The following is a 57671-nucleotide window of genomic DNA, read 5'->3' as shown; positions in this document are numbered from 1 at the left end:
ATTTTATAATAGACCGTTTCTTCTTTTCGTTCGCATTGATAGGTTTCGTTCATTGGATGTCCTTTCTTATTCCCAGCGGAAGAATCGCATCGATAAAATAATTCCGATTATCAGTGATCCCACCAGAACAAACAGGGGAATCAACAGACTGGTTTCCAGTCCCAGGCTCGCAGATTTTAAAAGTTTGATGCCCTGGGTAAGGGGGAGAAAACTGGCCACGGTCTGGAGCGGCTTAGGAAAGATCTCAAAGGGAATGGTGGCACCGGATAAAAACAGCATTGGGAAGTAAACAATACTACAGACCACATTGGCAGTTTTAACCGTTTGGCACAGGCTGGCAATGAGCAGTCCCAAACTGTACATGGAAACCATGACTAGCAGGTAAGATAGCATAAACATCAGCTTGGAGCCAATCATTTCATATCCGAAGAAGGTTTTAGCCACGGCGTAAATCAGCAGCGCCGAAACCATTGACAGTAGCATGTTAATGACGGCATGTACCCATAATAGCATAGTCGGGCTCACTGGTGTCACAAAAAAATGTTTGAGAATTTTTTTATCCCGATAATCGGCGATGGTCAGGGGAATACCCATAAAAGCTGTGGCACAGATCCCGACGGTGACCAGAGCGCCAAAAGAGCTTTGAATTAGGGTGTAGCCGGCATCGGTGGTGGCCGGGTTTTGTCCGGCAATCAGTCCGATTAAGATCATAATTCCGACCGGCATACAGACTCCGAAAAAAATGCTGTCAATACAGCGCAGAGACAACTTGCCTTCGATTTTCAATAGGGTTAAGAATTTTTTCATATGGCGATTTCCTCCTTCATGACCCAGAGATAAGCTTCTTCCAGCCGTTTGTAAGGGCTATTTTGAATCAGTTTTGGCACGGTGTCGGTCACTAGCGCATGTCCCTGGTTAATGATGCAGACCCGGTCACAAAGCACCTCCACCTCATCCATGTAATGGGAGGTGAGAAAAAGGGTCAGTCCCTTTTCTTTCAAATCGGTTAAAATCTGCCAGACCTCCCGTCTGGCCTCGGTATCCAGTCCAGTTGTGAGCTCATCCAAGAAGAGCACCTCGGGTTGAGGGATCAGTGCCAGCAGCACCGATAGCTTTTGCTTTTCGCCTCCGGAAAGTTTAGTAACCGGCTGTTTGCGGTACTGGTCCAGCTTGAATTGACCCAGTAAGTCACCATAATCAGCGGGGGATCGGTAAAGGGCAGATATTTCCTCACAGATTTCACCGACCCGGATGTTGCCCTGATAGCTGGAGAACTGAAGCTGCACACCCACCTGCTCAAAAAGTCGCTTTCTTTCTTTTGTCGGATTCATACCCAGAACTCGAACCGAACCGTTTTCAAACGACTTCAGTCCCAGGATGCAGTCGATGGTGGTTGATTTACCAGCGCCGTTGGGCCCCAACAGACCAAATACCTCACCTTTTTTAACGGTGAGGTTTAAATTGCTCACCGCCTCTCGGTTGCCATAAGACTTGGTTAGATTTTTTACTTCAATACAGTTTTCCATTTTTTCCTCCAATCTTCTTTTGTTACAATTTGAAGTATAAATCCTCCTCCACGGGGAGAGTCAAGGGTGAGTTCAAATTTTTGAGGACTGAATATTTGTTATTTCCACATAAAAAAAAACACCGGAAAGGTGTTTTTAGGTTAAGTTTATTTATTGCTTTGAAAAGCTCGTATGGTAGATCCTGGTGCCGGGGAACCGGCCGGGACGACCTTGATTTCAATGGCCTCCAGTCGGTAACCGAAGCCTTCGGTACCCGAGTTGTCACCGTTTTTAGCCCAGTCCAGCCAACCGATATTTTCAGCATGAACCCGGTAATAAATATCATATCGGGAAGCATCAGCGCCAGTCAATCGGACTTGAATAGCTTCTAGACGAAGTCCTTGATTGGAAGTCCCGCTGATTTCGCCGTCGTGTTTCCACTCCTGCCAGCCAATATTCTGGATATGGGTGCGGTATTCGATGCCCAGGTCATAACCCTTGTTGTCGACCTGAATTTCAATGGCTTCCAGACGTTTGGACTCTCCAGAAGTACCACTAAGCTCGCCATTCATTTTCCAGCGTTGCCAGCCATAATCCTGGACATGAGTTTGATAAGAACAAGCAATACTTTTTTGCGCTGAAACGCTTAAAGCTGTGGCTGAAACATTTCCAGCACCATCATAAGCATAAGCATGAACGGTATAGGTACCCAGTTCATTATTGTGTTGGCTGTATGAAACCCGGTAGGATGCCGTATTACCGCTAATGGTCGCCTGATGCCAGATCAGATCATCCTGACCATTTGTGTCCGTCCAGGTGGGGAAAAGAACGGATGCAATACCAGAGTCAGCGTCGGATACCTGACAGGTTACGGTAAAACCGTCATCATTCAAATCAGTAATTTGGGCATTAGAAATCGTCGGTGGGGTAGTGTCCCGGGGTGGTTCAGGATCAAAATCTCCGATATAGATATACCCCTGGAATCCACCGACAGAAACTGAGTCTTCCGACCCAGCAGTGAAGGTGGTGGTATAAAAGTAAGAACCACTCCAAGACGATTCAGAAACGGTGACCTTATTTCCTTCAATTTTTTCAACAACCGCTACGTGTCCGCAGGAACTACCGTCCCAGCAGAGAATTGCGCCAACCTTAGGGGTACTGCCATGGGAATAGGCACCGTTGTTCAGGTTATACCCCCAAAACTCATTGGCGTTGCCGTTGCTTAAATTGGGCTTGCTGCCCAGAATTTCGTAAGCTCTGCCCCAGGCATAGGCGGTACAGTTCGGCATGCCATAGCCAGCGAGATAGAAAATATTTTTAGTGAAGTAATAATCATTGTCGGATGTCGGGGCAGTGAGTCGTGGCGAGAAAACCGACGCTGTATTCATGGTGTCACTTTGATAGGCTTCATCAGGCCAACCGGGGTCGGGTGCAACATCTCCGGGGAGCATTTCCCGGGTTTCCACTAATGGTTGGGCATCGACAGCAATCACCATCGTTCCATTATCACTATTTTCTTCTGCCAGCACCGCAGCCGGGTAAATTCCCAGGGCCAGAATCAAAACAAAACAAATAAACGCCCCGCGATAAAATTTCATTTCCAGTATCCTCCCGTATCTTTGTTTGGTTTTATGATAAATTTGTATAGATTTCAGTGTTTTAGAAACAATTGGGCTAAAATCACATTAATATAGGTTTTTCAGATACAATTTGTTACTTAAATTTTACACCCTTATTATAAATTTTGCAATGCTTTACTTGATTTCTTTTAAAAAAATACAAGAATTATAAAACAATCACATAAAGAACTACTGCAAATTACTGTTTTGTATTAAAACGATAGAGAAAACATGTTAATAAAGAGATTCTATATTAAAAATATGTTAAATTTATGTTAAAAGAGTTCTATTTAGGGAACTTATGGTGTAGAATGAGTACGGCAAAAAAACACCAGCATGACATTCAAAAGAAGAATTTGAATGTGTAGAGAGAAAAGGGGTATTTTAAAAAATATGACAATCACTTTATCGGATTTTATCGGCAGCATCGCTGGCAATCCAGCGCTGCTCATCATTGTAGTATTAACCCTTGGGGTAATTTTGGTAAACGGATGGACTGATGCGCCAAATGCCATTGCCACCTGTGTATCCACCCGGTCGATGGCACCCAGAAAAGCTATTGCGATGGCTGCCGTCTTCAATTTCCTCGGCGTTTTCGTCATGACGGCCGTTAATGCAACAGTTGCCCAAACGGTGGCAAACATGGTTAATTTCAGTGGTTCAGATGACGCCCTGATTGCTTTATGCGCAGCCCTTTTTGCGATTGTTCTCTGGGCGACAGCGGCCTGGTACTTCGGGATTCCAACCAGTGAAAGCCACGCTTTAATTGCGGGTATTTCCGGTGCGGCCATTGCCCTTCAAGGTGGGATTGCCGGGATCAACGGCGACGCCTGGGTAAAAGTTATCTATGGGCTTGGTACATCCACACTATTAGGGTTTGGATTAGGTTTCCTGGTTGTTAAAATTGTCATGATGGTCTGCAAAAGCATGTCGCGGCAACAGACCAATGTCTTTTTTAAAAAAGGTCAGATTGGAGCAGGCGCAGCCATGGCATTTATGCATGGGGCTCAGGATGGACAAAAGTTTATGGGGATTTTTATGCTGGGAATTTTTCTGGCGCAGGGAAATCCTGACGCTACCAATTTTGTCATTCCGGTATGGATGATGGTACTCTGTTCGTTGGTTATGGCTCTGGGAACGTCCATTGGCGGGATGAAAATTATTAAAACAGTTGGAATGGATATGGTTAAGCTCGAATCCTTTCAGGGATTCAGTGCCGACCTTGCGGCGGCAATTTGTTTGCTGATCTCATCTGTTTTTGGACTACCTGTCAGTACAACCCATACCAAAACAACGGCCATTATGGGCGTTGGTGCAGCCAAAAGGTTTTCCTCGGTTAACTGGTCAACGGTCGGTGAAATGCTTTTAGCCTGGGTACTGACATTCCCCGGATGCGGTCTGGTCGGATTTATTATGGCCTGGATTTTCATGCAAATATTCTAAATATGCAAATTTTCTTAAAAGGGAGACATTATGTCAAAAAAAGTTAAAACAAAAGGGTATAACTATTACAAAGAATTTATCGCTGTTTCTAATTTGATCGTTAAAGCATCCCATATGCTTAACGAAACCCTCCAGGATTACGATCTTAAAAGTTTAGAGAAGAAGCTGGTCAAACTCCATGAAGTGGAACGAACCGCAGATAATCTCAAATATGAGATGATGGAATTTATGTACAGTGATTTTCTTCCCCCTATTGAACGGGAAGATATCATTAATCTGGCCTGTGCTCTGGATACCATCATCGATCTGATTGAAGATATTCTGAAATACATCGACATGTTCCGGATTGAAAAGATCACCCCGGAAATGATTAAGTTCATGAATTTAATTGAAAAAAGTGCGGCTTGTCTGCATGAAGCGGTTAAGGAATTAAAATCCTTTAAAAAACCAAAAGCTTTAAATGAAGCCATTATTGCTATCAATCGGCTGGAAAACGAAGGTGACGATCTTTATGTACAGTCGGTCAAGCAACTTTTTGTGGATAAACGGGATCATATCGAAACAATTGCCCTTATCCGTATTTATGATTACTTCGAAGAAAGTTGTGATTCCTTTGAGGATGCGGCAGATATTATTTCCAGTATTATTCTGAAAAACTCCTAAACCAGACAAGCTTTGGTTGGATAGAGTGAAGCAATTACAGAGACACCGCCGTTTTGGGAGACAATCCAAAACGGTATTTTTTTTAAATAGATTTGGACTCATTTTACAAAGTTGGCGCTAACGTACACAAAAGATATACAAACAGTTACATTTTGTCTATTTACTTATGTGAATAATGTGATATACTTTAAGTGAATCAAAAATCAGCTTAATCCAGTTCTGAATTAAATGATTTCGATCATTGAAAAGTAAACAGACGCACGACACACCAATAAAATAAAAAATTTCCAGGGTTGACCAAAATAATTGACCAATGGCAAATTGATTCGTTTTAAAGGCAGTGGGAAAAATTTGAATGAGAAAACAGATTGCTCCGAAATGAAGAACGGAAGAAACCTCAAACACATCAGACAGAGATAGTCAAAGATCATTGGGTATCAAGAAAAACCATTCGGTGAAGATGATGACGATAAGATTTCTGAATGATTGGGATGAGTTAAAACAAATCCAATCTAAAGAGTAAGATGATTCCAAAATGTTGGCGCTGTTTATGAAGAAAAGTGAAGAAGAAGATTTTTGATAAAATCAATAGAAGGAGTCCAAACGGATGACAACAGAGATTTTAGGCTAGGCCGGTTTTACAGATGAAAATGTAAAATCGGCCTTAGTCTTTTTTGGTCAACAAAAAAATATTTGAAGCTGTATTAAAAATGGTTGCTACCTCTAAAAATAAAAGTTATAATAAAAGGTAATTGTAAAATTTATAATCCGTCGAGACAGCATTGAATCTTTGTTGAAAACTCATGGAGCATTCAATGCAATTATGCCATACTAAAAAATATCGGAGGAAATTTATTTGTCAAGAGGAAACGTAGAAAATCTTTTAAAGGTTCCTGAATTGGAAGCTTTTTTAAAAAATAGGGTAGTCGAAAACAAAGAGTTATTTTTAGGCATTCGAGATGAAAGTATCATCATTTATTACTGGGGAAAAACCATGATGGAGCTGGTCTATGCAGAAGATCAGAAATGTTTTGTTAAAATCAGTAAATTCTTTATTGATCGAACAGCTTTCTGTGGCCTGAAATTTACCCAGAAAGCAGATATGATGATCTTTCCCTTTGATCCGGAATTTGTTCAGGCGTTTGTAGAATCCTATCCGGAACTCAAAGAAAATGTCGAGAACGCCCTCGTTGAAAGTGCCCCCATTGAAGCAAAAGCCGGACCGCTGGGACAAAAATATCAGGGAATTATTGCCTGCAATAATAACGCCAACCCGGATTCGGACTGGTACTGTGTGGATCTGAACTACTCACCCGAGGCAACACCCCTAGGCCGGATGGACATGGTGGTTATTTCCAAGGCGAAGCACAATGGAAAACACCGGATGGTTCTGATCGAATGCAAGTATTCATGGCAGGCCTATAAATCGGGGTATCGCAAGAATCTCTATAACAACAAGAAGAATAAGGGATATTATATTGAAGCGAACGGATTAAAAACCAAGGCAACCGCCAAAGGCGAACAGCATCGCCGCCGCTTCGGCTGTAAATATGATGAGAAAAAACAACAGATTATCGCCTATGAATTTGGTTCGGGCATCACCGGCGATTTTTACAACTATTCCCAGTTTCTCTTTGCGGATGATGGTAAACTGGTTGAGGATTTAAAAGCAGAATGTTTTGATATTTTAAACACCCGAAAAAGACTGGGCTGTTTTGAAGTAAATGACCAGCTTGGAGCCGAACTGCGGCAACTTTTAGAAGGTACTAAAGAAGCTTTTGTTGATGCATTAGGTGATAATCCTGAGTGTGTTTTTCTGACCGTTGGTTGTGGTGATACAACCGAAAAAGCAAAACAGGCGATGACCGCTTATCTCACGCCCGGACCAACCAGCACTGCCGATGTGTTGAGCATTACCGAGGATAAATGGGTGCTTAGTTACAATAACGGCAAGGGCAAAAGCCGTGCCCTCGCCCGGGATCTTAGCTTGGCTGAAGCTTTTCCGGCAGCATTTGAAGAACGGGTGCGGTATTTATTTACCAGAAAAATTGCCCTGGAGAATTTAAACATCATTGATCATTTGGATCCAGCCAGTGCGGATGAGCTAAAAATCAAGATATTTGAATAAGTTGATAAATTAAAGTATCAAATAATAATTAATATAAGTGCGGTATGATTATCGGGATCATATCGCTTTTTATAGTTGTTAACATCGAGTTCGGGCTGTTTCAGTCGGACGAAAATGGGTATAACAAGTAACATCTGAGAGGAGCTGAAAAAACGATCATAACCAATTAATAACGGATAACATTTATCTGAAAACGGAGGATACGACGATGAAATTACTGGTACCCATTGATGGTTCCAAGGCATCCATCAATGCCCTTAAAAAAGCCATCGAGATTGCAAAAAAATACGATTTTTCAATAACTTTATTTACTGTTGTCGAGGAGAGCCATATATCAGGTTACGGCAGAAATCAGAATTTCTGGCATCAGGTGGACGGCTCCATTATATCAGTCGGGGTGGAACATGAGGTGGTGTCAGAATTCGAAGAAAGAGCGGCGGAATTGCTGGACGAGATCACATCGGCATTTGATTTTTCAGGCATTGCGCTGGAAAAAACAGTTGTGTCGGGAGAACCGTCGATTGAGATTTTAGATCTGGCCAAAAACGAAGGATTTGATTTAATTGTGATGGGAAACAAAGGAATGTCAAAAATAAAACGGTTTTTCACCGGATCGGTGACCCAGCGAGTGATTGCCGAAGCATCCTGTCCGGTGCTATCGATTCATGAGGATATTAAGTAACCTTCAGAAATCAGAAAACGGCTGTGCAAAGGCGTTTACAAAGTGGTCGAGATCATTACACAAATTATATACAAACGTTTACAAAAAATCTATTTACTTATTCCCAAAAGGTGATATAATACAATTAATCAAAGATCACCGATCATTTAAAAGTAGATAAGAACCAACTTGCCAATAAGATAACGAAATAACCGAGGTCAACCAAAAAAATTGAAACTGGTTAAATCAATTAAATTAAAGGCCGGAGATAATTTGGATAAAACCAAATTGTCATGAAATTAAGATGATAGGGCAACCTCACAAAGAATTAAATGAACGATAAAAGAAAAGTATCAATGAAAAAAGAAAAGTTCTCACGGTTTCTGAAAACCATGTCCGATTAAAAATCGGAAACGAGAAAATGTTCTTAAATCAAAAATATCGAGTAAAGAATCCAGTAAATAATGATCCAGTGAGTATAAAACAAGTCGAATCTTAAAAGTAAAAAACAAACAAAAAGTTGGGGACATTTACATTGAAAAGTGAAAAAGGAACTTTGATAAAAAAATCATAGGAGGAATCCAAACGGATGACAACAGAGATTTTGGACTAGGCCGATTCTACAGGTAAAAGCGTGGAATCGGCATTAGTCTTTTTTTGTGGTTGTTTTAGCTTCAGGATGCACATTGAATCTGGTTACGGCCATTTTTTTTGGCGGTATACAAACTGATATCGGCAGCTTCGAACAAGTCGGTTTTACTCATCTCCGAGGTGAATGGCGTAAAACCGATACTCATGGTGACAACCTCATCCGGCATGGTATCAAAAACTGCGGTTTCAAGATCCAATCGAATTCGTTCCAGTATTTCAAGGCAGGCTTCTGGAGATTTTTCAGTAAAAATAACGGCAAACTCCTCACCGCCGTAACGGGCGGCAAAATCATTGGCTTCCAGGTTATCCAGAATAATGGAAGCGGCGGTGGAAATGACCATATCCCCGTTGCCATGGCCTTGTCGATCATTAATCCCTTTAAAGAGATCCAGATCCATCAATCCCAGGGAAAGGTTGAAGGGCTGCTTTTGACATTGGGTAACCAGCTCATCCAGATACTCATGAAATGTTTTATGGTTGTATAAATTAGTGGCCAAATCCATCTTTGTCAGTTTTTCCATGTAGATGTTTCGATATAAAAGTTCTTTTTCTTTTTCCACTGAGACAACCATATCAGTATAAACCACTGAAAAGCGCTTTGTTAATTCCCGAGATAAGAAATAAGCGCTCACCAGAATAGCTAAAAAAGTTGTTAACTCGATGACCGACATAACTGACAAGGGGGAGAACAATAGCCTCATACCAATAAATACAGTTAGCGTCAGACAAAAGGCAAAGTCAATCAGTTGGAGATTCAGAAAGAAAATAGAAATCAGAACCGGCATCAAAAAAAGCGGTAGCATGACATAGAAAACGGGATAATGAACCATAAATAAAATCGTGACGATGGCCTGGGTTCCGATCACAATATAGTAGGGGATGGCCACGGCATTTGACCGGATCAGTCGTTTTAAAATCATCAAAATTATAATCTCAAGAATAAAAGGCAACAAAAAGCGTTCCAGTAGGAAGGTCTGAGGATCCAGGCTGGAAAAAAACAGATTGATTAATGTCACCAAAGATGAGACACCAATAGCAATCCATAAATAAGCAATTATGTGTGCGTGCCAGTTCTTTTTAGAATGCAAAATGTCCACCTCCTTTAGCAACAAATAAATAACTCATGTTAGCTTAAGCTTGTTTTTGTAATTTGACAATGTAGGGTAACGTTTTTTATGATATTGATATGGCTCATATTGTAACACTTAACAGGTTAGTAATTCAAGGAGATTGAAGAAGATATCTCTGAAAACATAAAAATAACGATGATTTAGTCGTTGTTTTTATGTTGCGGTAATTATAATTTGTATTAGATTCAAAATAAGTGTAATTGAGCTTAAGAAATTTATAAATTCATTTAAAAGACAGTTCCCTTTGTGAATAACAATTACTAAGGGAAGATGTCTTTGTTAATGTCGCTATTGATCCATTTGTTCTTTCAAATATTGATACATCTGGCTGAAATCATTGAGTTCATCCTCATACGTCGCACTACGAATCGTCTCAATTTGCTCAATATTGGCCATGAAAATATTCACCAGTTTGGGTTCAAAGAAGTTCCCTTTTTCAGCAATTAAATAAGCAACCGCATCCTCCTGTGACCAGGCGTCTTTATAAACCCGGATGCTGCGGAGTGCATCATAAACATCTGCGATGGCGGTAATGCGGGCGAAGACATGGATATCATCCCCAGATTTACCGCTGGGATAGCCCCCACCGCCCCATTTTTCATGATGTTCCAGAGCAACCAGCGATGCATAACGCAGCATTTCCCGCTCGGGATTTTTCAAAATTTCATAGCCGATACTGGTGTGATACTTCATAATCTCAAACTCCTGCTCTGAGAGCCGCCCCGGCTTGTGGAGAATATTTTCCCCGATACCGATTTTCCCGACATCATGCATCGGCGATACGGCGGTGAGGATGGCCACATCTCTTTCGGAAAGTCCGTATTCCTTGGCCAGAAATGCCGATACCCTGGCCACCCGTTTAACATGATTAGCGGTTTCGAAGGAGCGGGTCTCGATAACGGCTCCTAATTTCGTAATCAGAACCTTCTGGGTATCGACAATTTCCTGATTCAAATCGGCAATTTCGATGGTTTTTTGATTAAGGTTGTTTTTCTCCCGAATGGCATAAAGAAGGAGACCGATAATCATCACCAGAACTCCGGTGATTACCGAGAATAAGATAATCAGGGTTTTATTTTTTTCAAAATATGTGACCGGTTCATTGATGATTGTGGAGCCTTCCGGGACGTTACTCAGCTGGTAGGCCTTAAGTACATCATAGTCAAACATATACTGATAGTGGGAACCATCCTCGTAGATCAAGGGTGAAACGGATTGTCCTGCCCAAAGATCGAGCAGGATATTGGCAGCACTTTCGCCATACTTATAGGATGAAGCCACATATCCGCCAACTACCCCAGAGCCAAGATAAAAATCCCAAAGGGCATACACCGGATTTTTGGCATTTTTTAAAATGTATTGGGGAACCTCGTCATAATGATAAGTAATATTGTTTTTGTCCCGGGAATACAACACATAGAAAAATAGGTCACTATCACTGCTGGAGTCAATGATCGCTTTGAGTTCGTCCGGCGTTTTATCATAATAATGCTGACTTTGATATTTCGGATATTTGTCGGCAAGCATTGTCATGATGTCAGACCGCATTTCGTTGCTGGTGGTGGTTTCGTCATAAATAAAATGCAGGGTTTTTATATCTTTGGTTTGATTTTGCGATAAAGCTACAGCAATATTTTTTTCCACATCAGGCCGTTCTTCGATAATGACCATACCCGGGATTCCCTCGCTGTAGGGGCGCAGAGAGTTGATGCCAGTGCTGACGACATGAACCGTATTAGGCCAGATTGTTTTACCAAAGCGATTGTAGAACTGTAGGGCATCGTCATCACAGATAATTAGGCCATCCAGCGAGACGTCCTTATATTTTTGGGTCATGGTCTCAGCCAGAGTCTGGAAGGCATCGGCATCCAGACTGTTTTTGGCATCAAGAAATTCATAGCGGATCCGAACCTTTTCTTCAGAGGCGGCTAAAACAGCTTCAATACCTTCTTCCAGTACCCGGGTATGGTAATAATCCCGCTGATAAGATTGAAGTATTAGGATCTCTTTGGTGTAGATCCCAAGATCATTGGATTGGGAAAAGACAGATGGTGAGAATAGCCAACAAAAAAGACAGGGAACGAGGAAGAGGAATATTATGCGCAGTTTTTTCATAGCTTTAGCCTCCAATAAACAGTCTTAAGTACATTCATACCAATAATTTTCTATCTTAATCAAAAGAATCCAAACAAAAAAGTCAATCTCGTTATTATTGATGTAGCATCTGGGTAAATATAAAGCTATTGGGAGTGAGTGGCATCGAAGTTTAGATAAAAATGAACATGAATTATTTTATGGGCATTAATTCGGTGATGCTACAAAAATATCTAAATATTTACGTGAGTTAGTCGATTACATAGATAGTCAAACCACTGCTGATAGTAGTCAGTAAATAAAAATTTGCGAAGGAGATGCCATGATTGACTTACCGGAAACCACCAATGTATACAAGCGAATGCCCAAAGAACTGTTTTATAAATATTTGAATGACGACTGTATATCAAAAAAGACTTTCATTGATGAAATCAGAAGCATTGTCTGGGTCAATACGCTGTCCGCAGAAACCACAACCACCCCAAAGGGGAAATATGTCACTGAAATAGCAATCGTCGAAATTGTTCTAAACCGCCAGGCCATCAGCTCCAACATCCTTGAAATTGTAAACCGGGAAATAGATCAATATACTGTCTTTATTGTCCGATATGAAGAATGGGGACAGCTCTGGTGCTGTGATCATCAGTCGATTAACCCCCAAACGGGTTTGTTCAATTGCCAAAACTATTACCAGACCAACTGGATGAGTGTAGAGGATTTGACATTAAAAATTGACGGTGGGAATCTGGATCAGGTCTATGAGAACTTTTTTATGCAGATTGTTGGAAAACCCTTTCCTGCCAGAATTAACAGAAACCAGAAACAAATCGATGAACGCATCGAAAAAGTTGAGCTACTCGGAAAAACCGAACAATTGGAAAAACTGGAAGCGACCATCAAAAAACTGGAAATTCAGATGGGAAAAGAAAGGCAGTTTGGCAAACAGGTTAAGCTGGCTACAGATATAAAAAATCTTCAAGATGAAATAAAAAAAATCAAACGATCCATGTCAACTCACGTTGAAATTCATCAGCCGGAAATCGTCGCAGCACAAGAGGAAGCGCCAGCAACGGTACGATCCTTTTTCCCCAATGTATATGTGAAGATGCAGGATGTAACCGGAAACCGTTTTGATTATTCGTTACTATAGAAATGATCGCAAATAAAAAACACTCATAATGAGTGTTTTTTATTTGCGATCCGCATGATCTAATAAAAAAGCAGAAAGTAGCGATCATTAACGATAGCCTTTCGAATTTACTTCTGAAACCATAATGCTTTTATTAAGTTGCCGGATGGAACCGGAAAAGATATAATAAAATAAAACCCGATTTGACGTTGGGTGACAGGTGAAGTGGGGGCAAAGTATATGGAAAGTTTACCAGTAGTGGTTCTTGTTGATTCCAATAGTGTGGTGAAAGAACGCATCAGAAAAATCTTAGCCGATCAGGATGTTACAATCTACGAAGCGTTGTCACGACAGGATCTGCTTGGCATAATGGAACAAAATAAAAATCAGATCAATCTCATCGTGACCGATATCGAAATTGATACGGATCGGAACTTTGATGGCATTGGTCTGATCCAGCTGGTTAAAAATAGAAGCGATACAATTCCGGTGGTAGTGGTCACCTCCGAAAGTAGAAAAGATATCATCACCAAGTATTTACGAGAAGGAACGGCGGATTATATTTTAAAACCCTTTGAAGATAACTATTTAAAAGAGAAATTATTAAAACACATCAACGTTGAAAGCCTGACAGAATTCACTGTCTTGAAATTCAGTCTCAAAAATTATCTGGAGCATGAAATTTATAAGGCTAAAAAAGGCAATTACAGCTTTACCCTTTTAAAGATCAGTTTCCAATTAAATAGCCAGGCCGCTGAAGCTAGCAATGAATTTTACAAACATGCCAAAGCTGTATATCGGGAGATAAAATCGCTCTTTTGGGATTCGGATTTATACATTCAGCATGGCTATCACAGTCATTTAGGCTTTTTTCCCTTTTGTACCCAGGAAAATTCTAGAATAATCAGCGATAAAATAATCAGGAAGTACGAAGAATTCAAATTAAGTGATCCTGAAATGCAAAACTACGTCATTAATCAGACTTATTCAACCTACCCTACCGATGGCGAAACCCCAGCCGATCTGCTAGAAGCGCTAGAAGCACGGAACACAAAAACCATTAAACCCAAGTTTACGCCAGAGTGTGTCGAACCGGCTGATTGTTAACCAGTTCCAGTACTATATCGCAAATAATGATGTATTGCGGTGTCGTCGATTAAAATTAAAGGTAAAGACGATCATAAAAAAAGAAAAAAACAGGAGTAGCGATGTTAAAACGAATAAAAAACATCAAAGGAATCGGAAAACGGGTCAGAGACATCAATGTTTTACTGAACCATGAAGGGTTTTATCTGCCCTGGAATGATAAACAGATAGAATTGTTCTTCAGAAGTTTAAAACAAGAAATGACGACTGTCGACTGGAATGATGAAGAGGGCAATAAAATCAGATTGGTTTTTACGCCTCAGATTATCAATGAGAACGGTTACGAAACCACCCTCAACGTCATCGAGGTTGAATATTACACCATCGAGCAGATTGTTGAACAGATTCGCAGACATCTTCATGCCCAAAAGAAATAATCATTAAAAATTCAAAATCGCCATGCAAATAAGGCGAAATAAAAGGAAAATGACAATGACAGACTACATTGAATTAATTGCTAGCTTCACCAAAGATGACTTTATCTTAGATTATGAATCAGTGGCGAAAAAAGGCTTTACCGAAGATAAACGGCAGTTTGAACAGGCCTGGCAAGCCCAATTCAGAGCGAATAAGGATCAGACCCTTTTTTATTTTGGATTTCTCAGCAATCTGGAGTTTCTTTCACCGACGATGGCCTTTCTCTATCGGATCAGCGAGGGATTTTTACAAAAAATCGCCAAACAGCCGGATCTGGAATTTTCCCGGGAGCATGTGGATTTAAGCTTGACCCCCGATGAAATCGACGAGATCCGCAAAATAATTCCCTTTGGCAATGGGATGGCTCATGTCGATGATGGCTGGATTCTGGGCATCTGGGAGCGACTCACCCATGTTTATCGGGAAGCGATTAAAGCCTATCCGGGAACTGTAGCAGCATTTTTAACTGAGCACCACGCCGGGATCAACGTGGCGGGGCGAATCTTTTTTCATCTGGTCGAAAACAGTGAAGACGAAGGCTATCCCTTTGCTTTTCTGGCCACCTATTCCACCAAACCCGAGGATGGCAAAAAAGCGATGCATACCCCGCTGAAAAACGCCTTGCGGGAATATCAAAATCAGCCCGAAAAGCTCATTCAATTACTATCCACTGTCAGTCGGGTGGCCGATGTCAGTCGGTTTATTTCAGATCTGATGGAAAGTGGCGAACTGTTTTCGCCGCTGAAACTGACCGCTCGGGATGCCACCGTTTTCTTGATCGAGATTCCCCTTTATGAAGAAGCCGGGATCATGTGCCGGATCCCCAACTGGTGGCGCAAGAAAAGCAATCAGCTAAGGCTCAACCTGACCGTGGGGGAAAAGGAACCGGCAAAGGTGGGGATGGATGCTATTTTGGCTTTTAAACCCAACCTCTTGTTCGGAGACTCTGCCATTTCCAAAGCAGAAGTCCAGGCGCTTTTGGCAGAAACCCAGGGACTGGCGCTGATCAAAGGTAAATGGGTGGAAATTAATCATGACCAGCTGCAAGCCGCCTTGGAGGCTTTGGCAAAAGCCGAAGCGCTGGCAGAAAAGCAAGAACTGACCCTGGCTCAGGCGATGCGGCTGGAACTTGGTTCGGAAGAACTGCTGGGGATCCCGACAACGGGGATGGCGGTCCATGTGTCGACTGGAGACTGGCTCCGTCAGGTCAAGGAAACCATGGCTAATCCCCAGACGCTGCAAGGGCAGCAACCGGAACCCAGTTTTAACGGGGAGCTGCGACCCTACCAGCAAACCGGTTATGACTGGCTTAAATACATGGTCGACCTGAGACTGGGCGCCTGCCTGGCGGATGATATGGGGCTGGGTAAAACCGTCCAGATCATTGCGCTGTTAGAATATTTGCGCAGTCATCAGGAGGATCGGGTGCTGCTTATTTTACCGGCATCCCTGATTGGGAACTGGGAAAAGGAAATTGTGAAATTTGCCCCGGAGATGCCGGTTTGTGTATTACATGGGATGGCGGCGGCTAAAGATCCGGAAACTTTTTTAGCAACGCCCGTCTTTCTAACCATCACCACCTATGGCATGGCAGTGCGGGTACCGGAACTGGGGGAAATTCGCTGGGATCTGATTATCCTGGACGAGGCTCAGGCCATTAAAAATCCGGGCACAAAGCGGACTAAAACCATCAAGGCGCTCAAAGCCAAAAGTCGAATCGCCATGACCGGCACCCCGATTGAAAATCACCTGTCCGATTTATGGTCGCTTTTTGATTTTCTAGATGGCGGGCTGCTGGGAAGTGCCAAAGAATTCACCGGGTTTACAAAGGGATTAAAAAAGGATCCCACTGGCTATACCAAACTGCGTAGTATGGTCAATCCCTTTATCCTGCGCCGACTAAAAACCGATGCCTCGATTATTTCGGATCTGCCGGATAAGATCGAAATTAAAGAATATCCAGTGCTTTCCAAAAAACAGATGGTGCTCTACCAGAACCTGGTCAAGGAGCTGTCAAAGAAACTGGCAGAAAGCGAAGGGATTGCCCGTAAAGGCCTGGTTTTGTCTAGCATCATCAAACTCAAGCAGATCTGTAATCACCCCGATCAGTATTTGGGTCAGGATCTTTACAAGCAGGATCACAGCGGCAAGTTTGAAATGCTGGAGAGTATCTGTGAAACAATTTATGAAAAGCGGGAACGGGTGTTGGTGTTTACCCAGTTTAAAGAACTGACCGAACCCCTGGCGCAATTTTTGGAAGCGATCTTTCATCGCCCGGGGCTGGTGCTCCATGGCGGTACCCCGGTGGCCAAACGAACTGAACTGGTGGAAGCCTTTAATGGGGAAGCCTATATTCCCTTTATGGTGCTGTCGCTCAAAGCCGGAGGGGTGGGTCTGAACTTGACCGGCGCTAATAATGTCATCCATTTTGACCGCTGGTGGAACCCGGCGGTAGAAAATCAGGCCACTGACCGAGCCTTTCGCATTGGTCAGACTAAAGACGTGATGGTGCATAAATTTATTACCGCTGGCACCATTGAAGAAAAGATCGATGCGATGATTGAAGAAAAAAACCAACTGGCTGAAGATATTATCCAGGCTTCTGGTGAGGGCTGGATTACTGAACTGGACAATGAACAACTGCTGAAATTATTAAGTTTAGGTGGAATCTGAGATGAGTTATTACGATTATGATTATGTCCATGTATCCGTTGCACAAAAAAAAGAAAAAGCCCGAAAATCGCTTGATAAACTGAAGCAGACGATGCCAGATATCGAGCCGGTGGTCATCGAAGGCACCGCCATCGCCAAAACCTGGTGGGGAAAAGCCTGGAACAAAAACCTCGAAAGCTATGCCGATTACCGCAATCGGATTGGCCGGGGGCGCAGCTATGTTCGGGAAGGAGCAGTACTGCATTTAAAACTTGAAAAGGGGACGATCCATGCTTTGGTTCAGGGAAGTACGGCAAAACCATATCGGGTTGAGATCGGCATTGACCCATTGGATGAAAAAACCTGGAAACAGATCACCGCCCTGTGCAACCGCCGGATTGAATCGCTGGAACAGCTGGTCTCCGGTAAGTTTCCCAAAGAGCTGGAGAGTCTTTTTACGACCCAACAGGAGGGCTTGTTTCCCGCCCCAAAAGAAATCCATTTTCACTGCAGCTGTCCCGACAGCGCCCGGTTGTGCAAGCATGTGGCAGCGGTTTTATACGGAGTCGGCGCCCGTCTGGATCAGAACCCGATGCTGCTCTTTTCTCTGCGGAAGATGCCAGTCGAAGAACTGATCAAAAAATCCATTGCGGATAAGATGGAAAGTATGCTTAAAAATGCTGACAAAAAAAGTCCCCGGGTAATCGGGGACGATCAGGTTCATGATCTGTTTGGAGTGTGAAAGAAGGAGTGGTTTATGAACGAGGATTTATCACAAAAGCTGAAGGCGTTGAAAAAGACACTTATCTCATTAACTGAAATTGAAAAACTGATCATTTACAATGATTATGATGAATTAACGGCAATCATTATTAAACAGATTGAAGATGAAGTAATCAAGCCGGTGGCAAAAAAGAGTACAAATGGCTTGATTCCACCACTATATTTAAAATATCGCATTTGTAAGATACCAGAAGACCTTTCTACATACCGAGAAGAAATTCTCCATCTTCATCCGGATTTAAAAATATCGGAATATATTGCTAATCCTCATCTGTATAAATCTCATCGACATATTGTACAGCCGCTTAGCGATTTGCTGAAAACACGACCAGAGACATTATTAAATATAATGTCAAAAAACGAACGCGCATACAATATCTGGTATGATGAAAAAATTCTGGATGATTCCAAAACAAAGTCGATCATTAGTTTTTTAGGAATAGAAAAAAGGTTGAACTATTATTTAACACCAGAACCATTCTTTGACTATGTACTAAGAAATCATGAGGACATGACGGTTTTAATTATCGAAAATAAAGACACCTGGTTTACATTTAGAAAATTACTCACAAAAAATCCTGAAAAATGTTGCTTATACGGAAGGACTTTGGACGCACTTCTTTATGGTGAAGGAAACAAAGTGACGAAACCTGGAGGGATTGAAGCCTATGCTGAAGAGGTACTTAGTACTAACGTTCAATTCCTATATTTTGGAGATCTAGATTTCGCAGGGATTGACTTGTTCTTAAGAGTCTGTAAAGCAAACCCTGGTGCAAACATTAAATTGTTTACTAGGCTGTATCATGAAATGTTAGGTTTGGTTGAATTAGATAAACTTAAAGAAATCAGGAATAAACAAAAAACTGATATTTACCTGGACGAGTTTCTGTCTTTTTTTTCAATGGCACATACTGATTTAATTCGAAGCATTCTAAATAGAAACAAATATATTCCACAGGAAGTGGTCAACTATCCAATTTTAGAAGCCATGCTAAAAACAATGGGGTGATAAATATAGAAAGGCGTATTTTATGGATTTTTTACAACAGTTTGAGAAACGGATGGAACTTATTGCGGTGGTTGATTCGATTGTAAATCGACGAAACACCTCGTCTGAAATAGAAAATCTGTTGAATAAAGTTGAAATTGACAATCTGCTTATAGCTGTTCTTGTTTTTATCATGGAAATTACGCTGACAGAAGATCAGGACTGTACCATTGATTCTATTTCTGAATTTTTAAAAAAAGTTTTACCTGCTCATGAGAAGCAACTTTCAGGAAGTGAGATTGAAACGCTGACTCGATATCTGATAAAGGATATTCTGCAAAACAAGAGCCAAATGCGGGAGTATACAGTGATGGATTATAATAAAAGTGCACTGGTAAATATTCCGGTACGTCTTATTCGAGACAAAGAAACAGATGATGGTTTGGTTGTTTATGAACTGACATCCCAGGGATATAATTTTATGTTCAGGACAAAAGAAATTGATGATGAACTGGGATTTGAACTGGAAACGGTTAAACTGAATCTGCTAATCAAAAAAAAGAACTATCGTAAAGCCGTTGCTCAAAGTCTGGAACTCATTCGACTGCTTCAAAGTAAGAGAAGGGAGCTACAGCAGTTTTCTGATAACTTTCGAAACAATATTGCTTCCATCTCCGGTTTGGATTACGATAATATAATTGTAGAAATCAACAGCATGCTTCAGCAAGAATACGAATCAATGATTGAAATCAATAATATGATTAATCTCGCTAGACAACGACTCATTGAGGAGGAAAAAAGTCAGGGAAGTGGCGATGAGAAAATAAAACAGGCCAAAATAGATGTGATCCAGATTTCGAAAAACGTGGAACGTGCACTCAAATATCAAAGACGTTTACTGATTGAAAGCAAGGTGATGAAGTCTATTTATCTTGAACAACTTGAGGATTCAATTGCTTTTACAAAGGTTAAAATCTATGATTTTGAAAAGATGATTCTACGGCCACTAGAAAAGTTCCAATATGATTCACCCATGGATTTGGTCAATGTTACAAAGAAACTGTTTAACCCGTTGTTTATTCCGGAACCCAATAGAACCCTGAATTTAAAAACAATATATGAAGAACAGACTCGGGTGCGAGAATTTGACGAGGTGGGTCGGGGGTTTGTGGAGGAGGAAGTGGAAGAGGACAGGCAACCTCAGATTAATGAGAGCCGAAATCGGACGCATACAAGAATTATCAAGCAGTTTATCAAATTTGCATCAACCCATCAGGAGGGCTTTGTATTCTCTCAGTTTTTTGAAATGCTAAAATCAGAAGCCCATTTTCACGATATGGTGGAAAACCGCATGGTATATCTTGTCATGCTTAAACTGTTTGAAGAAGGAGAGGTCGATATTAACCTCTGGGGTGAAGACGAAAGCAACGTTGTTCATGAGGCCAATGGTGAGTTTGATCTGGCTTATTGTTTGAGTGAGTTGATGGATCAAAAAGAACATTATTATGATGTTTATCGAATAAAAATTGGAAAAACTGATGAGGAATTCAGTCATATGGAAGTCATTGATCAAAATACTGGCTACGAAGAACGAATTATAATGAATGATTTCAGATTTGAGGTGGAAATGAATGAACCGAGCTTTACAAATTTATAAAAAACTGCTGTCTGACGGTCAGATAAATGATAAATCAGATTCGGAATTGTATACAAACTTCAAGGATCCAGACGTTAGAGCCATACTTATTAAATTTGAAAGAGAATTGGGATTCCGAATAATTGAAGCCAAGCATACCGTTTATCTGGTACCAAACTCAGACAATGAACTGTTCAGTTTTAGAATGAAGGATATCAGGGAGTCCATTTCGTCATCGGCCAGGCAGGTTGATGCATTTCTTCAATGTTACATTATCATGGTCATTCTGCATTTGTTTTTCGGCGGTAAAAATTATGACCCGAAACAAATTGAGTTTTTACAGATTAAGGACATTGTTCAAAAACTGGATGAAAAGTTTGATACGGCTTCTGAGAGAAAAATGGATGAACTGGAGGAAAGATATTCGCTTAATTTTAAGCATATTGCCAATCTATGGGGAGCTAAAGCAACAACCCAGGATGGAAAACGAACGACAAAAAATGAAATAGTGCTAAGGGCTTGCCGATTATTGATTCGACAAAAGCTAATCGATTTTCGGGACAATGAGAGAGAAATAAAGACGACTACGCGACTGGATGATCTGATGCGATATTACTATCTCGATGAAAAGAGAGTGTCCGAAATCACTGCTGTTTTCCAGGAGGATGAGAAAAATGCCGAAAATTAATCGAATTAGAATCAGTAATATAACCTTTGACAAAAAACGGATTGTCGATGAATTATATTCGACGGCAGATGGCGAAAATGTTCTGATCAATCTGGCAAATGGGAGTGGGAAAAGCGTTCTGGTACAATTGATGCTTCAGACTATTTTACCGAAAGTAAAAATCCATGGTCGCAGTGTCGAAGCCTACCTACCAACAGACCGTTCTACTGCCTATGTGATGCTGGAGTGGAAGTTGGATAATACGGTGCAGTCCTCATATTTTTTAACCGGAATTGCGATGTGCCTTGGAGGGAACGACGAGAATAATTCAAAGCTTAAATATTTTACATTTACCAATGACTACACCCAGGCAAATGAATTTGATATTGCCAACATCCCCTTGATTGAAAAAAATGAAAAAACACATCAATATTGTACCTACGAATCAGCCATGAAATTAATGCGGCAATCCGATAACAATCGGGTCCGCTATTTCCAATCCGATTTGGGCGAAGAATATCGAAAGCATCTTGCGCAACACGGGATTTTTACAAATGAGTGGAAAATTATTGCCAGAATCAATGAACAGGAAGGGGGCGTGGATGAGCTTTTTAAAAAAAGTAGCACTTCTGATAAATTAGTTGATGACTGGATTCTCAAAACGATCACTGACAGTATGGATGCATCAAATGATCTCCAGGAGATGATTATTGCCTTGATGAAGGCAGTAATGGAAGAAAATGAAAATATTAAAAACAAGGAATTATTAACAAAATTTAATGATCAACTGGTAGCATATGAAAATAAAATCAGTGATCTGCTAGCATCGATCACCAAAGTAGTTGAGATTGAAACACAGTTTATGGAACTCTATGTTTATTGCAAAAAGCAAGGTGCTGATGCGGAAGAAAAAATTCAGGCATGTAATGTAAAACTGAATGAAATTCAAAGGCAAAAAGATCATATAAAATATGAGCAGATTTCCGAAGATTATTATAAAAGAAGACAAGAAGTTAGCAATTTAACAGAAAAACAGGAAGAATGGAAACAGGAGTTGCTGGATGCCAGTGAAAAATATAGGTGTGATAAATTAAAAAGGGAAATCTATGAAGCTGCTGAAATCTCACATGATATTGATATGAGCAAGGGCGAACTTTCTCTCTGGCTTCAACGGCAGGAAGCATTAAGCACTGCGGAGCGCAATGAAAAACTTCAGAATGCCGGCTATACCTTATCAGTTGCCTATCAACATCTGGATAAGGATATTCTTAAACTGATGAATGAGAATAACAACTATCTGGTGACAATTAAAAATTCTGAAACTGAACTCATTAATCGAATGAATCAAAACAATGCGGATCAAATGAAAACATACAAAGAATTAGGTTCGCTTAAGGAAAAATGTGATAACTTTAAAATAGCGGAAGAAAAAGTTTTTTCGGAGTTGAAAATATTTTTAAACCGACTTTTGAACAATCAATTAGATGAAACTGAATTGGAGATTCAGCGGGAAAAATATGACAGTCTAATACAGAATATGATTGATGAATTCAGGGATCTCGAAAATAGACAAGGCGCAATAAGTCAGCGTATCTCAGAAATTGATACTGAACTGCTGGTCTCGAAAAAAGAGTTAAATACATTCGAAACAAATTCAGAGAAGCTCCTTGAGAATAAGAAAATATATCTCGAAAAACGGCAGGCTCTCATTGAAATCCTGTCGCAATATGAAATTAGGCCGGAGCGGGAATTCAGCAAAACCTTTAATAGTCAGGATGTAAATGAGCGAAAGCGTGATTTAAATGTGGTGTATCAGAAGCTGGGAAACCGAATTGAAAAGCAAAAAGAATTAGTTGCCGCATTGAAAAAGGGCAATATCCATTCGTCACCAGACCTGCAGGAACTGTTTCAAAAAGAAGACATTGAATTTGAAACTGGCGAACAATACTTGAACAAAGAAATAGAGGGTCGCCGAAAAATGCTGCTTCAAAAAAATCCGGTACTACCTTATTGTTATCTGGTTGGGAAAAATGAGTTGGAGCGGGTAATGAATTTAAAATTATCTGAGCCAATGATGCGTCTCATCCCGATTTTATCATTTGAAGACGTTGAAACAGATCAACAGTCAACGAATGCATTTGTAAGGTGGAATAAGGGTGTTCTGGCTTGTAATTATCTTGAAAAGTGCTTTGATACCGACAAACGACAGGAATTTAAGAACCAGATAGAGCATGACTTGGAATCCATGGAAAGTGAGTATAAGAATCGTGAAATGACCTTGAATCGTATCAGTCAGGATTTAATCTCAATTGAAGGATATCCATATGAAAAGGGCTATCTGGAGGCAGTTGAAGACCAGTTGGATGCGATTCGCACAAAAATAATTGAGTTGAATACACGTGATGGCGTTTTATCAGAAGAAAAAGGAAAACTTTCCAAAGAGGCTAAGAATATCATTGATCGTTTGATTCGATGCCAGCAGGATCATGACACACTAAAACGTCATCAAGTATCATTTGAAGAATATCTTTTAATTGATAAGCAGTTTGTGAATGATTCGAATGAACTTGCTATCATCCAAAAAATTCTGTTAGATTTGATAAAAGAGGAAACTCATTTAGGTAAACAGAAAGAAACAGTTTTTGAAGAAAAAAGGCATCTAGAAGAGCTTGAGCGCAGCTATCAAATAAAGAATAAGGAATACAAGGAAAAAATCAATAAGTATTCAACCTTTAAATTCGGGGAAATTTTATCTGATGATATTCTGAGCATTGAAAGACAATTCGAAGAACTCCAAAGTGAAAGAAGTAGCACAAAGCAGCAGATAGACACAAACATTGAGAGAAACAATAGTGAAATATCAAAATATCTGAATAAACTAAAACGATTTAATCATATTTTACCTGAAGAATACGACGATGTTCCACTTGATGACTTGACATTTGCCCGTCTGAAGAAACAGGAAGACATGGCATTTACAGATCTTGAAAATGTTAAAAATGAAAAATCAAAGGCTGAAAAGAAGGTCGGCATTGCAGAAACAAAGGTTGATGCTGAACGTGAAAGAATCAAAGAAATCGGCCATTTGGAGCCGCTACCAGATAGTGAAATAAAAGGGAATTACCTTAGACGCAAAAGCGATTTAGAAACACAGGCAAATGAAATCAGTGAACTTATAGAGCAGCAGCAGGCTAGCAAACTTGGATATGAAAAAAAAATGACCGTAATTGAGAAAGTCATTGAATTAACAGAGAGTTATTATCCACCATTGTTAAGTAACGAGACCTACGAAAAATTTAATATAAAAACGATGTCAAAAGAAATAAAAGAAACAAGAGAATATAATGAAAACTTGCAACGGGAACTCTTTCAGAATTATTTGTCAATCAAAAATGACTACGATGGAAAACATTCAATAATCGGCCATTTAATTGCAAGAATGGATATTACTGGATTGAAGCTTAAATTTGAGGACTATTATTTTGTCTTCGAAGGTTTATCTAATTCAAGAAAAATGTTGAATGACTATCTTGAAGTCATTGAAAGCGCTTTACGTACAATCGATGAAGAAACGAAGCACATTAATCAGCATGCCGTTGAACATGGCAAAAAAATCCATCAAGAAATGCTACTGATTACCAAGTCGGCAAACGTCAAACTTGAAGGGCGAAGAACCTCTCAACCGATGCTTTCTATTAATATTCCTGATCAGCTGGACACCTATTATGATGATCGTATGAAAGAGCATATTGCTTATTGTATGGAGATAATCCGGAATGAATGTAAAATCGGTGACAACATTGAAGAAATTGTTCGAAAAAAAGTCAAAATACTTTTTTCTGATCGAAAGATTTTCAATATCATCATCAATAAAGAATCACTTAAAGTCAAGTTATACAAAGCAGATATAAGTATTGCTGCAAGTGAACTAAGATTATGGGAAGAGGTGCTAATCGGAAACTCCGGGGGTCAAATGTTTATATCATGTTTTGCAATGATCTCTGCATTAATTGATTATACCAGAAATAAAGCTATGGAAAGTAGTGGCTTTGAAAAGTATGAAGCCAGTAAGTCATTCATTATTGATAATCCGTTTGGTAAAATGTCATCATTTCATTTACTTGATATTTTAGTGAAAATTGCTGAAAGATTTAATAGTCAGATGATTTGCCTTTCAGATCTTAGTCAAAGTTCCATTACGACTATTTTTTCGGTAATTTATCAATTAAAATTAAAAAAAGCTAAATATAGCAATCATACTTATCTTCAGACAACGGATTATCGTACAAGCGATAATGTATATCGCAATGAGAAGTTGGAACATGCATACTTGAAAACCAAACAGGTGCAAATGAATTTATTTGATCGATAAAGAATATAGCGGGAATGTGATAATGCTCTTAAAAGAAGCCATGTCGTTCGTAAAAACTAATTCAAAAAAAGCATGGAAAATAGAAGGTCAAAACGTATCGAGTTTGTTGACTATCCAGAAGATGCAGTAAGAGAAGCATTAGTGAATGCATTAGTTCACTGGGATTACAATATAATTGGATCTGAAATTCATATTGATATTTTTGATGATCGAATGGAAATTACTAATAATAAAAAAAGTCCCCGGGTCATCGGGCACGATCAGGTGTTTGATCTGTACGGGGTGTGAAAGAAGGAGACACAGCATCATTATGGTCTGTAAAAAATCTAAGGGCTGACCTCAATGGCGATGATCTCGGGGACATTCATAAAACGAAAGGGCAGCTTGGTCATCCCGGTGCCTTTGGTGACAAACAGGTCGGTTTGCCCCGCATTGCCAATGGTATAAAGGCCTTTGACATATTTTTTTCCGTTGGCTGGCAGAATCTTTTCGGTTAAGTAAGGAAGTGAAATCTGTCCGCCGTGGGTATGGCCGGCTAAAACCAGCTGGACGGCATCGCTGTTCATCTTATCCACAATATCCGGTTCATGGGTCAAAAGAATATTGTAGGCACCGTCAAGAGCCTCATCAGTCAGATCCAGATCCGGATTTCCCCGGTAAACATCATCCAGACCAAGAAGTCGGACATTGAGTTTTGAAATATCGAGCCAGTCGTCAACGAGAACCGCAAAGCCGCCAGCGCTCATCAGTTCGGCGTAATTATATTGGTCCAATAAGGCATACTCATGATTTCCCATGACCGCAACCTTGCCATAGGTTGCCTGGATCTTAGCCAAATTTTGGGAAATATCTTCAGGATTGACGGTGAAATCGCCGCTGGAACCAATGAGATCCCCAGTAAAAATAACCAGATCGGGATTTTCAGCATTTATTTTTTCAACGATGCGATCAAGTTGGTTATTATCATTAAATTCGCCCAGGTGCGTATCGCCAAAAAGGACAATTTTTAGTGGCGCCTCAAGTCTGTTGTTTTCAAGTTTTTCCCGATTCACCATGAGGAGATTGGGTTCAACATAGCGGGCATAAGGATAGCATCCCACCAAAATTGCGGTTAATGTGATAGTTGTGAGCAGTAAAAATTTTCCAAATTTCATGGGCACTCCTTTCGGTTGTTGATATGATTAGGTAATTGGGAGACTCCGTGAGTGCTACGATCAGTTTTGAAATCACTTAATAGGCATTATAACCTGCAATCTTTAAGAGCTCTTTAAAAAAGTAAGAGTCTGCGGATTGAGTGGCGGAGAAATGGCAATAGATTAGCTGATATTTAAAAAAAAATAGTTGACAAACTAATACTTCGAGTGTAGAATTAAAATAATTCGAATAACGAAGTACTTTGTAAAAAAAGAAAAAGGAAATACAAATGGATAATAGCTTTAATGGCGATCTTGAAACAATGATTTTTGAATACATCGACAAAATTAAATATTTGTTATCCCCGGAGATCTGGGGAAATGAACTTTTCAATTGTTCGAAGAATGAAGTGTTCGTGCTGCTGCTTTTATATCGACGAAGTGATGTGAACATGACCCAGATTGCTGACTATCTGAGCGTTCCCCTGAACACGGCCACCGGCATTGTTGCACGGATGGAAAAGCGGGACTTTTTAGTCCGGGAAAGAAGCTCGGAAGACAAACGGGTGGTCACCATCAAACTCACCGACGGCGGCAGAGAAGCGATCCGGGACATCCTTAACGAGATGATCCGTTACGGACAGCTGATGATGGACAGCTTTACGACCGAGGAAGTTAAACTGGTCTTCAAGCTGGTCGACAAGGTCATGGACACCCTCAGCCACGATGCCAGCAAAACCGAAGCCAAACAAAGCGAACCCAAAATCAGAAAGATTATGATTGAGTAAAACCGCTGCCCCCGGGCAGCATATTTTAGAAGATATACTTCGATAGACGAACTATTCGACAAAAGAATTATAAATTAAAGCAGGAGGAAATAAAATGAAGCGAATACTGATTTTTACTGGCAAAGGCGGAGTGGGCAAAACCAGCGTGGCGGCTGCCCATGCCCTTAAATCATCACAGGAAGGCATGAAAACACTGATTGTCAGTACCGACATGGCGCATAATCTGGGGGATCTGTTTAATGTTCCGGTCGGAAAAGAAGAAGTGCAGGTTGCCGATCATCTCTACGCCCTGGAAATTGATCCCAACTATGTGATGGAAAAAGATTTTAAAAATTTGATGCGGGCATTTAGTAATATGATTGGCTCCATCAATCCGGAAGGGGCTGAAATGGATGAATTTACGATGATGCCGGGGATGGATGAACTCTTTGCATTACTTAAAATCCAGGAATTGTATAACAACAGCGACTACGAGCGGATCATTGTCGACTGTGCCCCGACCGGAGAAACCCTGTCGCTACTCAAATTTCCGGAGCTGATGTGCTGGTATATGGATAAGTTCTTTCCGATCGGGAAGGTGGCGGTGCGAATTTTATCGCCGGTTTCAAAAGCACTATTCAAGATACAACTCCCCGACCACCATGCCATGAGTGATATCGAAACCCTCTATGTCAAACTGATTGAACTCCAGGAACTGTTAAAAAACAAGGAAGTGTCTTCAGTGCGGTTGGTGACCATTCCTGAGAAAATGGTGGTGGAAGAGACCAAACGGAACTATATGTACATGAAACTTTATAATTACAATGTCGATGGCATCTTTATCAACCGTATTTTGCCCCGCGAAATCGGCAACCCCTTTTTCGAAGAGTGGATCACGATCCAGAAAAAATACATCGGTGAAATTGAGGCCTGTTTTGACCAGATTCCCAAATATTATATTCCCTGGTACGATACTGATCTACTGGGATTAGCTGCCATCAACCGGATCTGTGATGATGTCTTCGCCGAAAGTGCTGATTTATTTGAGATCAAAGCGGACATTGAAGGGGAAAAATATGAGCAAACCGAAAACGGTTATAATCTGAAGCTTTTTTTACCGAATATTACCAAGGATGAGGTAGCGGTCAATCTGTCCGGATCGGACGTAATTGTCAAAATTGGCAATTACAAGCGCAATATCCCGATGCCCAATACCCTCAGAGGGATGGCCGTCACATCGGCAAAATTTGATCAGAATACCCTGGTCATTGCGTTTCAATAGAAATTATTTTAAATAAGGGAGGCCTACCAAATGAACCATGAATTTATTAAAAACATGATCCTGGCAAAGCAATATGAACGTGATGCGTTTTTGTCGCTGTTGTCACCGAGTATCGCCCAACATGTTCAGGTAATTGAAAAAGAAGTCAAAGGGATGATCTTTGAAATAGCCAAGGAATGGGCTGTTGATGTAAGCAGTGCGGTAAACGCCGCCGAAAAAGAAAAAACGGATGAAGCGGACGGCGAAATAAAAGTTAAAAAAGTTTCGATCACTTAGAATCAATAAAATAGCTTGATCAATCGAATAAAAGGGAGAAGAAAAATGCGAATCATTTTATATACAGGTAAAGGTGGCGTGGGGAAAACCAGTGTGGCCGCCGCAACGGCGGTTAAGCTGGCCAAAGATGGTAAAAAAGTTTTGATTATGAGTACTGACCAGGCTCATAGTCTATCGGATTCGTTTGGCGTAAAGCTGGAAAATACACCCGTTGAGATTTGCGATAGGCTCTGGGGTCTGGAAATTGATGCCATCCTGGAAGGCGAACGGGCCTGGGGGAATATGAAAAACTACATGAAGGAATTGCTGACGTCCAGAGCCGAAGGGGGTATTGAAGCCGAAGAACTGCTGGTCTTTCCGGGGTTGGAAGAACTATTTTCGTTGTTTAAAATCACCGATATTTATGAAGAAAACCAGTACGATGTGTTGATTGTTGACTGTGCTCCCACTGGGGAGACCCTATCGCTGTTAAAATTTCCGGAAATGTTTGGTAATATGATTAAAACGGTTCTGCCAATGAAAAAGAAAGCGGTCAAGGTGGCCGGTCCGATGATGGAAAAAGTCATGAAAATCCCGATGCCCGAGGACAATGTCTTTGATGATGTGGAACAACTAAATGAAAAACTATATCAGCTTCAGGCGATCATGACCAACAAGGAAATTCTCACTATTCGTATTGTCACCACCCCGGAGCGGATTGTCATCAAAGAGGCCAAGCGGAATTTCACCTATCTACATTTGTACAACTACAACATCGATGCCGTGATTGTCAACAAGGTCTATCCGCCCAAAGCCCTGGATGGCTATTTCAGCAAATGGATCAATTTGCAGGAGGAAGGGTTGAAAGAAATTCGCGAGAGCTTTTCCGAGGTGCCGGTTTTCACTCTGATGCTGCTCAATAAGGAACTAGCTACCGAAGCCATTCTTTTAGAAGCGGCCGAGCAGATTTTCGGCGAAACTGATCCCGCAGCGGTTTTATTTAAGGATACGATTTTTGAAGTGAAAAAGGAAGATGACGGATATGATTTTATCTTGAACATTCCCTTTGCCGAAAAATCGGATATGGATATGAGCCAAAAAGGCAGTGAATTGATGATCCAGATCAAGAACGAAAAACGGTGTTTTACCCTACCGGATGTGTTGCGCAACAAAACGGTTCAAAGTGCCAGATATGAAGCAGGTAAACTGCTGATAAAATTTGCATAAAGTGAGAATTGGGTTTACAATAGATAGAAGAAATCAATGGAAATGAGAGGAAGGCGGTCGATGCAGACTTACTTTATTTTAACCATTAATCCCGGCTCAACCTCGACTAAAATCGGCGTTTTTGAAAATGAAACCGAGCTGTTCACGCAGTCGGTTGAGCATGATAGTGCCGACCTTGAGGCCTTTCCAACCGTTAATGATCAGTTTGAATTCAGAAAAAAGACGGTGCTGGAAATACTAAGTGCGCACCAGTTTGATCTCCACAAGCTTGCGGCAGTGGTGGGCCGGGGCGGCTTGCTGCCGCCCATCCATGCGGGTGGTTACTGCGTCAATCAAGCCATGAAAGATCTGATTTTAGCCGGTCAGCTTTCGTCCCATGCCGCCAATCTGGGGGCTCTACTGGCGGAAGCCATTGCCAGCCCGCTGGGGATCCCGGCCTTTATCTACGATGCGGTTTCAGCCGATGAAATGGCCGATATCGCCCGGATCACCGGCTTTCCCGAGATTCACAGGAAGAGTCTCTGCCATGTTTTGAACAGCAAGTCCATGGGCAGAAAATACGCTAATGAAATGGGAAAAACCTATGCCGAGATGAATCTGGTCGTCGCTCATCTTGGTGGCGGGATTTCCATCAGCGCCCATAAAAAGGGACGGATCATCGATGTGATAGCCGATGATACCGGCCCTTTTTCGCCGGAACGCTCCGGCGGTGTCCCCTTGTTGGCCCTGGTGGAGCTGATTTATAGCAGCGATTATCAGAAAAATGAGCTGCTTAAAAAAATTCGCGGGCAAGGTGGCTTAAAAGGCCATTTGGGCAGCGGGGATATCCGGGAAATCGAAAAGCGGATTCTGGCTGGAGATGCCAAAGCAAAGCAGATCTATGAGGCTCAGGCTTATCAGATTGCCAAAGGTATCGGTGAAATGGCGGTGGTGTTAAAAGGAGAAATCGACGGGATTATCCTGACCGGCGGGATGGCCTATTCGGAAAAACTCACCAACATGATCAAAGAATACATCGCTTTTCTGGCTCCAGTTAAAAGTCTGCCCGGGGAAAACGAAATGGAAGCTCTAGCCTTGGGGGGATTAAGACTGTTAAAGGGCGAAGAAGAACCGCAAGTATTTAGCAGCGATTTTGAATAATTGAAAGAGGATTAGCGGTCAATCGTTGACAAATTGTTCCCAGTTGAAATTAAGATAAAGTGCTTTTGGCAAATTTTTCTTGTTTCTTTATTTGATGAAAGTGATATAATTTTTATCATAAGTGCGCAAAAAAATAAAAATAATAATTTTACAAAAAAATGTCGGATTTTGTAACGATACAAAAGAAAAAGAGGAAACACAAATGGATCATATGGAAAAATTAAGGGAATATGCCCGACTCGTTGTCCGAACTGGGGCAAATGTGCAAAAGGATCAATTGACGGTTGTGAATTGTTCGGTTGAAAATTTTGAATTTGGACGAATGATCGTTGCTGAGGCATACAAAGCTGGAGCTAGAGATGTAATCGTCTTCTGGAACGATATCAAAACCAGCCGACTCCGTTTTGATAACGTGAGCCTGGATGTTTTGCGGAACATCCCTAATTGGCTGGCCGAATCCCGGAACTATTATGCCCAACAGAAAGCGGCGGTGATTTCCATTGTCGGCAACGATCCAGAGGCCTATAAAGGGGTGGCCAGTGAGAAGTTGCAAACCAGCAGCAAAGCCTCGGCTAAAGCATTTGAGCCTTATTACAAAAAAATGATGAACAGCGAATTTCAGTGGTGTGTGGCGGCTGTCCCTGAGGCCAAATGGGCAATGAAGGTATTTCCTGAGCTTTATGAACAGGAAGCGATTGTAAAGCTCTGGGATGCCATCTTTGATGCTGTGCGCATTGGCGAAGGCGACGCTGTCAAAGCCTGGAATGACCACAAAGCCAGGCTTTCCGAAAAATGCCGAATCCTTAATGATGCTCATTTTGACACCCTTCGCTACAAAAACAGCATCGGCACTGATTTTACTGTGGGACTTCAAAAAGATCATATTTGGGAAGGCGGCGGCGAGTTTACCCCGGATCAGGTTTATTTTTTTGCCAACATGCCCACCGAAGAGATCTTTACCGCTCCAGACTGTTACCGGGCTGAAGGTACATTGGTTTCAGCGCTACCTCTTTCCTATCAGGGAAACCTGATCGAGAATTTCAGCCTGACCTTTCATGACGGCAAGGTAACTGACTATCAGGCGGAAAAAGGTGAGGAATACCTCAAAATCCTGATTGAAACCGACGAGGGATCGAGGCGGTTGGGAGAAGTGGCACTGGTTCCCTACGATTCACCGATTTCTAATACCGGGATTCTTTTCTACGATACCCTGTTTGATGAAAATGCTGCCTGCCATTTTGCCCTGGGAGAATGTTATCCGACCAATATCCGGGATGGCGGCAAGATGACCAAAGAAGAACTGATTGCCGCTGGTGGCAATCAATCGGATACGCATGTGGATTTTATGATCGGTACCAAAGATTTGGAAATCACCGGCATTACCAAAGATGGTCAGGAAAGATGTATTTTTAAAGAAGGAAACTGGGCGTAAAATGTCATTATAAATTTGAGAACGGAGACAGATCATGGAAGAAATTAAAAATGAAATCAATTTGGATAGTATCCACCAGGAGGTCAAAACCATTGTTCAAACCTCAGACGAGCTAAAAAGAAATATCATGACCCTGGAAGAAAGCTCGGCTCAGTCAGTGGAAATATTAAATGAAAACAAAGCCACGATCAACAGCATTTTAAATCTGCTCACCGCCATGGCAGAAAAAGAAGCACCCATCGAAGACGAGGAAAAGGATAATGTCAACAGCGAGCTTTTTTCACTGCTGGAGACAATGGACTTTGATATTAAAAAGCTGAGCTGGTTTTCCGAAGAAAATGTCAAAGTCTTTAACACCATCGTCGCCCAAGCTGATGAAATTGCTAAACTCAGTGAGGAAAATGCCGCCAGCACCTATGAGATCAATTCGGAAATTAATAATTTCACCCAGGTATCCAACAAGCTTCAGGGGAATATTGTCAGAATCGAAGAGAACTCCAGTCATTCGGTTGATATGCTTAACGAGAATCGATCCACCATCGAAAGCATCTCCGATCTGCTGCTGGATCTGATTGATGGGGTGAAACAGGCCTCTGGTATTAATACCGAATTGGACGGCTCGTCCAAACAGATCAGCAAGTTTGTCGATTATATCAAGGATATTTCCCGGCAGACCAATCTTCTGGCTCTGAATGCCAGCATTGAGGCTGCCCGGGCCGGAGCCGCTGGTAAAGGATTTTCTGTAGTGGCAGAAGAAATTAAAAGGCTATCTGACAGCACCGCTACCTTTGCCACCGAAATCGAACAGATTGTCAATCAGGTGATTGTGGAAGTCGATCGTTCCAATAAATCCATTGAACGGTGTACCATCCGAACCAGAGATATTGAAAATGCTGCCCAGAAATCCGGGGATGTCATCGAAGAAATACAGAAAGTTTTGATTGAGTTAAACCACTCCATGAATGAAATCAAAGAGATTTCCAGTCTCCAAGTAAATACCTCTCATGGTATCCAGTCCTCGATCGCCAAGGTGTCCGATGCGGTGGATACCACTCACCGGGTAACCACCAATACGATCAGCACCATTGTGACGCAGAAGTCAAAGAATATTGAATTGTTGAATTACTGTACCAAGCTTTCAGAGATGGCCAGCAATGTTCAGAAACTCACTGCCAAGAATAAAAATAAGAATGAAATTATTTTTGGGGTCAATCCCTTTACCTCGCCGGAAAACATTAAAACCATGTACGTGCCGATCTTAAATGCGGTTTTCAAAAAAATCGGCTATAAGGTGCGTACCATGATCGTCAAGGATTATGATGCTCTGAGTGAAGGCATGAAGGAAGGCATCATTGATGTGGCCTGGTTCTCACCTTTTGCCTATGTTAATGCTCATGAAAAAATCGGTATCGAACCATTGGTAACCCCAAAAGTTTATGGAAAGGTGTCTTATAATGGTTGCATTATCACTCGAAAAGACAGTGGTATCAGCAGTTTAAGTGGATTAAAAGGCCGCAGCTTTGCTTATGTGGATGAAGGCAGCGCCTCGGGATATCTCTATGCCCAGCATAGTATTAAATCCGATGGCCTGAATCCCAAAACGATTTTCAGTAAGACTTCCTATCTGGGCAGCCATGACAGTGTAATTAAAGCGGTACTATCGCGGGAATATGATGCTGGAGCCACTTATAGCGAAGCCTTGGAAGAGGCACAAAAAAGCGGCGTTAACCTGGATGAGTTCCGGATCATTTCGAAAACCCCGGACATTCCCAAGGATGCGATTGCCGTAAATCTGAAATTGCCAAAAGAGTTTTCGGATCTTTTAAGACAGGCATTTGTAGAGTATGTGAAAGCGCCAAATATCAAATCCCCCGTGGAAGGCTTTGTGGAAAGTGATGATGCTAAATACGATGTGATCCGGGAAGTTATGTAGAATGTTAAAAAACTGGATTATGGGGTATAACTTCCTAGAATAGAATAATGGGAGGTTTATCATGATCACAATGATTATTAAAACACTGGTTTTTGATCAGAAAAAGATGACCGCCGTTAAATCCGGCGGTTGTTTTTTTGATCAGAGTGGCTAAAATTACTTTTTTATTAGTGTCTAAATAACACTAAAAAATAGTTATCAGGAGGAAATAATGGCTAAAGTTACAGATATCAGAAATAAATTCGCCCAGGAAATCGCTGAGATTCTTTTTTTATTGAAAGAAGTGGGTAGCGGTCGGATCTACGGCTTCCCCGGGAACTGTACCCCGGGAGATGACGAATTGAAGACCAACGTTGACACCCTTACCGAAAAATTCAACGGTTTGCTTGATAAAATCGAATCTGGAAAGAATCCGGGAACTGGAGAATCAGCGGAGTAAACAACATAAAGAAAAGGTCAAATGAAGAGAAAAGGAGCGAAAATGGAAAATAATTTCAAAAAATCACTGTCATTGCTGTTTGTCAGCTTAATGCTGACTGTTTTGATCCCGGGCAGTGCCTGGGCTTTGGAAGAAATCACTGAGCCGACAGCGGCGCCCTTAAACCCGGCTTTTGTCCAATACTTGAATGACAACAATTCGGGAACAGTTAATAGTGCCACGATCGATGGACATTCCCGGGGGTACATCCCCCCACCATTGCAACGCAATGAAGAAACGGGCGATACCACAATAGCTTCGTCCGCAACGCTCCCGATTACCTACGATCTCCGGGTCACAGGACGAATTACAGACATCCGCAACCAGGGTGATTATGGCAGCTGCTGGGCCTTTGCCAGCCTGGCTTCGATGGAATCCTATCTTAAAAAAGACACAACGGTCGATCTGTCAGAAAACAACCTGATGTGGAATAGCGGTTTTGATGGGACCCCTGATGAGGGGGGGAACTATACCATGGCCACTGCTTATCTGGCGCGGTGGAGTGGTCCGGTCAGTGAAAGCAGTGACCCCTATGACACCCCAAAAAAAACTGGACTATTGCCTATTTATCATGTTCAGGAAGTAGTTTCGATCCCCAACTTACCATCGGCCATCAAGCAGGCTCTGATGGATGGCGGGGCGCTTTACACCTCGATGTATTCGGTACCATTGGACGGCGAAGAATATTATAATAGTAACAACGCCGCTTTTTTCTATGATGGCGAAGAAAAACCCGATCACGATGTCGTGATTGTCGGCTGGGATGACAATTACAGCCGCAACAATTTTAATAAAAAACCTGATGGCGATGGCGCCTGGATTATCCGTAATAGCTGGGGATCTGACTGGGGTGACGGTGGTTACTTCTACATGTCTTATTATGATAGCTATGCCGGCAGCAATGTGACAGCCTTTCACAATGCCCAAGCCACTGATAATTACAGTCAGATTTATCAGTATGATCCATTGGGTAACATCTCGGCGATGGGATATCCGGATGGGGACAACACCGCCTGGGGAGCCAACATTTATACGGCAGCGGCTAGCGATAATCTGACTGCAGTGAGTACCTATGCATTAACCCCCGGAACAACGGCTGAGATCACGGTCTATACCGATGTCAATGATGGCAAGCCAAACAGCGGCACCTTGAGAACCACTCAGACCGCAACCTTCGAGTGCGGTGGTTATTATACCATCGATCTCGACAATCCGGTGGGGCTGGTGGCCGGTCAGAAGTTTGCAGTAGTTATCAAATTCAGAACGCCGGGAACCAATGAGTCAGTGCCGGTTGAAAGCCTGGTTGCCGAATACAGCAGTGCTGCCAGCGCCAACCCCGGAGAGAGTTTTACCAGCAACACGGGAACTGGCGGTTGGTATGATACCTCTAAAAAAGATAACAGTAATGTATGTATCAAAGCCTTTACCCAAAGTCGGGATACCTTTGCCAATTGTCTCTACCGTACCCATGTCCAGGATCAGGGCTGGCAGAATTGGCTTAGCAACGGCGGGATCAGCGGTACCTTCGGGGAATCCTTGCGGCTGGAAGGGATTGAAATAAAAATGGATACCAGTGGCTATGATCTGGGTATTGAATATCGCTCCCATGTACAAAACCAGGGCTGGCTGGATTATCGTAGCAATGGTGTCATGAGTGGAACGACGGGAGAATCGTTGCGATTGGAAGCCATTAAAATCCAGTTAACCGGTACTGATGCCGACCAGTTCGACGTGTATTACCGGGTCCATGCCGAAAATATCGGCTGGATGGATTGGGCCCAAAATGGGGCTGAAGCAGGTACCGCCGGATTTGGTTACCGCTTGGAAGCGATCGAGATTCAGCTACTGCCAAAAGGCTCAACGGCACCTGGACCCACGGCACAACCATATCTTGAAAACAATTAACATAAAAAATCCGGCGCATTATCTTGACAAAGATAATGCGCCGGGGTAAAATGAAGCAGTTATGAGGGAGTAATTTGCGCGATTTGCGTGATAAGTCAACATGCATGGTAGGAATACCTGGCTTATCTTAATGAGTGAGACTCATGTACAGTTTTTCTGTACTTGGGTTATTTTTTCCAGGTGCAGAGGCATCTGGTTTTTTTATGCCAAAAATTATTCTTAAAGGAGGATTGGATGAAGACGTATTTGCAGACTTCGGAAGAAGTTCTAAAGGAGTTAAACTCCGGGAGAGAAGGGATCTCCCAGGCCGAGGCCAGCAAGAGGCTGGAAGAAAACGGCAAAAACAAACTGGACGAAGCCAGGAAAGATTCAGTGGCGGTGCGACTGCTGAATCAATTAAAAGATCCGATGATTGTGATCCTGATTGCAGCTGCCATTATTTCGGGAATTACTGCGGCCTATTCAGGCGAATCATTTGCGGATGTGATCATCATTATGGCGGTGGTCATTATCAATTCAGTGTTAGGTGTTTATCAGGAAAGCAAGGCTGAAAAAGCTATCGAAGCGCTTCAGGCCATTTCCGCAGCCACCTCCCGGGTGATGCGGGATGGCAAAATTCAGGAAATCAAAACTGAAGACCTGGTAGTTGGGGATGTAATCTTGCTGGAAGCTGGAGATTCAGTACCAGCGGACGCCAGGCTGCTGGAGAGCGCCAGCCTAAAAATTGAAGAAGCGGCTCTGACCGGAGAAAGTGTCCCGGTCGGTAAAGTGATTTGTGCACTTAATCTGGGGGATCAAAAAGACATTTCCCTGGGTGATCGCAAGAACATGGTCTACATGGGCAGTGCCGTGGTATATGGCCGGGGTTCAGCAACGGTTGTGGCCACCGGCATGAAAACCGAAATGGGTAAGATTGCCGACGCCATTACCCAGGCCAAAGAACATGCGACACCGCTACAGATCAAGCTTAATCAGTTAAGTAAGGTGTTAAGCTGGCTGGTGCTGGGAATCTGTATTTTCATCTTTGCTCTGAGCCTGGTGCGCTTATATCTGGGTGAAGGAATTACCGGAATTGGCGTATTAAATACCTTTATGGTGGCGGTATCGCTGGCGGTTGCCGCCATTCCCGAAGGTCTGGCCGCAGTGGTCACCATTGTTCTTTCGATTGGCGTAACCAATATGGCCAAAGAAAAAGCAGTAATCCGTAAACTGACCGCCGTTGAAACCCTGGGTTGTACCCAGGTGATCTGTTCCGATAAAACCGGAACTCTGACCCAGAACAAGATGACAGTGGTGGATCATTTCGGTTTTGATGAACCGTTGTTGGGCCGAACCATGGCGCTGTGTAATGATGCCCGTTTGAATGAAGAAAACAAGGCTGAAGGAGAACCCACGGAGGCCGCTCTGGTCAATTACGGTTTTTCGCTGGGTTTGAGAAAGAGTGATATGGAAGCCCAAACACCACGGGTTGGGGAAGCACCCTTTGACTCCGGCCGAAAACTGATGAGTACCATTCACAAAATGGCAGACGGCAGTTTTACCCAGTATGTTAAAGGAGCCCCGGATGTGCTCATCTCCCGCTGTACCACCTACTGGGATGGCAACGCCCAATTACCGATTACGGATGCCATTTGCGAAGCGATCAAGCAGGAAAATAAGCGCCTGGCAGGCCAGGCTCTTAGAGTGCTGGCCAGTGCCTTCCGCATCTGGGATACCATGCCGGAAGACCAGGCACCAGACTATCTGGAGCATCAGCTGTGCTTCGTCGGGTTAACCGGCATGATCGATCCGATCCGTCCGGAAGTCAAGGGTGCTATTAGCCAATGCAAGTCGGCCGGCATCCGTCCGGTGATGATCACTGGAGATCACAAAGATACCGCCATTGCTATTGCCAAACAATTGGGGATCATTAGCGATCCCAAAGAAGCCATCACTGGGGCGCAATTGGATGAGATCAGTGAAGAACAGTTTAAAATAGACATTGGCAGCTATTCGGTGTATGCCCGGGTTCAACCGGAGCATAAGGTACGAATTGTCAAAGCTTGGCAGAATCAGGGAATGATCGTGGCGATGACCGGCGACGGCGTCAACGATGCGCCGTCAATTAAAACCGCCGATATTGGGGTTGGAATGGGGATAACTGGTACGGATGTGACTAAAAATGTCGCTGATATGGTACTGGCAGATGATAATTTTGCCACAATTGTCAATGCAGTGGAGGAAGGTCGCCGTATTTATGACAATATCCGCAAGGCCATTCAGTTCCTGCTGTCGTCCAATCTGGCGGAAGTTATCGCTATCTTTGTTGCTACTCTGTTAGGCTTCACCATCCTGAAACCGGTGCATTTACTCTGGATCAACCTGATCACCGACTCCTTCCCAGCCATTGCGCTAGGAATGGAAGGTGAAGAAGCCGACACGATGAAGAATCCGCCCCGCGAAGCTAAAGAAGGTATTTTCTCCCGCGGTCTGGGGGTCGATGTGATCTGGCAGGGCGTTATGGTGGCGATGGTGACCATTATCGCTTATTTTGTCGGCCACTATATGGAAGCCGGAGTCTGGGAAATTGCCGAAAGTGCCGATGGCATGACGATGGCATTTTTAACCCTGTCGATGGCCGAAATGTTCCACTCACTGAATATGCGTAGCCGACGTCAGTCGATCTTTAAGATGCAGCACCAGAATAAATTCTTGTTCCTGGCGATGGCCGCTTCTTTAGTGCTGACAACGGCAGTTATTTTCATCCCCGCCATTGCCGCCGCATTTGAATTTGAACCCATCAGTCTGACTGAATATTTTGCCGCCATGGGTCTTGCTGTGGTCGTGATACCAATTGTTGAAATCGTAAAATTCTTTCAAAGAAAATATGAAGTTAAATAATTCGAAATCATCGAATTAAATCTTTGGGCATCTGGGCATTATTGTGCAGATGCCTTTTTTTATCTGTAAATATATAAAAGCCTCCTTTAAAACCATTACAGTTGGGTATAAAAAGGTTAGAATCAGAAATATCAGAGCCAACTAAAAATGACGGAGAGAAAAATCAAAATTGGACCTTACATTAATTTTCCTGGTAATTGTCGAAGTCGCTTATGTCAATCCCTGTGGAAAGGGCTTTATCAATCAAATTGCGATTGATCATGATGGCCTGGTCCCCGGTCTTAAAAAACAGACCGACAGATTCATTAATTACTATCCCTTTTGGGGGGGCATCAGACCTTAAAGTTTCAAGGGGTCAGAGTACCGATTATTCTAAAATAAGCCTGGAGAAATGGATAGAATACTGATAAAATAGAGATGATATTTACATTAAATCTATTTAATTGCGACGTAGGCCCAATGCGTTTAATATTTGCCGGGAAAGGAAACTGCGATATGAAGAGGTCGTTGCTCATTCTGATGATAGTTTTGGGATGCTTGCTTATTGGTATGATGGAATATATCGATTGGGTAAACCAGTCATCTCGAGATAATTTTGATAACCTTGATGAAGGGATCTGGGCGGTATCCAACAAAACGCTGGGGCGAAGTCGGTTAAGTCCCACAAATGTTGAAGTCAAGGATGGATACCTTAATATCAAGATGCCAGCCAATACCCTGGAGGGTGGGGAATTCATTAAACAGGAATCGTCGACCTATGGCAGCTATGAAACCCGCATGAAATTGCCGGAGGCACCTTCATCCATCACTGGTTTTTTTCTTTATGCTGCACCGGATTATTTTTATGAAATCGACATTGAAATACACAATAGTACAGAAGGCAAGTTGTTACTGACCACCTATGCTGACGGCGCAGTGAAAAACGAGTATGTCGGAGAGCTGGGCTTTGATCCCACCGCTGATTTTCACACTTATCGCTTTGATTATACTGCCGACCAGCTGGTTTTTTATGTGGACAATAAGTTGATAATGGAATGGCAAGAGGGATTTCCAGTTGGGCAACCGATGCAGCTGATGGTCAATAGCTGGTACCCTAACTGGCTGGAGGGTACCCCGCCACCAGCAGATCAGTTTTTATTAGTTGATTGGATTCGATATTAGGAGGAGAAGAAATGACAACATCTCGAACAGCAGAAATAGCAACAGGAATATATTGGGTCGGGGGCTGTGCCCAGGATGGCGGATTACATTGTAATCCTTATTTAATTGTGGATGGCGATCAAGGAGTACTCATTGATCCCGGTTCGGTGCTGGATTTTGAGGATGTCTATGAAAATGTCTGCAGTCTCATCGCCCTGGAGAAAATCAAATATGTGATTCTTCATCATCAGGATCCAGATTTGTGTTCGGCCGTTCCACTTTTTGAAAAAGCCGGGGCAAAGTTCGAAGTGGTCACGCATTGGCGGACCCAAACCCTGGTCAAGTATTATGGCATCAAATCGGATTATTATATCATCAATGAAAATGAGTTTAAACTTACCCTGACATCCGGACGGATTCTGGGTTTTGTTCTGACCCCCTATCTTCATTTCCCGGGCGCTTTTACCACCTATGATTACCAGACCAAAATCCTCTTTTCGAGCGATCTCTTCGGAGCATTTTCCTATGAATGGAATCTCTACGCCCAAGACGACTATCTGGAAAAAATGAAAACATTTCATGAACACTATATGCCATCCAACAGCATTCTCCGACCGGTGATGGAAACGTTTCTGGCGATGGATATCGTCATGATTGTTCCCCAGCATGGATCCATCATCAAGGGAAATATCATTTCTTATATTAAAGCTTTAAGAGATCTGGAATGTGGTACGCTACTTAACCCGATTAAACGGGATCTGGCCAAGTCCGGGGGCTATATGGGCATCTGCTCGGCGGTTCTGAAACGGTTGGGGTCAATTTTCAATCAGGAATCGGTTCGGGAGGTGGTAACAGATATGGCATTAACTTTGGACGAAAATATGAATATCACTGACTACAATGTTACCGGCAATGAGTTGTGGAATATGATATTTGAACGGATTCTGGTAATAAAAGGGATAACATGGCTGATCGTCATTGAACCCTTAACGGAAACCTTATCCAAAGAATATGATATTCCGATGCCGGAAGTTTTTGAAAGCCATATCAAAAAGGCCGAAGATGAAGCTTCCAGTCTCACCGAGCAAAATCGGCTGTTAAAAGAAATCAATAGCCGGTTGGAGTCCAGTATTTTGGAATCACAGAACAAACTGATTCGTTGTGCCATCACCGGTTTGTATAATTATAGTTTTTTTAAGAACTATCTGGCCAGTGAGATCAACAGCATTTTGAACGATTTTTCTGAACAAAATCCGGGCTTGGTCATTATCAGTCTGGATAACATTGAACGGATTGAATATTTGTATGGGCATGACGAGGTGGAAGAGATTCAGCGGAACGTGGTATTTATTTTAGAGGAATTAAAAGAGGGGAATGAGGTATTGTTTAAGCTGCAGGGATTTACTTTTGCCTGTTATATTCCCCAGACGACAAATGAAGCGGCCTTGGATTTTGCTGAAAAAATCAGAAATAGCATTGCCTCATCGGAAAAATTCATAGAAAAAGTGACAGCTTCCATCGGTCTGGCCTGGCTCGGCGAGATCCGAGAGAAAGCGGAATACCATGGTAAATTGGATGAGGCATTTTATAATGTTGCCGTCATGCGAGCTAAGATCGCCAGAAATATGGGCAGAGATATTGTCTGTAGTCAATCCTCGATCAATGAATACCAGGATGATATTGGCAAAATCCTGATTGCAGATGCGGATGAAATTTCGGTGGACGTATTAAAAACCGCCCTTGAAAATATTAATTATCGAGTGATTACTGCCATTGACGGTCAGACAGCGGTACAAATCGCAAGGGATAAAAACCCGCTGCTGATTATTTCAGAGGTGATGATTCCTAAAATGGATGGTTTTCTGTTTCGGGAAGAAATGCTGGCGGATTCCAATACCAGCAAAATTCCCTTTATTTATTTGTCCTATCTAAAAAATGATGAGTCTGTTCTCCGGGCATCCAGTTTGGGGGTGGAGCATTATTTTAAAAAACCGTTTATGCTTTCGGAATTAATGGGGGTCATTCAGAATAAAATTAAGGGAGAGTCGCTTCGATGATAGAAATATTTGAAATCTGGATCATCATTGGGATTTTGATATTGATCGCCGATCTGGTAATTATTGTGCGCCTGATCAGGGGCAGAGGGGAAAGTGATAAGAGTCTGATCTTTGCCGAACATCAAAAAGAAGAACTGGTGAATGCGGCCTCCGGAAATCAAGCAGATGCCTATGAGCCTATGGAGATCGCCAACTATTACCAAGTTAGCCAATCGGTGCGATACGATCAACAGCTCAAAAAAAACATTGCCAGTTCCATTGACATAGACAGTTTTGAAAAAAAATCGCTGAAAGGATTAAAATCCCGAAGTATTACCAAAAAGTCTGAAACAGCCTTGTATTTAGGCGTCCTCGGCACCGAAAAGGCCCGTCTGGCGCTGGAGGAATCTCTGAAAAAAGAAACAAACAGCACCTTAAAACTTTACATTGCCAACGGTTTGACAGATATCGGCAAAAAAGAATCACTGCCCGTACTCACCAATTCACTTTTAAATGAGAGTCGTTTTTACCGCAATAAGGTGAATATGCTGATTGCTGATTTTGGTGAAGACTTTCACCGTTTTTTACCTGAAATCATTAATAGTCAGCGGATTGAGTACCAGGAATTGATTGTCGATTTTGCTTCTGTTTATTTTTCCGAAGAGTTGAGAAACTACCTGATTCAACTCATTGATACCCGGCAAGAAACCATAAAATATTTGGAAAGCCTCTATGGTAAAGCTGGTGTTCGGCAATGCATCAATTGTGTCAACAGCAGTCCCTTGCTGGAGGGCAGCCGCATGAATTGTCGTTACGAGGGTGATGTGGCGGCCGATTTTTCTTGCCGGCGCTATGAACTACTACCGGTGAGTGTGAACAGCGGAGCAGCCCATCACCAACTGGTTATCAAAGCCTGCGATATTGTTGCGGAATATTACCCGAAGGTTCTGGACCAGGATCAATATCTTTATGCTGATGCTATGGAGATCAGAAATGCGGCCATGCGGGCCCTGGCAAATTTTAAATCAACTGAAAAATTGGATAAATTGCTGGGTTTTCTCAGGGAGGAAGACACCGCCAGAGGTGCCATCAATGGCATTTCAACAATGATTGAAAAGAATCATGTCTATTTCAATCAAGTTGTTTCAGCCTTTCTAAAGGAAACTGATCAACGGGTCAAAAAAGACCTGGCGACTATTTTATCTTTGCGAATCGAGTATTTTATTATGAAACTTAACGGAAAGAACAATGACGATGCCAAAAAAATCATCAGTGAAATCATTCTGTTGGGAAAAACCAGTGAAGTCATTGACTTTCTCAATAAAAACAAGGACATCAATATTGAAAATGAACTGATTGCCATTATCAAAGCAGCGATATACCAGACCAGGGAGCTGGAAAACGACTTTGCCCGGTATTTAAATGAGCGGTTAGTTAAAAAATGCGGTCTGATCCAAATTGCTGAATCAACTGAAAGCGAACCAGTTAAACGGAATGAAAAAATGACCCGGAGGTTACTTGCTTTGTTATTGGGTAGCGGGCTGATTATCCCGGTAATTTACGCCATTCGTCATTGGCATATCTTTTTTGTGATGCCCTTTGTTGATCAGCTTGAGCTTTTTGTCATGGATTTTAATTATTACATTGCCTATTATGCCATGGCAGTTAATCTGATCTATCTGATCCTGTTGCTGTTTTCCTACATCAGCGTGGTCAGGCAGGAACGGCTATGGAATATCAAGGATATGTCTCTGCTTTTCAAAAAACGAATGTTGCCTTCCATTTCCATTATCGCTCCGGCATACAACGAGGCAAAAACCATCATCGAAAGCGCCAATTCGCTTCTGAATCTTAAGTATCCGGAGTATGAACTGATTATCGTCAATGATGGTTCAAAAGATCAGACGCTGAATACCCTGATTCGCTACTATGATCTGAAACGAGTCGATTATCTATATAACAGCCGACTCAGCACCAAGCCGGTTCGGGGAGTCTATTTGAACCGCTCACGGCCGCAGCTGATTGTCGTCGATAAGAATAACGGTGGCAAAGCGGATTCGCTTAACGTCGGGATCAACATTGCCAAAAAGGAATACGTCTGCGGTATTGATGCTGATTCGTTGCTGGAAGATGACGCTCTGATAAAGCTGGCATCATTAACCCTGGATGAAGAAACCGAAACACCCGCTCTGGGGGGAAATGTTCTGCCGATCAATGGCTGTACCATTGATTGCGGACAGATCGCCCAAAAAGGCCTGGCAGAAAACAAGCTGGCTCGGTTTCAAACCATTGAATACATCCGCTCCTTTATGTCGGGGCGGTTGGGCTGGTCTTATTTTAACTGTTTGCTGATTATTTCCGGCGCCTTTGGCCTTTTTCGCAAAGAACGGCTCATCAATGTGGGCGGCTACCTTACCAGCAGCGGTAAATACAAAACCGATACAGTAGGTGAAGATATGGAACTTGTGGTGCGGATCAGCAGGCAGATGAAAGAAGACAAACGCCCCTTTCGGATTCTCTATGCCTATAATGCTAATTGCTGGACCGAGGTTCCCGAGGATATCAAAACTCTCAAAAAACAGCGCTACCGCTGGCATCGTGGTTTGATTGAAATTTTGACCTTTCACCGGAAAATGATGTTCAACCCCAGCTATGGCCGGATTGGTATCATCGCCATGCCCTATTTTTATATTTTTGAGATGCTGGGTCCGCTTTTTGAGATCCAGGGATATCTGATGGTTTTATTGTCGGTATTTCTGGGGATCTTCAATGCTGAAATTGCAATTATCCTGTTCATTTCTATGGTTCTGATGGGCATCCTGGTTTCGGTGTCTTCTTTGCTAATTTCCGAAAAAAATGGTCAGAATTTTTCCCGAAAAGAACTATGGATTCTGGTTTTTTATGCCATTATTGAGAACTTTGGGGTTAGGCAATTTTTCAGTCTCTGGCGCTTCGGTGGCTATATCAACATGTTCAGAAAACCGGTTGGCTGGCAGAAGGCTGACCGTAAGGGATTTTCCGGAAAAGTCGACGAGGTGGCATCATGAAGATAAAATCGGTGGTTTTATGGAGTATTGGGATTGCGGTGGTTTTATTTGGTGTATTAGTGTTGCCGTTTTTAATCTGGAACAATCAGGCCTCAACATCTTTGAATGTCTGGGTGGTGGACAAAACCGTGCCGAACCCTTCCTACAAAGAACACAAGGGCTTGATGTGGGCTTTGAACAGTGAAAAAGTCGTTCTTGAAAGCACCGGCAATCCCTTGCGTTACGACAGCGATTATTATGGGGTTTTCCCAAAATCGGACCAGGATTATCAGGTCCGGGAAATTCCCCAAACTCAAGAAATGCCGCAACTTATTTATCTGGCTGATACCGATGGGGTTTATCGCAGCGATTTTAACGGCGTGGCTAGCGATGACATTTACGCTGGCGTTGCCCAGAAACCGCTGGTAGGCGATCTCAGTGAAGCGGATCTGACCAGTATTAAAAACAATCTGGGTGGTGGTAACACCATCATCGGCGAGTTTGATATCTGGGATGCCGACAGTCAGCAGGGACTTCAGGATATTTTTCGGGTTTCCTTTACCGGTTGGAGCGGGAAGTATTTTACCGATCTAAAAAAAGACGTTGAAATTCCCGAAATTATCGTCAACAATTATGAAAAACAGACCGGCAAAGCCTGGGAATACCGGGGCGGCGGTCTAGTGCTGGTGTCAAATCAGGATCAAGTACTGGTGTTAAAAGACAAAGAAGCGCTGAATAAAGACGCAGTCAGTCTGTCTTTTAATGAGGCCTATCAGGATGAATTCGCTATCAACGGCGGTTTTCCTTTTCAGCAATGGTTTGATCTGGTCAAACCTGACGCCTCATCCGAAACCCTCGCAACACTGCATCTGGATGTCAGTGAAGCGGGAAAAACAGCGCTGGCCGAGTTTGGTCTGGGCACCGACTATGCTGGGATTACCCGATCGATTAATTCCCAATATACGGCCTATTATTTTGCCGGTGATTTTGCCCAGAGGGATTTTTCGGGAACGCTCTGGAATTATGCCGGATTTGCTAAGATTAAGCAATTATTTTCGGTGGCTAACCCCAATGCTGACACTAAATTTTATTGGGGCTGTTATGTACCGCTGATGCAGCAGATTATCAATGAGATAAAGATAAAACCGGAAATTTCAGCGGCCGAGCAAGTGATTGCAGGTACCCAGATGGAAGCTCGCACATCCGGCACCGGTTTTCAGGTTTTAGTCGATGGCACCTGGGAAGATTTTTATGCCAAAGGGGTCAATATCGGTTCCTCCGTTCCGGGAAAATGGTTTACCGAATTCTCCTATGATGAAGCCCTGTACCTTAAATGGTTTGAACATATTGGTGCGATGAATGCCAATACCATCAGGGTTTATACGCTGTTGCCGCCGCAGTTTTACTCGGCGCTGGTTTTTTACAATGAAGAACATCCGGACACTAAACTCTGGCTATATCAGGAAATATGGCCGGAAGAGAATCCGGCCGATCATAATTACCTGGGCGCTGATTATAATAACACCTATCAAGCCGAAATAAAAATGGATATCGACGCCATCCATGGCCAAGCTAATATTGCCCCGCGCCAGGGGCGGGCTTATGGCTACTATACCGCCGATGTTTCGCCTTACATTGTCGGCTATCTAGTGGGTCGGGAAATGGAACCGGAAGAAGTGATCAGCACCAACGAAAAAAATGCCGGATTTGTCTTTAATGGCAATTACCTTTATACCGAAACCAATGCCAGCCCCACGGAGGCCTGGCTGGCGATGAGTTGTGATTACGTGCTGCAATACGAAGAAGATACCTACAAGTGGCAGCATCCGGTGGGGATTGTCAGCTGGCCGACCCTGGATCCAACTGAGCACGATTCCGAATGGAATGAAACCGGGGATAAAAGCAAGCAGTACAACGATAAGGTTTCCGTCGATATCAACCATATTTCGACCCGGGATAAACTCCAGTCCGGGTTCTTTGGCGCTTATCATATTTATCCCAACTATCCGGATTTTATGAACAATGAGACCAGCTATGCCGCTTACACCGATACAGCTGGCAGCTTCCGCTATGGTGGCTACCTGCAGGAGTTTATCGCCGGTCATCAGAAATATCCGGCCATTGTGGCAGAATTTGGTCTGGCCACCGGCTCCGGTAATGCCCATGAAAATCCCGATGGCTATAACCACGGCGGCCTGACCGAAGAAGCCCAGGGAACTGGCATCGTCCGGATGATGAAGGCCATCGAGCAAGAGGGCTATGCCGGTGGTATCATCTTTGAATGGACCGACGAGTGGGCCAAGAAGACCTGGATCACCGAACCCTATATCATCCCCTATGATCGCAATCCTTTGTGGCATAACGCTGTGGATCCGGAACAGAACTATGGTATTTATGCCATGGAATCAGATGGGCCACGATCGTTGCCCTATATCATTGAGGATCAGGGCGTCATCTCAAAAATGGCGCTGGCGGCAGACGAAACCTATCTGTATATTGATCTGGATCTGGAGCGGCTGGTTGATTTTTCCCGGGAACAACTGATCATCGGTCTGGATACCTACGACCGCGATCGCGGCAATATGAAGTACACAACAGAACTTGACACGGAGGCCGGCTCGGGGTTGGAGTATATCATTGAAATCAATGGTAGCAATGAAGGCCTTTTACTGGTACAGCCGGGATATAACAACAGCACCGGCAATCACAGCTCTGTCGCTTCACAAACCGGCTTATTTTTCACCATGTCAATGCTGACCAATAAAGAAACCGTCACCAAAGACGGCGCCACAATTCCAGCCGTGATTCAGGATTTAAGCCAGTTATCGTTTGGCAGCCTGGAGAACAATTCTCATCATCAGGTCCAGATTTCAGGCAAAACCATCTCAATTCGGATTCCCTGGACCCGGATTAACGTCACTGATCCCTCGACGATGCGGGTGGTGGATGATTCCCGGATCATCCCGAATCCTACCACCAACGAGCTCCAGACGGTGATAACCGAAGGCATTCTGGCTAGCGGCGTGCTAGTGAAACGGGACAGCAACCAGACGATTGCCAGTATTGGTCTTACCAATCAGAAGGCCTTTAGCTGGGAAAGCTGGGATGTCCCCACCTACAAAGAACGGCTCAAAGATAGCTATGCGATTATTAGTGAGTATTTTAAGGAGCTGGAAACCAAATAGTTATTCCAGATACAATGAAAAAGGAGCGGCAGGCGATTTTTGGGTCGAATCGTTTACAGCGAAGAAAGTTTTTGCGATAATGATAAAAAATGATGGGAGCTTGAGGAAAAGAAGATGAAAACATTTAAGTATAGTACCATTGTGACCCTGATCCTGACGGTTTTGTCCGCCGTGGCCATTTTCGCCATTGACGATGTGATTCCAAATATGCTAAATGGTCCGATGAAAGACCATATCCTTAATAACATGGATAATTACAATGCCTTTTTATTTGGTATTTTCACCGGTTCTCTGGTCAGCCTCATCGTTGCGGTGGTGGGATATGCTACTGAGCGAAGACGACTCATTGCGGAGATTTGGAACAATGCCAGAAAACTAACCATTGATTTCAAGTTATTGCTGTTGGATAACATTGATTTTAAAGATTTGACCCATGAGAAGCTTTCGAAAATAATTGAAGATCAGCAAGGATTCAACCAGCAGGTTAGAGAATGGCTGACCTTTCACAGTTCGCCTTACTTGATGAATATTATGCAGCTTGATTTTATGATCAATCATGGTGAAGCAGCAAATCTGGTTAAAACGCTTGAAAAAAATATTAAAATACTCAGAAGTGTCGTTGATGGTTTTATGAATGCCTATTTAAATAAACGATTAAAGGATAACTATGGCGATGTGGATATTGAAAAATTGTTTGCTGTGATAACGAATCAGGATAAAGATAAGGTTCTTCATACGGTGGAGGATCTACTAGATGAGATTTTTAATTTTCTAAATAAAAAATAAGCGCATTTAATCGTTTTTATAATAGCAGGCAGGAGTAAAGAAGTGCTTTTACTCCTGTTTTTTATATAGATAATAAGTTTAAATGCAGCGATTAGGGTACAATTACGATGATATTTATAATATCCAAGTTTGATTTAAATCGAGATTTTGGGGTAAAAAATAAGCAAGAAAGTCAAACTAGAAAAAGGAGAAATAGTTCATTTCATTTGTCGGAAAGAAAGGAACCGTTTCGACAGTAGAATATTATTAAAACGCTAATACAAATGTTTTTTGAAATGATGGTTTAACTTGCAATGCGGATTGAATTTGGGAATGAAAGGGAAGGTAACACTTAATGAATAAAAAGAAGATGATCGGGGTTCTGTTAATTCTGGGACTGATCCTTAGCTTGGCGGTAATAGCTTCAGGTTGCTCATCAGGCGGGGATCAATCTACGGGCTCAAAAAATGCAAGCGGCAGTGATTCACAACAGGATGACGTATCCGACAATGTGATTTTTGATCTTTACAACCAGATTCGAATCAATGACAAAAAGGCGGATATTGAAAAATCGTTGGGAGCGACGGGGAATACATCGCCAGAGGGTTCATATGTATATTTGGATCCGGAAACTGGCTATGCAGTTAATGTATTCTTCAATGCCAAGGATCTGGTGACGCTCAAGGTACTGGTTCCCACCACCGGGGCTCGGGAACTCATTGAACTGAGCAACGCCACTGTCACGAAAGAACAGGGATCCAAAATTACTAATGGGATGACCCGCAGTAACGTTAAGAAAGCTCTGACTGGGGTCGGGGTGGAGATGCTAAGAATGGCTATCCCCAGTGGCGCTAACAAGGAAGCTTATGCTCTGGCCTGGATCAATACCGATGGTTCGATCCTCGTGGTGACCTTTGATGCTGACACCGATACGGTGCTGGCTGCTGAATTCAAAGACAGTCTATTTTAAAAATGTGGATTGCTTGTATTCGTAGTTCTGAGAAAGGAGATGAAAACCATGTTAAAAAGAAGGAAATTATTAGTGTTCCCAGTGCTTTTGATCCTCGCTATGCTGGTTATGACTTCCGGCTGCACAGGGACAAAGAATGAAGCAGTGAATAACCCGGATCATTTTTACAGCCAGGTTCAATTGGGCATGGAAAAGAGTCAAGTTGAGTCAACATTAGGTGTAAAACCCGAAGAGAAGGATGGAACCTATATTTATACGGATGCCCAAACCAAATTTGGCGTTCAGATCAGTTACGATGCAAGCAATATGGTAATGTCCAAAATATTGTATCACGGTGATGACAGCAAGATCATGGGGCTCAGCGACGCCAGTGTTACAGAAGCTCAAATGACAAGCATCACCGAAGGGATGCCTTATGATGAGGTTAAATCGCTACTCGGGTCGGAAGGAACGGAAATTATTGAAATGGCCAATCCTGCTGATCCCAATAATCCAATTGTCATGATGATCTGGTTTAATGATGATCAAACCGGATTCTATGTTACCTTTTTAGGTCATCAGGGAACAGTCAAGAGCGTTAAATTCTGGAAATAGCTAGATTGCAAAAAAGCACTGGTTGTGAATCAGTGTTTTTTTTTGCGAGTTAGGAAATAATTTTAAAAATTATCAAATTAATTTATTTTTTCGGGAAGAAAACCCGGGGTACATCCGTTATATAGATGTGCAGAAAAAACGGAGGTGAAATTTGTTGAAAGAACATAAGGAAGAGGAGGCCGATGACGTCTTGATTAAGAAGTATATCGCAACCGGGAATTCCGGCTATTTTGAACCCATCGTAAAACGGTACGAGCGTTATGCCTACGTCTATGCCTATTCGCTTCTTAAAAACGAATTTGACGCACAGGATGTGGTAGCGGAAAGTTTTTTAAAGGCATTTACAAAAATTAGACAGTATCGGCTGGACAGCAGTTTTAAGAACTGGTTTCTGAAAATTGTCCATAATACCAGCTTTGATCTTTTACGAAAAAACAAGACCATGGTTTATCTGGACGATCAGGAAAACGGTGAAAGTCTTTACGCTGATGAGGCTCTGAGTTATGACAACATCAACTCCCTGGATTTTGGCGAGATTCAAAAAGCTCTGGATCAATTACCCCATGAGTTGAAAGGGGCGGTGATCCTTCGGTATTATTATGACTGGGATTATAGGAAAATCTGCGAATTTTTAAATATTCCCATGGGAACCCTGTCTTCCCGGCTGAATCGAGCCTGCAAAAAGCTTAAAAACCTATATGAAGGAGAAATGTGACGATGAACGAATGTGATAAAATGATGTCCTGCCTGGGCTTTAATGAAACCAATATAAAAAATTATGGCGATACCATTCCTTTTACCAGCAGAAAAATCGATATTATCAATCGGATCAATCAGGCTAGTCTGGAAAAAGCCAAAAATTCAGATTTATTTGCCTTGTTTTATATTTTGTCGATTGCTTTTTCGGTCATGGTAATGCGCTTTATTTTATTTGCCCAAGCTGGGGATGCAACTGTCATTACAGTTTTTACTGGTATTGTCATCCGCTATTCCCAACAACTCCAAAATAGTCTGAACATGATGTCGTTTTTGGTTTCTGTGGTTATTTGTGTCGGAACAGGCGTGATGATTAATCATTTAAAAAATGAGAATCATTTCTGTTAGGCTTAATAAATAAAAAAATTGAAGGAGAAAGAAAAAATGTTTAAAAAAATTAGTGTGTCGGTTTTAATGATGGTGATGGTATTGCTTCTCACTGTTACCTCGGCTTTTGGAGCAACCAATAGCGATATCAGCCCTTACGAAGATTCAGCGGGAAATGTAACTATTGAGGGTGCATCGGTTCCCAATGCGGAATTTGCCTTTGCCGGTTCAAATATCACCGCCAACTCGGTGTTTGATACGACCACCTTTTTTGCCGGAAACACCATCACCCTGGACGGGGAATATAACGGTGACGTATTTGCAGCTGCAAATACGGTAACAGTTAACGGTAAAATTAACGGAAATCTCTATGCTGGTGGCAACCAGGTGATTATCAATGGCGAGGTGACCCGTGATGTCTTCGCCGGCTGTTCCGATCTGACCATCAACAAATCAGCCAACATTAACCGGGATGCCTTTATTGCCGCTGCCAATGCGAATATTGATGGTACCGTGGGCCGAAATCTCCGGGCCGGCGCTGGCAATATCTCAATTAATGGCACGATCAACGGTTTTGTAGAAACAGACGTGGATCAGCTGAGCATTAATGGTAGCGCACGTGTCACCGGACCAATCAATAACCGCAGTGCCAATCAGGCGGTTGTAGCCTCTGGCGCCACCGCCCCTGAGATTAACTGGGAAAAAGTGTCTAAAGAACAATCGATTGAAGAAAATCAGGGACCGACAGTTGGCTCCATTCTTTTGTCGATTATCACCAAGCTAGCATTTATTCTGGTGATCTGGGTATTGATAACCTTTATGACCAAAGAGTTTAATGCCAATACTACAGTAATGGCAAAAAAACACATACTGGCTTCATTGGGAATAGGGGCAGGATTTTTCTTCATCTCACCACTGTTGCTGATTGTCTCTTTTGTTATTTATGCACCATTTGGCTTTGCAATGACCTGTGGGATCATCGCCTTGTCCATTTTAGGGATGCCGGTGGCGGCGGTGGTTTTGTCTAAACTGTTGACCCGCTTCTTTGATGACAAAATGAAACCGCTGCTCAGCTCTTTTGTATCGATCTTAATCATCGCAGCGGCTGCGATCATTTTAGGCTACATCCCATTTGTTAATTTTGCTGTGTACCTGTTTTTATATGTTGTCGGCGTGGGCTTCATTTGTTACAATGTGCTGTTCAATAAAAAACTGAAACAAGAACGTAAAGAATACGATGACGAGCTTTTAATGATTGATGAAATCATTGATATGGAAGAAGGCACGATCGTTATTGAGAAGTCAGCTGAAGTGACCAAACTTGATGACGAAGATATTACAAAATAATTAGTTTGCAATAAAAAAACAGGCTCCGTTGCGGATGCCTGTTTTTTTGTTTTATTTAATGCAAATACAAATAAAAATACTTGGGCTAGTACTTATCCATCTCCATATCATCCAGGACAATCCGGGGTGGCGTTGGTGCTTCCTGCTTCAGCGGTTTTTCAACCGGAGGCTTGGAGGAGGCATGATGGGCAGAACCTTTTTTCTTGATTTTGAAAGCACCCACCATCTGCTTGAGCATTTCAGCCTGGCCGGACAGTTCTTCGCTGGCAGCGGCACTTTCCTCGGCCGTGGCAGAGTTAGTCTGAACGACGGTCGATACCTGTTCAATGCCCTGGGTGATCTGGGCGATTTCGGTGGCTTGATCGTTGGAGGCTCGGGCAATGTTACCAACCAGATCGGTCACCTTTTCGATTTCACGTAAGATCTCTTTTAAGCTGTCAGAGGTTTCGTCGGCAATTTTGGTTCCGACATCGACGCTCTCAATTGAACCTTCAATTAATCCGGTGGTTTCTTTAGCGGCCTCGGCGCTGCGGGCAGCCAGGGAGCGAACCTCTTCGGCAACAACGGCAAAGCCTTTGCCGTGCTGGCCAGCTCGAGCGGCTTCTACGGCGGCGTTAAGAGCCAGAATATTGGTCTGGAAGGCAATATCATCAATAACCTTGATAATTTTTGAAATATTATGGGAGGACTCATTGATTTGGTCCATGGCCGAAACCATCTTATTCATCTGATTATTACCGACCTCGGCATTGTTTCGAACTTCCAAAGCCCGTTGATTGGCTTCATTGGCGTTGGTGGCATTTTTCTTTGTTTCACCGGCAACTTCTTCAATCGAGGCGTTAAGCTGCTCGATGGCGCTGGCCTGTTCAGTGGTGCCCTGAGATAGTGCCTGTCCGCCATCAGAAATCTGTCGGGCACCAGTTTCAACCTGACCGGCCGCTTCATTGATTTCAGCCATAGTTTCACTGAGGGTGGCGGCAATTCCGTTAAGGGCTGCTTTAATTGCCTGGAAATCGCCCAAATAATCGCCAGTGATTTCCAGATCCAGGTTGCCGTTACCCATTTCTTCCAGGGTATTGGTAATTTCACTTACATATTGTTTCAGGAAGGCAATGGTTTCGTTCATAGAGTCTTTGATGAGGGTATAATCGCCGTTGTAGTTTCCGACCATCCCAGTGTTCAGATTGCCTTTGGCCAGCTCATTAAGGGTCGCAGAGGCTTCCTGAACTGGTTCAACGACGGCGTCCAGAGTGGCATTAATACCATTGATGATTTTAGCAAAGTCGCCCTGGTGTTTGCTGGCATCGGCGCGGGAATCGAGTTTTCCGTCAATACCAGCCTGAGCCAGCATGTTGCCATCATTAATCAGATTATCAATGGAGGTTTGCACCATTTCTAGACTGTTCCGGATCGCATTGAATTGAGTGCTGACTTCAGTTGTGTATTCATCGGCTTTGCTGACATTTAAATCAAAGGCCAGATCGCCCTGGGATAAGCGATTCAAATTATCACCCAGTCGGGCAACCTCGGTTTTGGTGTAGTCGCTAACCCGGATAATCGGGGTTAGATCAGTAACGACTTCGACGAAGCCAATATTTTCGCCTTTTTTGTTTTTTAGATAGGCGGTATCCTGTTTATTGCTGCGGCCGACCCATTCGAAATAGCTGTCACTTAAGCCCTGGTCAACCAGACGTCTGATCCCGCAGTTTTCGGTGCGACAGATGTCGGCATTGGCATTGTAACAATCCATGCCACAGGCCGAATCACGGTCATTAATGACCCCGTTGGTTATCATGAAATCTTCAAAAGGCTTATTCATAAAGGTCCACTTCATGTCGTTGTCAGTAACGTGTATGGGGAAGGGAACAGCGTCGATGATGGCTTCGTACCAGACCATCTTATCAACCACGGTATCCAGGGTAGCGTTGACGCCTTCAACGATTTCTTTAAAACCGCCGTTAAATGCCTCGGCATCTCCCCGGGTTTCCCATTGGCCATGGATGGCAGCCTGGGAAAGCATGGTGGCTTCTGAAATTAAGCCGCGGATGGTTTCAATGGTACGTTTCAGCGCCGGCGCAATTTCATCCTGAGGATCCCTTAACTCAATGTTTGCGGAGACATCGCCGTTGGAAATCTGGTTCATCGTGGCGATAACCACATTCTGGAGATCATCAGCCAGCTGGTTCATGGAAGTCGTCATTTCACCGACTTCGTCTTTAGATGCCACTTCCAGGCGGGCACTCAGATGTCCCTGAGTCATATCTTTAATCATATGGTTTAACGAAATAATCGGTTTTGAAATTCTTCTGGCCAGGAGATAGGTAGCCACACCACCGATCAACAAAATCAGCAAGGAGGTAATCAGGATGACATTTCTTAAATTATTAATCGGGGCCAGGACATCATCTTCAAATTTGATAACGATGAGCGTCCAGTTGGTTCCGGGAATCGGGGCATTGTAGGCAAGCTTCGTGTCACCAAGATAGTTATAGGCAATGCTGCCGGTCTGTCCCACACCCAATTCCTGGATAGCCAATCCAAACTCTTTCAATGGGCCGTTGGCTTCGATTTCATTAAAGACGTTTGTTTGATCCAATATCAGTTGATCATTAGGGTGAGCCATAACGGCACCATCTTCGTTAATAACCATCCCGTATTTTCTGACACCATCACCCATCGCATTAGTGACATCTTGCATAAAGGTGGGGTCTCGACGTCCGACGAGAAGACCCACTACCTGACCGTTACTCTTAATGGGGGCAACTTCAACGACGATCGGTTCATTGGTAACCTTGTTGATGGTTACGTCGGATATGGCTGTTTTCCCAGCAAAACCATCAGTGTACCAGAACTCACCTTCGGATTTGAATTCGCCACCGCCGATGATATATCTGGCGTTGCCATTCATATCCATGACAGCGATATCCTGATAGCCCAAACGTTCCACGTCGACGGATATGGAAGCGACCTGGGTATTCCAGTCCATCGTGGCAGTTCGGGCTCGAAGGGCAATTTCATCAAGTTTTCCGAGATTACCGGAAACGACGGCACCGATATGACCAGCACCCTCAGTGGCAAAGGCCTCTTCCTGCATACTGGTTTCGTTGGTTAGGGCTGATGCTCCTAAATTGATGGCAATCAGCCCGAGGGTGAGAACCGCCGCTGCCAGAATCAGGGTGGTGAAAGCCATTAGTTTGGTCGATAATCGGATCTTTACCGTGTTCAGTTCATGTTCTTTTCTTTGTGCGTTTTTCATGATGATACTCCCTTTTAGCCACCTGCCTATAAAGGTACATAGAACTGGATAAAACGCAGGTAAAAACAAGCTTAAAGCATGATGTAACCCTACACTATGCATAACATTTATTTAATCATAGTATAATACATTATCATCAATAGTATAAATAAC

43 protein-coding genes (1 of these 43 running past the window's edge) are annotated in these 57671 nt (G+C 42.7%); 35 read left to right on the top strand and 8 right to left on the bottom strand.

Annotated elements, in window-relative coordinates; genetic code table 11:
* The 4 genes from Q7J41_RS12310 to Q7J41_RS12295 all read right to left on the bottom strand — a co-directional run.
* Positions 1-53, bottom strand: partial view of a MerR family transcriptional regulator gene (locus tag Q7J41_RS12310; protein ID WP_304888535.1) — the 5' end (the start) only. It extends 796 nt beyond the left edge of the window; the window shows 53 of its 849 coding nt (coding positions 1-53); the start codon lies at positions 51-53; the stop codon falls past the left edge of the window.
* 13 nt (positions 54-66) lie between these two features.
* Entirely contained in the window at positions 67-807 is a 741-nt protein-coding gene (locus Q7J41_RS12305) for an ABC transporter permease (RefSeq protein ID WP_304888533.1), read from the bottom strand.
* On the bottom strand, positions 804-1526 hold the full coding sequence (locus tag Q7J41_RS12300; RefSeq protein WP_304888531.1) for an ABC transporter ATP-binding protein: 723 nt from the start codon (positions 1524-1526) through the stop codon (positions 804-806). Before Q7J41_RS12300 ends, Q7J41_RS12305 begins: the two co-directional genes overlap by 4 nt.
* 146 nt (positions 1527-1672) lie before the next feature.
* The gene (locus Q7J41_RS12295; protein ID WP_304888529.1) at positions 1673-3103 is read right to left on the bottom strand and encodes a GBS Bsp-like repeat-containing protein; all 1431 of its coding nucleotides are present in this window, start codon (positions 3101-3103) and stop codon (positions 1673-1675) included.
* 414 nt (positions 3104-3517) lie between these two features.
* On the opposite strand from Q7J41_RS12295, the gene Q7J41_RS12290 reads away from it, so the two are divergent.
* The 4 genes from Q7J41_RS12290 to Q7J41_RS12275 all read left to right on the top strand — a co-directional run bounded on the left by Q7J41_RS12290 (position 3518) and on the right by Q7J41_RS12275 (position 8040).
* Positions 3518-4567 carry an inorganic phosphate transporter gene (locus tag Q7J41_RS12290; protein WP_304888527.1) on the top strand — a complete coding sequence of 350 codons (1050 nt, stop codon included), beginning with the start codon at positions 3518-3520 and terminating at the stop codon, positions 4565-4567.
* 30 nt (positions 4568-4597) lie between these two features.
* Positions 4598-5230 carry a DUF47 domain-containing protein gene (locus tag Q7J41_RS12285; protein ID WP_304888526.1) on the top strand — a complete coding sequence of 211 codons (633 nt, stop codon included), beginning with the start codon at positions 4598-4600 and terminating at the stop codon, positions 5228-5230.
* An 856-nt stretch (positions 5231-6086) separates the two neighbouring features.
* Positions 6087-7358, top strand: coding sequence for a hypothetical protein (locus Q7J41_RS12280; RefSeq protein ID WP_304888523.1), 1272 nt, complete (start codon positions 6087-6089; stop codon positions 7356-7358).
* A 208-nt stretch (positions 7359-7566) separates the two neighbouring features.
* On the top strand, positions 7567-8040 hold the full coding sequence (locus Q7J41_RS12275) for a universal stress protein (RefSeq protein ID WP_304888521.1): 474 nt from the start codon (positions 7567-7569) through the stop codon (positions 8038-8040).
* Between the two features lie 653 nt (positions 8041-8693).
* Here Q7J41_RS12275 and Q7J41_RS12270 read toward each other — a convergent pair.
* Both Q7J41_RS12270 and Q7J41_RS12265 read right to left on the bottom strand, forming a co-directional pair.
* A complete protein-coding gene (locus Q7J41_RS12270) occupies positions 8694-9686 on the bottom strand; it encodes a GGDEF domain-containing protein (RefSeq protein WP_304888519.1) in 993 nt (330 codons plus the stop codon).
* Between the two features lie 402 nt (positions 9687-10088).
* Positions 10089-11915, bottom strand: coding sequence for an HD domain-containing phosphohydrolase (locus Q7J41_RS12265; protein ID WP_304888517.1), 1827 nt, complete (start codon positions 11913-11915; stop codon positions 10089-10091).
* A gap of 301 nt (positions 11916-12216) precedes the next feature.
* Here Q7J41_RS12265 and Q7J41_RS12260 point away from each other — a divergent pair, with 301 nt between their 5' ends.
* The 10 genes from Q7J41_RS12260 to Q7J41_RS12215 all read left to right on the top strand — a co-directional run bounded on the left by Q7J41_RS12260 (position 12217) and on the right by Q7J41_RS12215 (position 25972).
* The gene (locus Q7J41_RS12260; RefSeq protein ID WP_304888515.1) at positions 12217-13044 is read left to right on the top strand and encodes a DUF4391 domain-containing protein; all 828 of its coding nucleotides are present in this window, start codon (positions 12217-12219) and stop codon (positions 13042-13044) included.
* Between the two features lie 219 nt (positions 13045-13263).
* Positions 13264-14130, top strand: a complete 867-nt coding sequence (locus Q7J41_RS12255) for a PleD family two-component system response regulator (protein ID WP_304888513.1) — start codon at positions 13264-13266, stop codon at positions 14128-14130.
* A 101-nt stretch (positions 14131-14231) separates the two neighbouring features.
* Positions 14232-14546 carry a hypothetical protein gene (locus Q7J41_RS12250; protein ID WP_304888511.1) on the top strand — a complete coding sequence of 105 codons (315 nt, stop codon included), beginning with the start codon at positions 14232-14234 and terminating at the stop codon, positions 14544-14546.
* A 55-nt stretch (positions 14547-14601) separates the two neighbouring features.
* Complete coding sequence (locus Q7J41_RS12245) at positions 14602-17259, top strand: DEAD/DEAH box helicase (protein ID WP_304888509.1); 2658 nt, start codon at positions 14602-14604, stop codon at positions 17257-17259.
* 1 nt (position 17260) lies between these two features.
* On the top strand, positions 17261-17980 hold the full coding sequence (locus Q7J41_RS12240) for an SWIM zinc finger family protein (protein WP_304888507.1): 720 nt from the start codon (positions 17261-17263) through the stop codon (positions 17978-17980).
* A gap of 15 nt (positions 17981-17995) precedes the next feature.
* Positions 17996-19030 carry a hypothetical protein gene (locus tag Q7J41_RS12235; protein ID WP_304888506.1) on the top strand — a complete coding sequence of 345 codons (1035 nt, stop codon included), beginning with the start codon at positions 17996-17998 and terminating at the stop codon, positions 19028-19030.
* A gap of 22 nt (positions 19031-19052) precedes the next feature.
* Positions 19053-20666: a hypothetical protein gene (locus Q7J41_RS12230; protein WP_304888505.1), complete on the top strand. Its 1614-nt coding sequence runs from the start codon at positions 19053-19055 to the stop codon at positions 20664-20666.
* Positions 20641-21333, top strand: a complete 693-nt coding sequence (locus Q7J41_RS12225) for a DUF6063 family protein (protein WP_304888503.1) — start codon at positions 20641-20643, stop codon at positions 21331-21333. The genes Q7J41_RS12230 and Q7J41_RS12225 overlap by 26 nt, the downstream gene beginning before the upstream one ends.
* Positions 21334-21463: 130 nt before the next feature.
* Complete coding sequence (locus tag Q7J41_RS12220; RefSeq protein ID WP_304888501.1) at positions 21464-25684, top strand: hypothetical protein; 4221 nt, start codon at positions 21464-21466, stop codon at positions 25682-25684.
* Between the two features lie 141 nt (positions 25685-25825).
* Complete coding sequence (locus Q7J41_RS12215) at positions 25826-25972, top strand: hypothetical protein (RefSeq protein ID WP_304888499.1); 147 nt, start codon at positions 25826-25828, stop codon at positions 25970-25972.
* Between the two features lie 38 nt (positions 25973-26010).
* Here Q7J41_RS12215 and Q7J41_RS12210 read toward each other — a convergent pair whose 3' ends face one another.
* The gene (locus Q7J41_RS12210) at positions 26011-26838 is read right to left on the bottom strand and encodes a metallophosphoesterase (protein ID WP_304888496.1); all 828 of its coding nucleotides are present in this window, start codon (positions 26836-26838) and stop codon (positions 26011-26013) included.
* A 269-nt stretch (positions 26839-27107) separates the two neighbouring features.
* Here Q7J41_RS12210 and Q7J41_RS12205 point away from each other — a divergent pair, with 269 nt between their 5' ends.
* The 21 genes from Q7J41_RS12205 (at position 27108) to Q7J41_RS12105 (ending at position 54262) form a co-directional block, all read left to right on the top strand.
* On the top strand, positions 27108-27605 hold the full coding sequence (locus Q7J41_RS12205; protein ID WP_304888494.1) for a MarR family transcriptional regulator: 498 nt from the start codon (positions 27108-27110) through the stop codon (positions 27603-27605).
* Positions 27606-27699: 94 nt separating this feature from the next.
* A complete protein-coding gene (locus Q7J41_RS12200; protein WP_304888492.1) occupies positions 27700-28866 on the top strand; it encodes an ArsA family ATPase in 1167 nt (388 codons plus the stop codon).
* Positions 28867-28896: 30 nt separating this feature from the next.
* On the top strand, positions 28897-29142 hold the full coding sequence (locus tag Q7J41_RS12195) for a hypothetical protein (RefSeq protein WP_304888490.1): 246 nt from the start codon (positions 28897-28899) through the stop codon (positions 29140-29142).
* Between the two features lie 45 nt (positions 29143-29187).
* Positions 29188-30348 (top strand): ArsA family ATPase, encoded by a 1161-nt coding sequence (locus Q7J41_RS12190; protein WP_304888488.1) that lies wholly within the window; start codon positions 29188-29190, stop codon positions 30346-30348.
* Between the two features lie 60 nt (positions 30349-30408).
* Positions 30409-31488, top strand: a complete 1080-nt coding sequence (buk, locus tag Q7J41_RS12185; protein WP_304888486.1) for a butyrate kinase — start codon at positions 30409-30411, stop codon at positions 31486-31488.
* A 202-nt stretch (positions 31489-31690) separates the two neighbouring features.
* Positions 31691-32920 carry an aminopeptidase gene (locus Q7J41_RS12180; RefSeq protein ID WP_304888484.1) on the top strand — a complete coding sequence of 410 codons (1230 nt, stop codon included), beginning with the start codon at positions 31691-31693 and terminating at the stop codon, positions 32918-32920.
* 34 nt (positions 32921-32954) lie between these two features.
* Complete coding sequence (gene phnD, locus Q7J41_RS12175; RefSeq protein ID WP_304888482.1) at positions 32955-34853, top strand: phosphate/phosphite/phosphonate ABC transporter substrate-binding protein; 1899 nt, start codon at positions 32955-32957, stop codon at positions 34851-34853.
* A gap of 211 nt (positions 34854-35064) precedes the next feature.
* Positions 35065-35292, top strand: coding sequence for a hypothetical protein (locus Q7J41_RS12170; RefSeq protein WP_304888481.1), 228 nt, complete (start codon positions 35065-35067; stop codon positions 35290-35292).
* Positions 35293-35334: 42 nt separating this feature from the next.
* A complete protein-coding gene (locus Q7J41_RS12165; RefSeq protein ID WP_304888478.1) occupies positions 35335-37236 on the top strand; it encodes a lectin like domain-containing protein in 1902 nt (633 codons plus the stop codon).
* Between the two features lie 234 nt (positions 37237-37470).
* Complete coding sequence (locus tag Q7J41_RS12160; protein ID WP_304888476.1) at positions 37471-40116, top strand: cation-translocating P-type ATPase; 2646 nt, start codon at positions 37471-37473, stop codon at positions 40114-40116.
* 169 nt (positions 40117-40285) lie between these two features.
* Positions 40286-40459, top strand: a complete 174-nt coding sequence (locus Q7J41_RS12155) for a hypothetical protein (protein WP_304888474.1) — start codon at positions 40286-40288, stop codon at positions 40457-40459.
* Positions 40460-40665: 206 nt separating this feature from the next.
* Positions 40666-41277 (top strand): glycoside hydrolase family 16 protein, encoded by a 612-nt coding sequence (locus Q7J41_RS12150; RefSeq protein ID WP_304888472.1) that lies wholly within the window; start codon positions 40666-40668, stop codon positions 41275-41277.
* Positions 41278-41288: 11 nt separating this feature from the next.
* A complete protein-coding gene (locus Q7J41_RS12145) occupies positions 41289-43313 on the top strand; it encodes a response regulator (RefSeq protein ID WP_304888471.1) in 2025 nt (674 codons plus the stop codon).
* Positions 43310-46339, top strand: coding sequence for a glycosyltransferase family 2 protein (locus Q7J41_RS12140; RefSeq protein ID WP_304888469.1), 3030 nt, complete (start codon positions 43310-43312; stop codon positions 46337-46339). Before Q7J41_RS12145 ends, Q7J41_RS12140 begins: the two co-directional genes overlap by 4 nt.
* On the top strand, positions 46336-49503 hold the full coding sequence (locus Q7J41_RS12135) for a hypothetical protein (RefSeq protein ID WP_304888467.1): 3168 nt from the start codon (positions 46336-46338) through the stop codon (positions 49501-49503). The genes Q7J41_RS12140 and Q7J41_RS12135 overlap by 4 nt, the downstream gene beginning before the upstream one ends.
* A gap of 114 nt (positions 49504-49617) precedes the next feature.
* Complete coding sequence (locus Q7J41_RS12130) at positions 49618-50289, top strand: hypothetical protein (protein ID WP_304888466.1); 672 nt, start codon at positions 49618-49620, stop codon at positions 50287-50289.
* Between the two features lie 334 nt (positions 50290-50623).
* Complete coding sequence (locus Q7J41_RS12125; protein ID WP_304888464.1) at positions 50624-51238, top strand: hypothetical protein; 615 nt, start codon at positions 50624-50626, stop codon at positions 51236-51238.
* Between the two features lie 48 nt (positions 51239-51286).
* Positions 51287-51832, top strand: a complete 546-nt coding sequence (locus tag Q7J41_RS12120) for a hypothetical protein (RefSeq protein ID WP_304888462.1) — start codon at positions 51287-51289, stop codon at positions 51830-51832.
* A gap of 154 nt (positions 51833-51986) precedes the next feature.
* A complete protein-coding gene (locus tag Q7J41_RS12115) occupies positions 51987-52547 on the top strand; it encodes an RNA polymerase sigma factor (protein ID WP_304888461.1) in 561 nt (186 codons plus the stop codon).
* 2 nt (positions 52548-52549) lie between these two features.
* On the top strand, positions 52550-52936 hold the full coding sequence (locus Q7J41_RS12110; protein ID WP_304888459.1) for a hypothetical protein: 387 nt from the start codon (positions 52550-52552) through the stop codon (positions 52934-52936).
* A 36-nt stretch (positions 52937-52972) separates the two neighbouring features.
* The gene (locus Q7J41_RS12105) at positions 52973-54262 is read left to right on the top strand and encodes a polymer-forming cytoskeletal protein (RefSeq protein WP_304888457.1); all 1290 of its coding nucleotides are present in this window, start codon (positions 52973-52975) and stop codon (positions 54260-54262) included.
* 85 nt (positions 54263-54347) lie between these two features.
* Here Q7J41_RS12105 and Q7J41_RS12100 read toward each other — a convergent pair whose 3' ends face one another.
* A complete protein-coding gene (locus tag Q7J41_RS12100) occupies positions 54348-57518 on the bottom strand; it encodes a methyl-accepting chemotaxis protein (protein WP_304888455.1) in 3171 nt (1056 codons plus the stop codon).
* Positions 57519-57671 lie beyond the last annotated feature (153 nt).

The organism is Acetobacterium sp. (assembly GCF_030652775.1).
Classification (GTDB): Bacteria; Bacillota; Clostridia; order Eubacteriales; family Eubacteriaceae; genus Acetobacterium.
This window is presented reverse-complemented; position numbering and strand designations above follow the sequence as displayed.

Bases quoted from the DNA above. Each gene is read 5' to 3' on its own strand.
- Q7J41_RS12305 (WP_304888533.1), bottom strand. From the start codon at position 807: ATGAAAAAATTCTTAACCCTATTGAAAATCGAAGGCAAGTTGTCTCTG.
- Q7J41_RS12300 (WP_304888531.1), bottom strand. From the start codon at position 1,526: ATGGAAAACTGTATTGAAGTAAAAAATCTAACCAAGTCTTATGGCAAC.
- Q7J41_RS12295 (WP_304888529.1), bottom strand. From the start codon at position 3,103: ATGAAATTTTATCGCGGGGCGTTTATTTGTTTTGTTTTGATTCTGGCC.
- Q7J41_RS12290 (WP_304888527.1), top strand. From the start codon at position 3,518: ATGACAATCACTTTATCGGATTTTATCGGCAGCATCGCTGGCAATCCA.
- Q7J41_RS12285 (WP_304888526.1), top strand. From the start codon at position 4,598: ATGTCAAAAAAAGTTAAAACAAAAGGGTATAACTATTACAAAGAATTT.
- Q7J41_RS12275 (WP_304888521.1), top strand. From the start codon at position 7,567: ATGAAATTACTGGTACCCATTGATGGTTCCAAGGCATCCATCAATGCC.
- Q7J41_RS12265 (WP_304888517.1), bottom strand. From the start codon at position 11,915: ATGAAAAAACTGCGCATAATATTCCTCTTCCTCGTTCCCTGTCTTTTT.
- Q7J41_RS12260 (WP_304888515.1), top strand. From the start codon at position 12,217: ATGATTGACTTACCGGAAACCACCAATGTATACAAGCGAATGCCCAAA.
- Q7J41_RS12255 (WP_304888513.1), top strand. From the start codon at position 13,264: ATGGAAAGTTTACCAGTAGTGGTTCTTGTTGATTCCAATAGTGTGGTG.
- Q7J41_RS12250 (WP_304888511.1), top strand. From the start codon at position 14,232: ATGTTAAAACGAATAAAAAACATCAAAGGAATCGGAAAACGGGTCAGA.
- Q7J41_RS12245 (WP_304888509.1), top strand. From the start codon at position 14,602: ATGACAGACTACATTGAATTAATTGCTAGCTTCACCAAAGATGACTTT.
- Q7J41_RS12240 (WP_304888507.1), top strand. From the start codon at position 17,261: ATGAGTTATTACGATTATGATTATGTCCATGTATCCGTTGCACAAAAA.
- Q7J41_RS12235 (WP_304888506.1), top strand. From the start codon at position 17,996: ATGAACGAGGATTTATCACAAAAGCTGAAGGCGTTGAAAAAGACACTT.
- Q7J41_RS12230 (WP_304888505.1), top strand. From the start codon at position 19,053: ATGGATTTTTTACAACAGTTTGAGAAACGGATGGAACTTATTGCGGTG.
- Q7J41_RS12225 (WP_304888503.1), top strand. From the start codon at position 20,641: ATGAACCGAGCTTTACAAATTTATAAAAAACTGCTGTCTGACGGTCAG.
- Q7J41_RS12220 (WP_304888501.1), top strand. From the start codon at position 21,464: ATGCTTCAGACTATTTTACCGAAAGTAAAAATCCATGGTCGCAGTGTC.
- Q7J41_RS12210 (WP_304888496.1), bottom strand. From the start codon at position 26,838: ATGAAATTTGGAAAATTTTTACTGCTCACAACTATCACATTAACCGCA.
- Q7J41_RS12205 (WP_304888494.1), top strand. From the start codon at position 27,108: ATGGATAATAGCTTTAATGGCGATCTTGAAACAATGATTTTTGAATAC.
- Q7J41_RS12200 (WP_304888492.1), top strand. From the start codon at position 27,700: ATGAAGCGAATACTGATTTTTACTGGCAAAGGCGGAGTGGGCAAAACC.
- Q7J41_RS12195 (WP_304888490.1), top strand. From the start codon at position 28,897: ATGAACCATGAATTTATTAAAAACATGATCCTGGCAAAGCAATATGAA.
- Q7J41_RS12190 (WP_304888488.1), top strand. From the start codon at position 29,188: ATGCGAATCATTTTATATACAGGTAAAGGTGGCGTGGGGAAAACCAGT.
- buk (WP_304888486.1), top strand. From the start codon at position 30,409: ATGCAGACTTACTTTATTTTAACCATTAATCCCGGCTCAACCTCGACT.
- Q7J41_RS12180 (WP_304888484.1), top strand. From the start codon at position 31,691: ATGGATCATATGGAAAAATTAAGGGAATATGCCCGACTCGTTGTCCGA.
- phnD (WP_304888482.1), top strand. From the start codon at position 32,955: ATGGAAGAAATTAAAAATGAAATCAATTTGGATAGTATCCACCAGGAG.
- Q7J41_RS12170 (WP_304888481.1), top strand. From the start codon at position 35,065: ATGGCTAAAGTTACAGATATCAGAAATAAATTCGCCCAGGAAATCGCT.
- Q7J41_RS12165 (WP_304888478.1), top strand. From the start codon at position 35,335: ATGGAAAATAATTTCAAAAAATCACTGTCATTGCTGTTTGTCAGCTTA.
- Q7J41_RS12160 (WP_304888476.1), top strand. From the start codon at position 37,471: ATGAAGACGTATTTGCAGACTTCGGAAGAAGTTCTAAAGGAGTTAAAC.
- Q7J41_RS12150 (WP_304888472.1), top strand. From the start codon at position 40,666: ATGATGGAATATATCGATTGGGTAAACCAGTCATCTCGAGATAATTTT.
- Q7J41_RS12145 (WP_304888471.1), top strand. From the start codon at position 41,289: ATGACAACATCTCGAACAGCAGAAATAGCAACAGGAATATATTGGGTC.
- Q7J41_RS12140 (WP_304888469.1), top strand. From the start codon at position 43,310: ATGATAGAAATATTTGAAATCTGGATCATCATTGGGATTTTGATATTG.
- Q7J41_RS12135 (WP_304888467.1), top strand. From the start codon at position 46,336: ATGAAGATAAAATCGGTGGTTTTATGGAGTATTGGGATTGCGGTGGTT.
- Q7J41_RS12130 (WP_304888466.1), top strand. From the start codon at position 49,618: ATGAAAACATTTAAGTATAGTACCATTGTGACCCTGATCCTGACGGTT.
- Q7J41_RS12125 (WP_304888464.1), top strand. From the start codon at position 50,624: ATGAATAAAAAGAAGATGATCGGGGTTCTGTTAATTCTGGGACTGATC.
- Q7J41_RS12120 (WP_304888462.1), top strand. From the start codon at position 51,287: ATGTTAAAAAGAAGGAAATTATTAGTGTTCCCAGTGCTTTTGATCCTC.
- Q7J41_RS12110 (WP_304888459.1), top strand. From the start codon at position 52,550: ATGAACGAATGTGATAAAATGATGTCCTGCCTGGGCTTTAATGAAACC.
- Q7J41_RS12105 (WP_304888457.1), top strand. From the start codon at position 52,973: ATGTTTAAAAAAATTAGTGTGTCGGTTTTAATGATGGTGATGGTATTG.
- Q7J41_RS12100 (WP_304888455.1), bottom strand. From the start codon at position 57,518: ATGAAAAACGCACAAAGAAAAGAACATGAACTGAACACGGTAAAGATC.